Origin of the sequence: Streptococcus sp. SC1 (assembly GCF_030272855.1) — a bacterium.
In the GTDB taxonomy this organism is placed as follows: Bacteria; Bacillota; Bacilli; order Lactobacillales; family Streptococcaceae; genus Streptococcus.
The window spans coordinates 230686-280715 of the sequence record NZ_JAQCMU010000003.1 but is presented as its reverse complement, the minus strand read 5'-3'; the positions used below and the strand labels follow the sequence as shown (position 1 = coordinate 280715).

The following is a 50030-nucleotide window of genomic DNA, read 5'->3' as shown; positions in this document are numbered from 1 at the left end:
TGTTGTTGTCTACTACCTTAGCTAGTGGAGATTTACCATCCTTACCATCTTTAACGATAGTAGATGAGGTTACTTCATCTGGATCCAACTGACCGTTGCCATTCTTATCAAGACCAACTTTAACAGTATGAGTACCGTCGTTGTTGTCTACGACTTGAGCCAATGATGGCTTACCATCTTCACCTTTTGCTCCTGTAGCTCCAGTTTCACCTTTATCGCCTTTAGCTCCGGTCGCACCTGTAGCACCAGTGGCACCGGTTGCGCCAGCTTTTCCATCCTTACCATCTTTGATGATTGTAGATGATGTTACTTCGTCTGGATCAAGCTCACCATTACCGTTCTTATCAAGTCCGACTTGAACTGTGTGCGTGCCATTGTTGTTATCAACAACTTTAGCCAATGGAGACTTGCCATCCTTACCGTCTTTAACGATGGTAGATGAGGTTACTTCGTCTGGATCGAGCTGGCCATTACCGTTCTTATCAAGACCAACTTTAACAGTATGAGTACCGTTATTGTTGTCTACGACTTGAGCCAATGATGGCTTACCATCTTCTCCTTTAGCACCAGTTGCGCCTGTTGCTCCAGTTTCACCTTTATCGCCTTTGGCTCCGGTCGCGCCTGTAGCACCAGTTTCACCTTTATCGCCTTTTGGTCCTGCTGCACCGGTTGCTCCTGTTGCGCCCTTATCGCCTTTAGCTCCAGTTGCTCCTGTAGCACCGGTTGCACCAGCTTTTCCATCTTTAATGACTGTAGAAGATGTCACTTCATCTGGATCAAGCTGGCCGTTGCCGTTCTTATCAAGACCAACTTTAACAGTGTGTGTACCGTTATTGTTATCGACTACTTTAGCTAGTGGAGATTTACCATCCTTACCGTCTTTAACGATGGTAGATGAGGTTACTTCGTCTGGATCGAGCTGGCCGTTATTGTTCTTATCAAGACCAACTTTAACAGTGTGAGTGCCGTTATTATTATCCACGACTTGGGCTAATGATGGCTTGCCATCTTCACCTTTGGCACCAGTTGCGCCTGTTGCTCCAGTTTCACCTTTATCGCCTTTGGCTCCGGTCGCGCCTGTAGCACCGGTTGCCCCAGCTTTTCCATCCTTACCATCTTTGATGATTGTAGATGATGTCACTTCATCTGGATCCAACTGGCCGTTATTGTTCTTATCGAGTCCGACTTGAACAGTATGGGTGCCGTTGTTGTTATCAACAACCTTAGCTAGTGGAGATTTACCATCCTTACCGTCTTTAACGATGGTAGATGAGGTTACTTCGTCTGGATCGAGCTGGCCATTACCGTTCTTATCAAGACCAACTTTAACAGTATGAGTACCGTTATTGTTGTCTACGACTTGAGCCAATGATGGCTTACCATCTTCTCCTTTAGCACCAGTTGCGCCTGTTGCGCCCTTATCGCCTTTAGCTCCAGTTGCTCCTGTAGCACCGGTTGCACCAGCTTTTCCATCTTTAATGACTGTAGAAGATGTCACTTCATCTGGATCCAACTGGCCGTTATTGTTCTTATCGAGTCCGACTTGAACAGTATGGGTGCCGTTGTTGTTATCAACAACCTTAGCTAGTGGAGATTTACCATCCTTACCGTCTTTAACGATGGTAGATGAGGTTACTTCGTCTGGATCGAGCTGGCCGTTATTGTTCTTATCAAGACCAACTTTAACAGTGTGAGTGCCGTTATTATTATCCACGACTTGGGCTAATGATGGCTTACCATCTTCTCCTTTAGCACCAGTTGCGCCTGTTGCTCCAGTTTCACCTTTATCGCCTTTAGCTCCAGTGGCGCCAGTAGCGCCCTTATCACCTTTTGGTCCTGCTGCACCGGTTGCTCCGGTTGCGCCAGTAGCGCCCTTATCACCTTTTGGTCCTGCTGCACCGGTTGCTCCGGTTGCGCCTGTAGCACCCTTATCACCTTTTGGTCCTGCTGCACCGGTTGCTCCGGTTGCGCCTGTAGCGCCCTTATCACCTTTTGGTCCTGCTGCACCTGTGGCTCCGGTTGCGCCTGTAGCGCCCTTATCACCTTTTGGTCCTGCTGCACCGGTTGCTCCGGTTGCTCCGGTTGCGCCAGTAGCGCCCTTATCACCTTTTGGTCCAGTTGGTCCCGCATTACGTTTGACAACCATGATGGTATCTACAGGATCAACGTAATTATGTCCCTTAAATCCTCTTACAGTTCCACCATTTTTAAGTGTCTCAAGTTCTTGAGCTGTAAACTTAGGATTCGGTACGTCATTTAGGTTTTCTGGTTTTGGTCCTACAACAATAACCTGTCCGTCTTTACCTTGTTGGTAAACAATCTGAGAACCAGTTTGATTGTCGAAGGCGCGTTTTTGATCTGGAGTGGCATTCTCATAATCTACGACTCTGACATTATGTGGAATGTCCATAACAAATCTGTCATAAGATTTTTCTGGTTCTGGTGCTGGAACTTCATTGACATAAGCTGCTGGAGTATAAGTCAAAGTAGGGTTAGTTACGACGTTATTCGCTTTTACGTTGGTATTGAATGAGAACCATTGGCGAACTGGACGTGGCCAGAATCGACCAGGGTTAGTGGTGGCAATATCAAAGCTCAATGATGTACCACTTGTAACTTTTGCAGCACCCGCTCCCCAGAATTCATTTGGATTACCTTGTTGGTCCCATTGATATTCAGTTTGGCCTTTATAAGAGTTATTCTTACCATTTGCATAGTACCAACCATTTGCCTGTGGAACGATAGAAGAACCTACAATTTGTACATTCTGCATATTTGAGCTCAAATTACCATAAATTTCAGCGTAAATATCGTCCCCGTGGTGGTTACGTGAAGCGAAAGAAACAACACCAGGTGTTCTGCCAAAGTCTACCTTAGTGCCATCCGCATAATAGAATTCCCATTCCATATGCAACTGGTTTCCAGTTCCTTTACGATCATAGCTAGAGCCATTCCAAACTGTCATAGTTGGGTCTTTATGGATAGCCATTACCATACTATCATCATAAGCCGAACTCTTCTTAGGCGTATATCTAGCAACAGCTTTCGTAATAGGTCGACCACCAGCAAATGAGTTGTTCAAGGTGTACTCCACTGTTGTGGTTCTACCAACTTGCGTATGAACCATGTAGTAGCCATCTGTGGCATCTTTGATGATTCGCTCTGCTGGCGGTTGACTTGTGTCAGCTCTGGTTATAACCGCATTCGGTTGAGTTCTTGTCCCATCACTCCACTCGTTATAGCTTCGACTATCCAAGGCTTCACGAACATATTGATTGCGGGCTAAGAGTGTACTGTCTTTGACGAACCAGTCTCCTTGTGCCAGGCTAATCTTAGCCGTTGCGTTTGGCTCATCAGAGAACACGAGGTTTTGTGGAGCAATTTGTTGCAAACTTCCTTCTTGACCAGTTAGTTGTTGAGCTCTTCTTTTATCTGCCAAGTATTTATTGATCTTTTCGCTCATGGTTCGAGCTTCAGCATTTTGAAGGTCAGCTGCTTGACGTTCTAACTTGCGTCTTTCTTCATCAGTTGTTGCAGTACCAAAATTTCGAAGTGGATTCGGTGTAACCGGCAAATTCTCTGATGCCGCGGAGTCCAACTGAGTTTTCAAGGCATTCGCTTGAACTGTAGCTAGATTACCATCTTGAGTAACAGTATAGTCAGATCCTTGGCGAGCAGCACCAGTATTTCTGAATCCTGATGTGCCACTAACACTTCTGAATCCTGATGTGCCTGAACGCTTAGGTTGTGCGGCTGCACTAGTTTCAGAACTTGTTGTTTTTGCCTCTGATTTTTCTTCTTTTGGCTCAGTCTTTTCTTCTGCTTTAGCTTCTTTCGGAGCGCTTGTTTCTTCTGACTTTTCGTCTTTTGAAACAGCAGCTTCTTCTGCTTTAGCTACTTCTTCAGTGCTAGGCGCAGCTTGTTCTTTAGCTTCAGTTGCTTGAACATCTGCACTTACTGACGCAGTATTCTTTTCAGGTTCAGCTTGTGCTTCAGTTACCGGTTTATCAGACTCTTTTTCATCTGAAACTCTAGCAGCTTCTGCTACTTGAGCTGCTTGGTCTTGTGCAGAAGGACTAACTTCTTGTGCACTTGCAACTCCCCCTCCTAGAAAGAAAATACTTGATCCTAGAAAAACTGAACATGCGCCCCATGCTCTCGTCTTACGAATTGTAAAACGTTGCCTTTCTATTTTCTTCCAGTCTTGTCCCATGTATCGGAACCCTCCTTATTATTTAAAATTGTCACTCCCTACAGTGTAACATATAAGTGGGATTTAAGCAATGATAATCCCCTGTTTCCACTCCATCATTTTTTTACCAGAATGTTTAAATTTGGAGTGCTTTTATTTCAGATATATATCATATTATATAAGTGTTTTCTATGTCTTTTGGGACAAAATTTTTGTCCATTTTTAACTTCAAGATTTAATTAATTATTCCAGTCATATAAAAGATCCTGAAAATAAATTTCAGGACTCTGATATGTTCAATATGATCAAAGAAAAACTTTTTTAGGTTTATAACATTCTTCCCTTTTTTCTAAGATGGCGATAAGCTTACCTTTATGAAAACCAGCCAAGATTGTTGCCGCATTTTCAATGAAAATAAAGCGACCAAAGCGGACTTCCTCTAGCTGTTCAGCCGTCAGTTCAATCTTGGGTAGATCACCTGTCCCCAACTCCAAAGGCTGAAGAAATGTAAAATCCTCCACTGCTACTCGCTCCGCTATTTCCTCCAAGGTCAAGGCATCTTCTAAGCTCATACCTGCTGAAGAAGTCCTTGTCAGCTGGGACATGTGACTGGCAAAGCCCAACTTGGCTCCCAAATCAACAGACAGGGTTCGAACATATGTTCCCTTGCTGCACTTGACCCGAAAGCGAAAACGAGCTTGCTCATCTTCATAGGAAATCGGACTGGTGCGTTCAAAGCTATAGATGGTCACTTGCCGCTCGGGACGCTCCACTTCTTGACCTGCACGCGCATACTCATAAAGCTTGCGACCATTGACCTTGACTGCAGAGTACATAGGCGGAATCTGGCGAATCTCACCAGTCATGGACTCCATCGCTTCATCGATGAGAGCTTCTTCTAAAAGTTCCGTCACTGGCGTCCGCTCAAGAATGTCTCCGCTGGCGTCCTCTGTCGTCGTTGAGCAGCCCAGAGTAATCTCCCCCTCGTAGATCTTTCCTTCCTCCTGCATAAACTCGACCAAGCGTGTCGCCTTGCCCACAGCAATCGGAAGTACCCCGACTACATCTGGATCCAAGGTGCCCCCGTGACCAATTTTCTTCGTTCCTAAAATTTTGCGCAGCTTAAAGACAGCGTCATGCGAAGTCATTCCCGCTTCTTTTCTTAAGTTGATAATTCCGTTCATTGTCTTTTTTTCTTACTTCTCCTTTAAAGCTTCAAACTTAGCTTTCATGGTAGGATTTTTGCGAGTCAGTTTTTTGACAGAGACATCGTCCAGTTTGTTGTTTGCTAAGCGCAGCTGGTTTTCAGAGGTCGTCAGGAATTTCTTGATTTCTTCCATCCGACGGATAGCCTTGTCAATCTCTTCGATGGCCTTGCCAAAGTTGGTCGAAGCAGACTGATAGTTCTTGGCGAAAGCTACTTTAAAGGCATCCAAATCTTCCTCAAAATGCGTAATATCAATATTCTGCTCCCGCACCAAGGCCAGCTCCTGCTTGTATTGGAGCGAGTTGAGCGCAGCATTACGCAAAAGGGTAATCATGGGCAGGAAGAACTGTGGTCGGATAACATACATCTTCTCATAGGCATAGGACACATCGACAATACCTGAATTGTAGAGCTCGCTGTCAGTCTCAAGAAGTGTCACCAAAATGGCATACTCACAGCCTTTCTCCCGCCGGTCCTTATCCAGCTCTTTGAAGAAATGCTCGTTTTTCTTCTTGGTCGCTGTCTCATCGCCTTCATTTTTCATCTCAAACATGATGGAGAGGATTTCTACACCATTTTCATCCACCTCACGGTAAATGTAGTCACCCTTGCTGCCTGTTCTGGCATCATTGTCCTTGCCAAACTCCGCTCGCGGAAACATGGCCATACGATTCTTGTTAAACTCGTACTCACAGTGCTGTTCCAAACTCTCGCCTATCATTTTAGTAGACTGCTTGGCTTTGAAATCCTTATAGAACTCTATGGTCTCATCTTTCTGCCGCAGCTCTACCTCATAGCGCTCTTTAAGCGAGGTCTGAGCCAGCGCTGCTTCCTTTTCTTGCAAAACTAGCTGATTCTTAACCTCGTCGCGCTCTTTTTCCAGCGCAGACAAGGTCTTTTGCAATTGATTTTCATGCTCCAAGCGCAGAGTTGTCAGCTGACTTTCCAATTGCTGGACTTCCTTATCCTTCTCCTGCAATTGAAGACTAGCTGCCTGCTCAGCCTCTTTCTTTGCCAATTCCTGCTGGGTCTCAAACTGAGCAATTTGACTTTGAAGATTGCTAATTTCCTGCTCTTTCTGCGATAGCAGGGCTTGTTGAGCATTCTGGGATTTTTGCTCTGCTAAAGCCAGTTCCTGCTCAATCCGAGCATGAATTTCCTTGTCAAACTCTGCAGTCCGAACCTGCGACAAAAGCTCACTGTACTGGCTCTCATTGACAGTAAAAACCTCCCCACAGTTGGGGCATTTGATTTCGTTCATGGCTACCTCATTCAAGATTTTTCTCTACTTCATTATATCATTCTTCCCTTTAAATGAAAAACAGCAAGCCGTTAGCCTGCTGTTTCAGGTTATCACTCCTCCATCTCAATCCGCCAGCTGGCGGCTGTTTTTCTTTCTTGGATAAATTTGCTGTAGATACCTTGTTTGGCCAGTAAGTCTTGGTGTTTGCCTTGCTCGACAATGCGGCCTTGATCCAGCACCAAAATCTGGTCTGCATGCTCAACTGTCTTGAGTCGGTGGGCAATCATGATAATGGTCTTATCGCGAGTCAGAGCCTGAATAGCCTGCATGAGGGCTTCTTCGTTTTCTGGATCAACATTGGCTGTTGCTTCATCCAGAATGATAATAGGCGCATCCTTGATAATAGCTCGCGCAATGGAAATGCGCTGACGCTCACCTCCAGAAAGACTGGCACCTCCTTCACCAATCTTGGTATTATAGCCATCAGGCAGTGAGAGGATAAAGTCATGACAGGCGGCTTTCTTGGCAGCCTCTATTACTTCTTCCTGACTGGCCTCCGGCTTGCCAAAACGGATGTTATTAGCAATAGTATCCTCAAAGAGATAGACGCTTTGGAAGACAAAGCTGAAATTGCGAATCAGGCTGTCATAGCTGTAATCCCTAACATCATGTCCGTCCAGACTGATACTTCCTTGATCCACATCCCAGAAGCGGGCGATGAGGTTGCAGAGCGTTGTTTTGCCCGATCCAGATGGTCCGACCAAGGCAGTTGTCGTTTTTTCTGGAATGGTGAGGGAAACTCGGTCAATGATTTTCTTATTTCCATAAGAGAAGCTAACGTCTCTCAGCTCAATCCGGCTGCTCTCAGGCTCAATATCCTGACCGCTGATGTCCATCGGCTGGATAGCTAAGACTTGATTGACCATATCAACCGACAGATCAACAATGCGTAGGAGAGAAGAGAAAGAGCCAACGCCGTCTAGATTTTCATAAATCATAAAGCCACTGACAATCATCATAATGGTTACCAGCAGCTCCATACTGCCATTGAGATAAAAATAGATAGAGAAAAGACCCATAAAGAGACCGGTCAGCTTGGTCACCATGCCCTGGAGGGCAATGTAAGGTGAGGTCACGAGTGTCATTTTAGTATCTAGCTGACTCTTTCCTTCAATAGCCTTGGACAGCTTCTTGACAGAACGGTTGACCAGATTGTAGTTCTTAACTTCAGCAATTCCTTGGCTGTACTCCAAAACAACGGCTACCAGGTCCATATCCGCCTGATACTTGTCATCAGAAACCTTGCCAACTTGCCAACGCATGAGGGTATTGGGCAGGAGAAAGAGGACGAGACCCGCCAAGAGAACCAGTCCAACCCGCCAGTCATAGAGAAAGACCAAAATAGTGATGAGGCCAGTCGTCAGAAATCCCTGCACAGTTATCATAACCACTCGCGTAGCTACATCAGACAACCCTTCCAGCGTATTAGTCGTAACACTGGTAATCTTGCCCAAGCTATTTTGATTAAAGTAACCCATGGGCAGATAGCGCATGTGCTCGGCAATTTCAATCCGCTTCTGAGCACAGGTATGATAGCCCGCTTCCGTCTGAAGCATGGTGATTTTTAGAGTAATCCAGACGTTTAGTACAGTGGATACCAGCATGATAGCCAGAGCCAGCCAGAAGGTCTGCATAGAGAGATTCTTCTCAATCAGTCCCATAACGACTAGACCGATTGCTGGGATACGCAGAGCGATGATAAAGGACTTGATGACGCCCAGATAAATGGATTGATAAAATTTCTTACGGTCCTCTGCCGTACAGAAATCAAAGAATTTCTTCAGTATATTAAGCATGGGTCAGCCCTCCTTCCATCTCATCACTATCCCTAGTAGCTATATGGGCCTGCCACATGGAAGCATAAAGTGGACTGGCTGCCAGCAATTCTTCATGCCGGCCTCTAGCTTCAATCCGACCATCATTGACCAGGACTATCTGATCTGCACTCATAATCGTAGACAGCCTATGAGCAATGACAATCAAGGTCCGTCCCTCAATCAGACGAGCTAGACTGGACTGAATCCGTGCTTCATTTTCCGGATCTGTATAAGCAGTCGCTTCATCCAAGATAAGAATCGGCGCATCCTTGAGCATGGCACGGGCGATGGCAATCCGCTGACGCTCCCCACCAGATAGATGACTGCCACCAGAGCCTACCTGAGTTTCAAAGCCATCTTCCAAGTTCATGATAAAGTCATAACAGCCACAGCGACGGGCAATTTCGATAACCTCTTCATCAGAAGCTGCTGGATTTCCCATCCGGATATTTTCCATAATAGTCTCATCAAACAGATAGTTATCCTGGGTCACGTAAGCAATCTGCCGACTGTAATAGTCTAGCGGAAGCTGACGAATATCCAAGCCACCATAGGTAATCTGACCAGAACTGACATCCCAGAAAGAAGCCAGGAGCTTGGCAATTGTAGACTTACCTGAGCCTGATGGCCCAACTAAAGCATTGATGCTGCCAGCCTTAATATTTAGCGAAATACCATGCAGTACTTCCTCTTCATCTTTATAGCCAAAGCTGACATCCGTCATGACCAGATCCCTTCCTTTTGGAAGTTCTCTCAGCTCCTGAGGCCTTTTCAAATCAGGCTTTTCCAAAATATCAATGACTTGGCCAAAAATAGTCCCGATTTTCCGTAAATCATCCATGTAACTAGCCACTAAAATCAGAGGAGTCAGAAGACTAAGCGACAGAATAATCATCAGAATGAAATTGCTAGCAGTCAAGCTGCCTTGCAGATAGAAATAACAGCCAGCCGGCAGCAGAAAGAGTAGGCCTGATGGCAAAAATGCAGTCACAATGCCCATCTCTAGATTAAACTTGCGCATCCATTCAATAAAGCAGTCTGCTCCTTCTCTAGCAGCCGTCACAAACTTATCGTATGAAAACTTTTCTTTGCCAAAGACCTTGATGACCTCAATCCCATTGATGTATTCCACCGCTGTATCATTGAGTTTTTTGGTCTTGACCAGAGTATTTTGATAGTCCGCTTCGCTATTGACAGCCATTCGCATATAGGCCAGCGCCACGATGGGAATAGTCAGGAGAGACAGCAAGGTCAGCCGCCAATCAATAACCAGCATGACAATGAGAACAATAATCGGACCAAAAATCCCAGCGGTAAACTCTGGAATCAGGTGAGCCAAGGTCGTTTCGGTCGCATCCACCCGCTCAACGATAATGTTTTTATAACTGCCTGATGACTGACTAAGCACTGTACCTAGAGGCAGCCTAGCCAGCTTGTTTGTCAGGCGGTGCCGCATTTCCGCTAAAATCTTAAAAGTAGCCATATGTGACAGCATGGTGGAAATACCGTGGAATCCCCAGTAGCCAATCCAGGCCAGACCTGCCCACGCTGACTGCTGCAGGTAGAAATCCCAGTTTTTATTGCCAGCCAAGAGCTGATTAATCATTCCGCCAATAAAGAAATAAGGCAGAAATCCTGAAAGCACAGAGGCAAAGGCAAAGATCAGACTGAGCACAAAATATATCTTATGAAGGGAAACAAAGTCCCAGATCCAAGCAAGAACAGATTTTTTCTTCATAGAATTTCCTTCTTTCTATCAAAAACCTAGCAAACCTCCCCAGTCAAACAAGTCCATGATGGAATGGCAAAATTCCAGCGCCTGCTCTTGGGGCCAGTCTTGAGCCAAGGGCTCAAATACAGCTGTGTAATAAGCTGTCATGCACGATCGCAGAAACTCGTGTTTGACCAAATGATTGATCTTCCCCTCTTTGTAAGCCAGCTCCAAATAGCGATAAGTCTCGTCTGCAGCCACATGAGGCAGACGCATCCTGAAGCCCGCTTGCGAAGACCCCTGAGATTTAAAGAGCAAAAGCTGCACAATATCCTTATGCTCATAGAGAATCCGCATCAGGGACTGGAGATCCTCCAAGCGATGGGCCCACATATCAGACAGATGTCCCTCTTCTAGGAAAGCATAGTCACGTCGCTTCTGCTCTTCCCCATACTGGTCTAAGGCTGTCAGAGTAGGCTCAACCAGGGCAACAAAGAGACTGTCCTTACCCTCATAGCGCTTATAAAGAGCCCCAGTCGTCAAGCCAGCCGCGCTACAAATTCTCCGCAGTGAAGCATCCTGATAGCCATAAGCTAAGAACTCACTCCTCGCGCTTTCCAAGATTTTTTCGTTTAACTCATCTGTTTCTTTTTTCATGCTTTCGATTTGATAACACTGTTATCACCTTTCTCCTTTTATTATAAATTCTGACAATTTAACTGTCAAGGAAAAACAAAAGAAATATGGGCTGAGCTGTTGATTTTTTAATCTACTTCTTCTTAGAGCAAAGTCTCCATCTATGTCATCCACAGGTTTACTTTCACTTGACTTAGTAAGGATAAGTTTTTTGAAAAATAAAAAGACACTCGTACTGGCTTTAAACAAGCCATCTACGAGTGTCTCTCTGCACTACTTATATGATGATATATCATATCTCTTTACGATTCTATTTTTTCTTCAAAAGAAGCAAAATGTCAATTCCTCTACTTACCAAGTTCTTGTGTCCTTTGATAGGCAGCTTGAACGGCTGCCATGACCGTTCCTCGAAAAGCATTTTCTTCCAGACTAGCTACCCCGGCGATGGTCGAACCAGCCGGACTGCAGACTTGGTCTTTGAGTTGAGCCGGATGTTGCCCACTGACCTGACTAAGCTTAGCAGCGCCTAAAAGGGTCTGATTGGCCAGTTGAAGGGCTATGTCGCGACTAAGTCCTGCTCGGACACCAGCGTCCGCTAAGGCCTCAATAAAGAGATAGACGAAGGCTGGTCCACAGCCAGCAAGAGCTGTCGCCGCATCCAACTGTTTTTCCTCTAATTTGACCAAAAGGCCAGCAAAAGAAAGAAGTTCACGCAACATGTCTTCATCCGCTTGCTTCGCCTGCTGGGATAAGGCATAGCTAATAACGCCCTCACCTACGGCTACTGGTGTATTAGGCATGATCCGAAGCCAACGATGGTGGCTAGGTGTCAATTTTTCTAACGTTCCCAAAGGCAGACCAGCAGCCATCGAAACCAGCAGAAGAGAATCCCGTTTGTCTAGAATTTCTTGATACTCAGCCAGCAAGTCAGCAAATTGAGCAGGTTTGATGCCCAGAAAAATCACCTCTGCCTGAGCAAAAACTTCTGCATTACTGACCGGCTGCCCACCAACTTCCGCAGCAATCTTTTCAGCTTTGTCTCGACTGCGGTTGGCTAGAAGTAATTTGCTTCTATATCTTTCATCTTGGGCAACTAGGCGAGCAAGACTGCCGCCCATATTTCCCAGACCGATAAATCCAATTTTCATCATTATTTCCTCACTTGACCAGTTCCTTGGATGACGTATTTATAGCTGGTCAACTCTTTCAGCCCCATAGGACCTCTAGCATGCAGTTTTTGAGTAGAAATCCCCATTTCGCAGCCAAGGCCAAATTGACCGCCGTCTGTAAAGCGGGTTGAAGCATTGACATAAACTGCTGCGCTATCCACCTGCTCTGTGAAGTAAGACGCCGCTGCATGGTTCTCTGTCACAATGGCATCCGAGTGATGGGTGCTGTGAGCTTCAATATGTTCCACCGCTTCTTCCAGCGAGGAAACCAGCTTGACCGCTAAGATATAGTCCAAAAATTCGGTATCAAAATCTTCCGATTTAGCTTGTGTTCCTGAGATATACTGAGCTGCTTTCTTATCCAAACGTAGTTCAACAGGGTTTTCTTGCGCAGCATCTCGATCTGTTACCAAGGTCTTCTGCAAACGTGGTAAAAAGTCAGCTGCAATCTCTTCATGAACCAATAGTACCTCCATAGCATTGCAGACTGAGGGGCGACTGGTCTTAGCATTCTCAATAATCGCCAAAGCCTTGTCTTGATCAGCATTCTTATCTACATAGATATGGACAATTCCAGTACCTGTCTCGATAACTGGCACGGTAGCATTTTCCACGACCGCCTGAATCAATCCGGCACCTCCACGAGGGATGAGCAAATCCAGATAGCCCTTGGCCTTCATCATAGCCTGGGCGGAAGCACGGCTAGTATCAGAAACCAACTGGATACAATCCGGCGAAATCTTCGTCTGAGCCAAACCTTCTTTCAGAGCTGTGACAATAGCTAGCGCTGTCTGATAGGCATCCTTGCCGCTTCTGAGAACGACTGCACTACCACTTTTTAGGGCAAGAGCCGCAGCGTCAGAGGTGACGTTAGGCCGGCTTTCGTAGATAATGCCAATCACGCCCATAGCCACTCGCTTTTTACTGATGACGAGGCCGTTCTCAAGCTCGGTCCTTTCCAAGACTTGGCCGACATGATCCTCCAAGGCAATCAGCTGGCGAATGCCCTCTGCCATGGCGGCAATCCGCTCCTCATCTAGATAGAGGCGGTCCAGCATGACATCTGAAATTTTACCTTTAGCCGCTGCCATATCCAGTTCATTGGCTGCTAAAATATCAGCACGAGAAAGCCAGAGCTGCTTTGCCATTTCTTCCAAAGCATGGTTTTTCTCAGCAGTTGTAGCCGTGTTGATTGATTTTTTTGACTTTTTTACAATTTCAAATAATTCTTGTGTCGAGGTCATAGCGCCTCCTTTCGTAAGATACAATAATTTCTTTTTACAATTGATAAAGATCTCGGAGAGTTCGGGAAAAGGAAATAACTAAACTCCTATTTCCTCTTAAAATTCAGAAAAGAGCAATTGAAGCTCTGGAGTAATAGAAATCCAATCGTCACGATGAATCACGACTCCTTTTGGCTTGCTAGATCGAAGCATGTCCTTGAGGGCAGATTTACCAAAGCGCACGCGCCCCTTTCCTAAAATCGCACCAGTCTCTTCCTCGTACACTGTCACCGTATCTTGATAGGAAAAATGCCCCTCTAACCTGACAATTCCTGATGCCAGAAGGCTTTTACCATCGTAGCGGAGTGCCTGTGCCGCTCCCTGGTCTACATAGATGGCGCCTTGGCTCTTAGCATAAAAGGCCAGCCACTGCTTTTGCGTCTTCAATCCCTTATCCTGTGCCGAGAAAAAGCTTCCATCTCGAGTCTGGCTCGCTGCCTCCAATAAAGCATTGCTTTTAAGTGATGAGCAGATATAGACTGGTACACCAGACATGGTTGCCAAAGTCGCTGCTTTGATCTTGGTCAACATGCCACCAGTCCCATTGCTGGAGCCCGCCCCGCCTGCCATGTCAATCAAATCGCTAGAGATCGCCTCAATTCTTTCAAGACGTTGGGCAGTTGGATCTGAAGCTGGGTTGGCCGTGTAAAGCCCATCAACATCTGTCAAAAGTACCAAAAGATCCGCCTGAACCATGGCTGCCACCTGAGCACTAAGCGTGTCATTATCACCCACTTTTAGCTCCTCGATAGAAACTGTGTCATTTTCATTGATAATGGGAATGGCACCCCGATTAAGGAGGACTGACAAAGCTTGGTGGGCATTTTTGTAACGCCGTTTATCCGCAAAATCATCCTGCGTCAGCAAGATCTGGGCAGATACAATCTTCTTCAAGAGCAGATTAGTGGTGTACTCCTCTAGGAGAAGCCCCTGACCAACAGCGGCCGAAGCCTGTTTGTCGGCTACTTTGGTTGGACGTTTTTTAAAGCCCAGAGAAGAAAAACCAGCCGCAATGGCTCCAGACGATACCAAAATCAACTCATGTCCGGCTTCATGCAAGACCGATAATTGGTGGGTAATTTCCCGCACCTTCGCCCGCGACAGACTGCCGTCAGGATTTGTCAATGAGCTCGTTCCAACTTTAAATACGATACGCTTTGCTTTCATAGATTCTCTTTTCCTTACTAGATTTTCTTATTATACCACAAGGAGAGGAAAAATTAAAAAACAACCTTTTCCCATTTCTGCTCTCCTAGCGATAGAAAATATGCTATAATATTCACAAATACTATTGGAGAAAAACTATGATTAAACTAATTGCCCTTGATATGGACGGAACCTTGCTAACTGAGGAAAAAAAGATTCCTCAAGCTCATATTGATGCCATTCACCAAGCTATCCAAGCTGGAGTCCAGCTTGTCCTCTGTACAGGCAGACCGCTCGTGGGTGTCAAGCCTTACTTTCGGGAGCTGAGCTTGGAGAATGAAAATGAATATGTCATCGTAGACAATGGCTGCGCTATCCATCAGACTAGCGATTGGCAGGTTGTTGATTGGCAAGAATTAAAGCCCGATGATATTCGCTACCTCTACAGTTTGGCCGAACAGAGCCAAGTACAGTTGACCTTGTTTGATGAAGAGCATTACTTCGTCGTAGGAGAGAAAGCCAGCAAAATTGTGACAGATGATGCGGCCCTCGTCTTTACGACTCCTACTGAAATCAGCCTTGAAGAAGCTTGCAGCGGCCAGCATCGAATGTTTCAAGCTATGTTCCTAGGAAATCCTGAGCAGGTCGATGATTTTGAGAACAAGTTCGCTCAAGAACTCTGCCAGCGATTCAGTGGCGTCCGTTCCCAGCCTGTCATCTACGAGGCGATGCCAAAAGGTGTTACCAAAGCCTTTGCCCTAGAGCGTCTAGCGCAACGCTTAGAGATCAATCCTGAGGAAATCATGGCACTGGGCAATGCTAATAACGATATTGAAATGCTTCAATTTGCTGGCTTGGGCGTTGCCATGGGAAATTCTAGCCAACATGTCAAAGACTTGGCCGACTATGTAACAGATGGCAATGAAGAAAATGGCGTTGCTACAGCTATTGCTAAGTTTATCCTAGGACACTAATCCTGTACTCCACATATTTCCATAAATTAAAAAGACAGTTGTAGGAGAGAGAGCAACTGTCTTTTTTTGATATAAATCAACTAAGTTTAGAGAGTGAACTGTTTTCCTTTGGCTTAAAACAATTCTTTGTATAAAGCAATGGTTTCTTCCAAAGTCGGCATGAAAGGATTACCCGGTGCGCAAGCATCAATCAAAGCATTCTTAGAAAGGTATTCAAAGTCAAAGTCCTTTTCTTCAATACCAAGCTCCGTCAATTTCTTAGGAATACCGACCGTTTCGGACAAGGTTTCGATTTCTGAAATGGCATATGCTGCACATTCTTCATCAGTCTTGCCTTCTGTATGCAAGCCTAAAGCTTTAGCTACATTTCTAAAGGCTGCTGGTACACGTTTGGCATTTTCACGCTCGACTACTGGCAGGAGCATAGCACAGCAAACGCCATGAGGCAAATGATAGACCGCACCAAGCTGGTGAGCCATCGAATGTACGTAGCCCAGACCTGCATTGTTAAAGGACATTCCGCCAAGGAAAATAGCATTGACCATAGCTTCACGCGCTTCTATATCATGGCCATTAGCGACTGCTCGCGGCAAATATTCCTTAATCAACTCAATAGCACCGATAGACAGTTTCTTGGTCACGCCATAAGCGCCAGGAGTTACCAAGGCCTCAACAGCATGAGTCAAAGCATCCATCCCAGTCGCTGCCGTTAAATTAGCTGGTTTGGAAACCATGAGCTCTGGGTCATTGACAGAGATGAGAGCTAGGCTATTTTTATCAACCATCACCATCTTAACCTTACGCTCTTCGTCCGTGATAACATAGTTGATAGTGATTTCAGCAGAAGTCCCTGCCGTGGTGTTGATGGCTACAACTGGCAGACCCTTTTCTTTAGACTTATGGAGCCCTTCATAATCCTGTGGCTTGCCCCCATTTGTCGCCATGATGGAAATACAGCTAGCAGCATCTTGAGGTGAGCCACCGCCGACACTGATTATAAAATCACAGTCATTTCCTTGAAGAGTAGCTAAGCCATCGTAGACATTCTTACAGGAAGGATTTGGGTCTACACCTTCAAAAACCACATATTCAATGCCTTCTGCTTCTAGCGGCCTGATGACTTTTTGTAAAATGTCACTGGATGCAATGTAGTGGTCTGTTACGATTAGAGCTTTCCTGAAGCCCAACTCTTTGACATGACCACCAAATTCATTGATGACACCCTTACCAATCAAATTAACTGATGGAACGTAGAAAACTGACATAATGATTTCCTCCTTAATTGAGTATAAAACCCTATTGCATATGTTAATATAATTTTACTACTTTCTCCTCTGCTTTTCAAATAATTATACAAGTTAAAATATAAAAAAGAGAGTGGGACAGAAATCAGTAATTCGTTAGAATTCGATTTCGTCGTCCCACCTCCGCACAGTTGAGTAGGGCTGTAAACGCTGATGAAATCAGCGTAGTAGAGCCCACTCAACCCCTGCGCCTTGCTTGATAATCCAAAGACAATTGAGAGGCTAGGACTTTTGTCCCAGCCTCTTCTTTGGCTACTTGCGATACATTTTGACTTGAAGATAGAGGTCATTGTATGTTCCGAGCCATTTTGGTCCTAATTGCTGATAGACTTCCAGATGCTTCATAGTTTCTTCGGTTGGATAGAAAGCCTCGTCTTCCTGTACTTCTTCTGGCAGCAGGGCCTTGGCAGGAAGGTTTGGCGTTGAATAGCCAACATAAAGGGCATTTTTATAAGCATTTTCTGGTCTCAGCATGAAATTGATAAACTGGTAGGCAGCTTTTTTATTTTTGACCGTCTTTGGAATAACGATATTGTCAAACCAAAGATTGCTAGCTTCTGTCGGAACGACATAGCGCAAGTCTTCATTGGCCTCCAGCATTTGACGAGCCTCACCAGAGAAAGTCACGCCGATAGCCGCGTTATTCTGAATCATATACCCCTTCATCTCATCAGCGACGATGGCCTTGATATTTGGCGTCAGAGTGTAAAGCTTATCGACAGCCTCCTGCAGCTGGTCTGCATCTTTAGAGTTAAGACTACGACCATTGGAATTCAGACCAATCCCCATGACTTCACGGGCTCCGTCAATCATCATGATGGAGTTTCTGTATTCTGGCTTCCATAGATCGTTCCAGTGTTCAGGCGCATGCTCGACCATTTTAGTATTGTAAACAATGCCCAGCGTTCCCCAGAAATAAGGAATGGAATACTGATTCCCTGGATCAAATGGCTGATCCAAAAAGTCTGAGCCAATATTTTCCAAGCCCTTGATCTGGCTATGGTCCAATTTCTCAACCAAGTTTTCCTTCATCATCTTGGCAATCATGTACTCACTTGGGATTGCGATATCGTAGGTCGTTCCACCTTGTTTGATTTTCGTGTACATGGCTTCGTTAGAGTCGAAGGTTTCGTACTGAACCTGCACGCCTGTTTCCTTGGTAAACTCAGTCAGCAATTCCGGATCAATGTAATCTCCCCAGTTATAGACAACCAATTTATCACTGCCCTTGCTGTTGGCTTTACTCTCAATCCGATAGCTAATTCCCCACAAAATCAGGATAATCGTAAGAATCCCTGCTAAAAACGAATAGAGTTTTTTCATGCTGCTTCCTCCTTCTCACGCGTGATAAAGTAATAGCCAATGACTAAAACGATACTAAAGAGAAAGACCAGAGCAGACAGGGCATTGATTTCCAAGGAAATTCCTTGCCGTGCACGGGAATAAATCTCTACGGAAAGAGTTGAGAAGCCATTTCCTGTTACAAAGAAGGTCACAGCAAAGTCATCGAGTGAGTAGGTGAAAGCCATAAAATAACCGGCAATGATCGCTGGTGTCAGATAAGGCAGCATGATTTCCTTGAGCATCTGGACTTGACTGGCTCCCAAATCATAAGCAGCCTTAATCATGTCGTCATTCATTTCTTTCAGCCTTGGCAAAATCATCAGCACAACAATAGGAATTGAAAAAGCGACGTGGCTGGCCAAAACGGACACAAAGCCAAGCTGGAATTTAGCCGTGGTAAAGAGAATCAGGAAGCTAGCCCCAATCATAACATCAGGCGCCACCATCAAAATATTATTGATGGATAAGAAAGCATCCTGATACTTCTTGCGGGCTTGGTAAATATAAATAGCACCGAAAGTTCCGATAATCGTAGCGATGAGGGAAGAAAGAAAGGCTAAGAAGAACGTCTGCGCCAAAATCAAAATCAAGCGTGAATCTTCGAATAACTTTTGAAAATGAACCAGATCAAAGCCCGTAAATTTGTTCATATCATCGCCAGCATTGAAAGCATAGGCAATCAAATAAAAGATCGGAAGATAAAGGATTAGAAACACAATCGCTAAATAGAGATTAGCAAATTTTTTCATCGTTCTCTCCTTTCCTTGGTTGCCCACATGGTGAAGAGCATGGCAATAATCAGAACCACTCCGATTGTTGAGCCCATTCCCCAGTTCTGCGTTGTCAAGAAATGCTGTTCAATAGCAGTTCCCAGCGTGATGACACGATTTCCACCGATCAAACGCGTCAGCATGAAGAGGCTGAGACTGGGAATGAAAACGGACTGCACGCCACTTCTTACACCATTCATTGAAAGCGGAAAGACAACATTGCGGAAAGTCTGCCAACGATTGGCACCCAAGTCATAGCTGGCATTGATGAGGTTGGGATCCAAATCATCCAAGACATTGAAAATGGGCAGAATCATAAAGGGCAGCTCAATGTAGCTGGCAACAAAGATAAAAGAAAAGTCAGTGAAAAGAATCTGCTTGGGACCGATACCGATAAAGGTCAGAAATTCATTCACCGAGCCATTTTGTCCAAAAATGCCGATAAAGGCGTAAGCTTTGAGCAAAAGATTGATCCAAGTCGGCAGGACAATCAGCATGAGCCAGAGCTGGCGATGCTTGAGCTGGGTCAAAAAATAAGCAGTCGGATAAGAAATGAGCAAGGTCACCAAGGTGATGATCCCTGCGTAAAATACCGAGTTAAAGCTCATTTTCAGATAGGTCAAATTCTGCGAAGTGAAATAAATCCGATAGTTTTCCAGCGTGAACTGACCTTCGATATTAAAGAATGATTTCCAGACAATCATCATCACTGGAGCTAGAACAAAGAGTAGAATCCAAAGAAAATATGGAACCAGAAAAAGGTTAGAGGTTGTTTTCTTCATCTCTTTCCTCCTCAATGGCATTGATCAGCCCTGCTTCTTGCTCTTCGATTTCTACGTATTCTTCAATCCGAGCATCGAATTCTTCTTCGGTTTCATTGAGGCGCATGATATGGATATCCTCTGGCTCAAAGTCCAGACCGATTTCTTCTCCGACGATGGCCTTGCGGGTCGAGTGGATCATCCACTCATTGCCAAGCTCATCGTAGGCGATAATTTCATAATGAACCCCGCGGAAAAGCTGGGTATCCACTTTAACCTGCAGTTTTCCTTCTTCAGGCAAGGTAATGCGCAAATCTTCTGGACGAATCACTACTTCAACGGATTCGTTTGGTCGCATTCCTCCGTCAACTGCTTCAAAACGCTTACCATTGAACTCGACCAAGTAGTCTTCGATCATCTTACCTGGCAAGATATTCGATTCTCCGATAAAGGTCGCAACAAAGTGGTTAATCGGCTCATCATAGATGTCCACTGGCGTTCCTGACTGGACAATTTCCCCTTCATTCATGACAAAAATCCAGTCACTCATAGCTAGGGCTTCTTCCTGGTCGTGGGTGACAAAGACAAAAGTGATCCCGAGGCGCTGTTGGAGTTCACGGAGCTCATATTGCATATCCGTCCGCAGCTTCAAATCCAGCGCAGAAAGTGGCTCATCTAGTAGGACAACACGTGGCCGATTGATGATGGCACGAGCAATGGCTACCCGCTGACGTTGACCACCTGAGAGTCTCCGAATTGAACGACGCTCATATCCTTCCAGCTGAACCATTTTCAGAACTTCAGTAACCCGTTCTTCGATTTCTTTTTTGTCCACCTTCCGCAACCGCAACGGAAAGGCTACATTCTCAAAGACATTCATATGCGGGAAAAGAGCGTAGGACTGAAATACGGTGTGAACATCCCGCTTATTGGTAGGAATGTCATTGATGCGGACACCATCCAAAAAGATGTCTCCCGTAGTCGCATCCAAAAGTCCTGCAATAATATTAAGGATGGTTGACTTCCCAGAGCCAGAAGCCCCTAGAAGCGTATAAAATTTTCCTTCTTCTAATTCAAAGTTAATATCTTTGAGAACGACGGTGTTACTGTCTTCAAAAACCTTCGAAACGTTTTTGAACTCAATAATTGGTTTTTTCAATTGGCATAAATTCCTTCTTTTCCATGTATTAACAGATTTTTGGCTCTGTCAGACCAAAAAAACCTCTCGAGGGCTACTATGGCCCTGCATACTTGCGATATCGATAGGCTTTCACCCCCTTTACTAAAGACACATGGATATTGGCTATCCCAAAGACTTGGACAATTGCATATCGGACTCTTATGCTTCCCCAATAATTCGAACTTCTCTTTCCAGAGTGACACCTGAATGCTCTTTGACTGTTTTAATGACATGAGCAATCAACTTTTCATAATCGCTAGCTGTACCATGATCGACGTTAATCATGAAACCAGCATGCTTTTCTGAAACCTCTACACCACCGATTCGGTAGCCTTTTAGACCAGCCTCACTGATGAGCTGGCCAGCAAAATGTCCCAGAGGACGCTTAAAGACAGACCCACATGATGGGTATTCCAAAGGCTGCTTGAGTTCACGCAGATAGGTCAGACGTTCCATTTCCTGATGAATGTTTTGGTGGACACCTGGTGCCAGACCAAACTTAGCTGAAATAACAATGTCACCTGTTTCTTGAATAAGTGAATGACGATAGCCAAAGCGCATATCACGCGCATCCAAGTTCTTAATTTCGCCTTCAGGTGTCAAGACCTTGCAAGAAACAAGCACATGGCCGATTTCACCGCCATAAGCGCCAGCATTCATAAAGACAGCACCGCCGACACTACCTGGGATGCCACAGGCAAATTCAAAGCCAGTCAAACTATGATGCAGGGCAATACGAGTGGTCTGAGTTAGATTTGCACCAGCTTCTGCCTCAATCGTATAGCCATCTACTGTTACATTATTTAGCTTGTCAAACATGATGACAAAGCCTCGAATACCGCCATCTCGAACAATAATGTTACTTGAATTCCCAAGCACCAACCAAGGAATATTTTCACGATTGGCCAGCTTGACAATCCGAGCCAATTCATAACGGTTGCGTGGAAAAACTAAGAAATCGGCAGCTCCGCCTACCTTCGTATAAGTGTATTGACTCAAAGGTTCATTGAAACGGATGTCGATTCCTTCTAATTCCGCAGAAAATTTTTCTAGGTTTTGCATGACTTACTCTCTTCTTTACAAATTACACTCTATTATATCAAAATTAAATGATATTTACGATAGACTGAGGGAAATAAAGATTCTTTTTCAAAGCAAAAAGAAAGAGGAGAACGAAGATTGTAGACCAACACTGCGTCCACAAGTTCGTCATCCTCAAATTCTCTTCTATTTTTCTACACGTACACCCTGAGTATCGACTTGCAACTGGAAGACTTCCCCATCAAAGCCTTCTTCCTTGATTTGCTGATAAATCTGCTCAGCCTTGTCTTTCGGAGATAAAACCATAACAGTCGGACCAGCTCCAGAGATATAAGTCGCAAAAGCGCCCTGTTTTCTGGCTAAGAATTTAATATCAGAAAATTCTTTGATAAGCGGTTGGCGATATCTCTCATGGAAACGATCAGATTCGATGGCACGACCAGCTGTTTTCATATCGCCCTTTAAGAGCGCTGCAACAGCGACATTGGCTACAGAGCTTGCCGCAACAGCTTCCTTATAAGAAAGGCGATTAGGCAAGACACGGCGGCTTTCAACTGTTCTCAACTCATAATCGGGAATAAAAGCGATAAAGCTGACCTCTGGGAAATCTGACACGACAGCCGAAACTTGATTTTGGAAGGAGCTTGCAATCACTAGATTTCCATAAATTGCTGGGGCCACGTTGTCAGGATGGCCTTCGATTTTTGTCGCAATTTTCAACTTTTCATGATCCGATAAGTTCAGATTTGCCAACTGATTAGCCAGTTCAATCCCAGCAACAATAACGGAGCTAGAAGAGCCAAGACCGCGAGCCAAAGGAACATCGCTAGTCATTTTTAAGCGATGAGGCTGAAGGTCTGGGGCCAATTGCATGGCAATTTTGATTAGTAAATTACGTTTATCAGTTGGAATTCGAGGATTGAGATCATGCTCAATGACCCACTCCTGACTTTCTTCCAAGACTTCGATTTCTAAATATTTGGAGACTGCGACACCAACTGAGTCAAAACCAGGTCCGATATTGGCACTGGTTGCTGGTACAATAATTTTCATCTTATTCTCCTAATACTTTAAAGGTATTGAGCAATTCAAACTCTGGTACCTCACGGAGCTTGGCCACGACATTTTCTAGCTGAGTCTTGCTGACAGCATGTGTGATGATGACTACACGAGCTGTTTCACCATCCGTACCTTCTTGCAGAATTTGCTTGAAGGAAACTTCTTCAGCATTGAAGATTTCAGCCAAATGCAATACTTGACCCTTGGCATCTGGAGCCAAGATAGAGAAATAATAGTTGCTCTTAACATCCTCAGGTTTAGCCAAGACAAGCTCGCGACTAAATTCATTGAAGGCTTTGCCAATCGTGCCTTCATTTAGGCGACGGACGATACGGACGATATCTGCAACGACACTGGTCGCAGTTGGTTTTTGGCCTGCACCTGGACCATAGTACATGGATTCTCCAATACCAATTGACTCAACAAAGACCGCATTCATTACGCCGTTTACGCTAGCTAGCGGATGCGCTTTTGGCAAGAAAGTCGGTGTTACTTCCGCAGCGATTCCTGATGGTGTTTCCTCAATTGAGCCAACTAATTTCACCACATAGCCCAAATCTTGAGCAACTGCGACGTCTTCTGGAGTGATATTGCGAATGCCTTGGTGATCAACATCTTCAAACTTGATGTTCATACCGAAAGCAAATTGGCTGAGAATGACCATTTTATAGGCTGCGTCAATTCCATCAACGTCGTTAGTCGGATCGCTTTCAGCAAATCCTAAACGTTGCGCTTCCGCAAGAGCATCCTCGTAAGACCAACCTTCTTCTACCATCTTGGTCATCATGAAGTTAGATGTTCCATTGACCACACCCAAAACGCGGGTAATCTTGTCAGATGCCAATGAATTAACCAAGGTGCGCAAAATTGGGATACCGCCGGCAACAGCAGCTTCATAATAAAGGGCAACGCCATTTTTCTGAGCAATGTCTAACAATTCAGAACCATGAACTGCCAGCAAATCTTTGTTAGCAGTTACCACATGCTTACCTGCTTCAAGTGCTCGTGTGATAAAGGTTTTAGCTGGTTCAATCCGTCCCATCAGCTCCACTACGATCGCAATTTCGCTGTCATTTAAGATTTCATCCACATTGGTTACAAAGTTATAATCATTTCCAGCTGCCAATAGACGTTCTTTTTCAGCATCATCCTTGACCAAAACTTTAGCAACTTCAATCTCAGAATGAGCAGCCTGAACGATCTTTTCTCCATTTTCTTTCAACAAGAAAGGAACACCACTAGCAACTGTTCCAAAACCAAGTAAAGCAATTTTAATAGACATGAGGAACTCCTTGAATATTTCTTATATAAAAAACATTATAACAAAAATATATAGAAATGCCTACAAATCTATTTGTATATTTGTTATAATGTAAGTAAAAATTTTAAACTCATGAGATTAGAAGGAGATACCATGACAGATAAACACATTGGAAGACGCATGCAAAGACATAAAGCTAAGAAAAAGGCATTCCTTTTTTCTATTATCAATCTTTTCTTGCTCCTTGCCCTAATCGTAGGCGGAATTTATCTTTGGAAGACTCAGTTCTCTCCTAGCAAACAATCTTCTGCAGGCAACCAAACTGTGCAATCCACCTCGAAGCCAGACTCTACCTCAACAAATGAAGAAGCTTCAAAAATCAAGTGGGTAAAACAAGACGAGCCTGTTAAGATTCCAATTTTGATGTACCATGCGATCCATGTAATGGATCCCTCTGAGGCAGCCAATGCTGGTTTGATTGTAGATCCAACTACTTTTGAAAGTCATTTGCAGGCTCTGAAAGAGGCTGGTTATTATACTTTAACCCCAGATGAAGCTTACAAAGCTTTGACAGAGAATGTCCTGCCTGAAAATAAAAAGGTAGTCTGGCTGACCTTTGACGATAGTTTGAAAGACTTTTATACCAATGCCTTTCCACTACTTCAAAAATACCAGATGAAGGCAACCAACAATGTCATTACTGGCTTTGTCCAAGCTGGCCGTGAAGATATGCTGACGCTAGATGAGATCAAAGAAATGAAGGAAAAGGGAATGTCCTTTGAAGACCATACCGTCAACCACCCTGATCTATCAACTGCCACTACTGATCAACAAACCCTTGAACTACGTGATTCTAAAGCCTTTTTAGATGACAATCTTTCGCAGAAAACTACGACTGTTGCATATCCATCTGGCCGCTATAGTGATGCGACCTTGCAGATTGCTGAAAGTCTAGGCTATAAGATGGGATTGACGACCAATAACGGCCTGGCTTCCCTGTCTAATGGGCTGCTCTCACTCAATCGTGTTCGAGTGAACCCAACTACTACTGCAGAAGATTTATTAAACGAAATCGCTACAAATTAATCTTAGAAAGCTTGCTTCAGACGAAGCAGGCTTTTTCTATTTCCGATAGCAGCTTTTTCCAATCACAAAAAACACCAGTTCCAAAGAACTGGTGTAAAAGGTTATTTAGACTTGATATAGTTGATACCGTCTGCTTTCGGAGCAACAGCTTTACCAAAGAAGGCTGCAAGAACCACAATCGTCAAGACGTATGGCGCAATCTGTAGATAAACCGTTGGCACTTTTGAAAGAAGAGGCAACTGGTTTCCGATAACGGCCAAACTTTGAGAAGCTCCAAAGAAGAGACTTGCCAACATAGCACCGATAGGGCTCCATTTACCAAAGATCATAGCTGCCAAGGCGATAAATCCTGGACCTATGATAGTAGTGACAGCAAAGTTAACAGAGATTGACTGAGCATAAATAGCCCCACCAATACCACCAAGCAAACCAGAAATCATAACGCCGTAGTAGCGCATGAGGTAAACATTGATTCCTAGTGTATCTGCTGCCTGCGGATGTTCTCCAACTGAGCGAAGACGCAATCCAAATTTTGTCTTAAACATGATAAACCAAGCAAGGAAAGAGAAGGCGATGGCCAAATATCCCATCAGACTTGTATGTTTGAAGAATATATCGCCTATGACCGGAATATCAGACAAAATAGGAAAATTAAATTTGCCAAATGAACGCTGAATGTTGTCTGTTTGCCCCTTGTTGTAGATAGCTTTAACAAGGAAGACTGCCAATGCTGGTGCTAATAAGTTTAGAACCGTACCACTAACGACGTGGTCTGCACGGAAGTTAATAGTTGCTACAGCATGGATAAGTGAGAAGAGCACTCCGACTAAACCAGCAGCAATCAAGGAGAGCCACGGAGTCAAGCTGCCAAAACTACTTTCGAAAGTCAGGTTAAAGAGAACGCCTGTAAATGCCCCCATTACCATGATCCCTTCCAAACCGACATTGACGACTCCAGCATGCTCCGAATAAGCTCCACCGATACTTGTGAAAATCAAGGGAGCCGCATAAATCAGCATAGATGATACTAATAAACCTAATATCGTTACAATATTCATCCTAGTTTCCCCCTTTCACTTTACCAGCTTCTTGCTTACGGTTTTTAAATAATTCAAACACTGTCTTACCAGTCAGACGCTCAATCAAGTAATGGGCGCTAACAAAGAAGATAATCGAAGCTGTCACAATATTGACCAATTCTGTCGGAATCTGAGCCACATTCATACCTGGCGCACCGACACTTAAAACTGCAAAGAGGAAAGCCGCAAAAAGGATACCAACTGGAGAATTGGCTGCTAAAAGGCTAACCGCCATACCATTGAAACCAACGCTCAATGAACTTCCTTGCACAAAGACATTCTGATAAGTACCTAGTCCTTCTACTACTCCTCCAAGTCCTGCAAGGGCTCCAGAAATAATCATGGACAAGATAATAGTCCGTTTAGAGGACATCCCTGCGTATTCAGCTGCATTTGGGTTAAGACCAACAGCACGGATCTCAAAGCCAAGCGTTGTTTTCTTCAGCATATACCAGATCAGCACAACTGCAATCAAAGCAAAGAAAATACCAATATTCATCCGAGAGTTAGCTGTCAAACTTCTCAGCCATTCTGTTTGATAAATGGCATTGGCACCAACACGCTTACTAGAGTCAACACTCTGCATCACAGATTTTGGAAAGCTGCGGATAAAGGCATTTCCAACGAAGAGGACGATATAGTTCATCATAATCGTAACGATGACTTCACTCGTTCCTAAATAGGCACGCAGAACTCCTGGAATAGCACCAATAATCCCACCAGCAACTGCAGCAATGACTACGGTTGCTAACAACATCAGAGGGCGAGGTAGGTCAGGGAAGGAAAGGGCAAACCAACCAGCCAGAATCCAACCAGCCAAGGCCTGACCTGGAAGTCCGACATTGAAAAATCCAGCCCGACTAGCAACGGCAAAACCCAGACCAATGAGAACTAGAGGTCCCATCGCCCGAGAAATTTCACCCAAACTTCTCAAAGAACCAAATGCTGTTTTAAAGAGGGATTCATATCCCCAGATGGCATCATAGCCAAAGATAGCCATGACAATTGCTCCCAATAAAATCCCCAAAAGAACTGAGATTAAGGGAACTGCAATCTGCTGTGTTTTCTTAGACATTTGAATCTCCCTTCTAAATCTTACCACCAGCCATGAGAATACCAAGTTCTTGCTTATTGGTTTTCTCTGGAGTCACGATTCCTTGAATCTTGCCATCATGGATAACGGCGATTCTGTCAGAAAGATTGAGTATTTCATCTAGCTCAAAGCTGACAACAAGTACTGCCTTACCTTGAGTACGCTCCTCAATCAAGCGTTTATGGATATATTCAATCGCTCCAACATCAAGACCGCGGGTTGGCTGACTGACAATCAACAAATCTGGATCACGATCCACTTCCCGAGCAATGATAGCCTTCTGCTGATTTCCTCCTGAGAGGGCTGAAGCAGGTACATACTCGCTAGCTGCCCGCACGTCAAACTCTTTCATCAGGTTGCACGCGTAAGAGTAAATATTATTGTAATTCAAGATGCCGTTTTTGCTAAGTGGTTCCTTGTAGTAAGTCTGCAAAGCAATATTTTCAGAAATGGACATCTGCAGCACCAAACCATCGCGATGGCGGTCTTCAGGGACGTGGCTGACCTTCATCTCTGTAATCTGACGTGGTTTCTTACCAATCACGGACTGGTTCTTGATCAAAATTTCACCCGAACTTACTTTTCTAAGTCCTGTGATAGCTTGAATCAACTCAGTCTGACCATTTCCATCAATTCCTGCAATCCCAACGATTTCACCAGCACGAACATCCAGTGAAAGTCCTTTAACAGCTGGAACGCCGCGATTCTCTTCAACGACAAGATTCTTGATGGAAAGAACCGTCTCTTGCGGATTAGAAGGTTTCTTCTCAGTCTTGAAGGAAACGGCGCGTCCTACCATCATTTCTGCCAAGTCTTGGTTGGTTGCACCAGCAATTTCAACGGTTTCGATCGATTTTCCTCGACGAATAACGGTCACTCGGTCAGAAACTGCACGAATTTCATCCAACTTATGAGTAATAAGGATGATAGACTTACCTTCCTTGACCAAGTTTTTCATGATTTTCATCAATTCATCAATCTCAGATGGTGTCAAAACAGCTGTTGGTTCGTCAAAGATTAGGATATCTGCACCACGGTAAAGGGTCTTCAAAATTTCAACACGTTGTTGGGCTCCAACAGAAATATCCTCAATCTTGGCAGATGGATCGACCGACAAACCATATTTCTTAGACAAACGCTTAATTTCTTGCGTAGCGCGTTTCAAGTCTAAGATACCATTTTTTGTAATCTCACTTCCAAGAATAATATTTTCAGCAACAGTGAAGGCTTCCACAAGCATAAAGTGCTGATGCACCATCCCGATACCAAGTGAGGCCGCCTTTGATGGAGAGTCCAGCTTAACTGGCTTTCCGTTTACTACAATCTCACCACTAGTCGGCTCAAGTAGGCCGGCCAACATATTCATCAAGGTTGACTTCCCGGCACCATTTTCTCCTAAAAGAGCGTGAATTTCACCTTTTCGGAGTTCCAAATTGATTTTATCATTGGCTACAAATTCACCAAAAACCTTGGTAATTTCTCGCATTTCAATGACATTTTCATGTGTCATGGCTCTTTCCTTTCCAGAATTTCATTTTATGTCGATATAACCTCCTCGGACTCCTATCCTAGTAGGCTTAATCGATGCAAAGGCATCAGAATTTAAAAATGAGCGACCCTAGTAGGTCGGATCGCTCAGCATTCAATTATTTATCAGGAACTGTGAGGCTGCCGTCAAGGATTTTTGCTTTCGCTTCTTCAACAGCTTTTTTAGCATCTTCAGAAAGGTTGGTTGTTGTCAAATCAACACCACCGTCTTTCAAACCAAAGGTTGTAGTTTTACCACCTGGGAATTTACCTTTAGCAGTTTGGTTAGCGATGTCTTGGACAGTCTTACCAACTTGTTTCAAGCTTGATGCCAAAACAAAGTTAGACTCTTTACCATCTTTAGATTTGTATTTACCTTCTTCAGTTTGGTCACGGTCAACACCAAGTACCCAAACTTTTTCATTTTCATTTCTTGTTTCGTTGATTGACTTAGCTTCGTTAAATACTCCAGCACCAGTACCACCAGCTACTTGGTAAACAACATCCGCACCACCAGCATAGTGAGCAGCAGCAATTGTTTTACCTTTAGCTGCATCGCCGAATGAACCAGCATAGTCCACTTTAATCTTGATAGATGGATCAACTGATTTCACACCAGCCTCGAAACCTTTTTCAAAACGTGTGATAACTGCGCCTTCTATACCACCTATGAAACCAACTTGTTTTGTCTTAGTCGTTTTTGCAGCTGCAACACCAGCAAGGTAAGCTGCTTCATTATCTGCAAAGACTGCTGAAGCAACATTCTTTTGACCTTCAATCACATCGTCAATAATAACGTAGTTAATACTTGAATTATCTTTAGCAGCAGATTCAACGGCATCACGAAGGGCAAAACCGATACCAAATACTAAGTTGTAACCATCCGTAGCAGCTTGGTTTAGGTTGTTCGCGTATTGTGACTCGTCTGTTGATTGGAAGTAAGTATAGCCGTTATCTTTTGAAAGGCCATTTTCTTTCCCCCAAGCTTGCAAACCTTCCCATGCAGATTGGTTAAATGATTTATCATCAACACCACCTGTATCGGTTACGATAGCAGCTTTTAAATCAGTTTTAGCGTTAGAGCTATCTGATTTAGACGCACGATTCCCACATGCAGCAAGTCCGATTGCTGCGACAGACACTAGACCAAGACCTAGCCATTGTTTCTTGTTCATTTCTGAACCTCCTATATAAGATGTGCAACTTAGTTGCAAGTTTAATTTTGGTCAGTTGACCAGCAACAGACTCAAGTTAAGTCTGTAAAAGAGTATGGAAGTAACTCCTTGACCGTCATCACGACCGTCGATTTATCTTTAGCGACCAAGGTCACTGGTAAATCCTGATTAAAAAACTCTGCCATTACTTGGCGGCAGGCACCACACGGAGAGATCGGTTTTTCCGTTTCTCCGTAAACAATTAATTCCTCAAAGTCTAAAAAGCCTTCAGAAACAGCTTTAAAAATGGCTGTTCGCTCTGCACAATTGGTCAAGCCGAAACTAGCATTTTCGACATTGACACCTGTGAAAACTTGTCCATTTTTAGCTACTAAAACAGCTCCGACAGGGAAATGAGAGTATGGAACATAGGCATTCTTCGTGGTTTCTACAACTAAATCAATCAAATTAGTAGTCGCCATTAGCCACGTCTCCCTCCATAATCGCTACACCAGAGGATGCTCCAATGCGAGTCGCACCAGCTTTGATAAAGGCAAGTGCATCTTCGTAAGAACGGGCACCGCCAGAAGCCTTGACTCCCATATCTGGCCCAATTGTCTTACGCATCAAAGCTACATCCGCAACGGTTGCACCACCAGTTGAGAAACCGGTAGATGTCTTGACAAAATCCGCCCCAGCTTTCTGAGCAATTTGACAAGCTTTTACTTTCTCATCATCTGTCAAGAGGCAGGTCTCAATAATGACCTTGACCAAGGTTCCTTTGGCAGCTTCCACAACAGCTCGAATGTCTCTTTCAACTAAGTCAAAGTTTCGAGACTTTAAAGCACCGATATTGATGACCATATCGATTTCATTCGCTCCGTTTTGGATTGCATCACTCGTTTCAAAAGCCTTGAGCTCCGGAGTATTTGCTCCCAGAGGAAAACCAATGACCGTACAGACTTTAACATCCGTAGCTTTTAGTGCTTGCGCAGCAAAATTCACCCAAGTCGGATTGACACAGACGCTCGCAAAGTCGTATTTCTTCGCTTCCTCAATTAAGGTTTCAATCTGCTCCTGACTTGCATCAGGTTTCAAAAGCGTATGGTCAATGTATTTGTTTAATTTCATGTTGGATTCTCCTAGAATTAAGCGATCACTTCGATAATCTCGCTTACTGCAACGCTTTCACTACCTATTCTAACATTTTTTTGGAATTCTGTAACTAGTTCTTGAGAAATTTTTTCATTTGCGTATATTTTTGCAACAATTTCCCCAATTTCGACTGTTTCGCCAATCTTCTTTTCGAACACAATTCCAGTTTCATAATCTAGTTTATCAGATTTGACGGCTCGACCTGCTCCTAATCTCATCGCAAACAAGCCAAATTCCATAGCTGGAAGCTCTGTGATATAACCAGATCGCTCTGCTTTCACTTCAGCCACATAAGCCGCCTGGGATGGTCGATACAAGTCCTCTAGATCACCACCTTGAGCCGCAATCATCTCTTCAAATTTTTTCAAAGCTGCTCCATTTGTCAAATGTTCTCTAATTTCAGAAACTGATTTCTCAACATTAGCTAAACCAAGCATAATCCGAGCGAGCTCACAGATAAACTCCGTAATATCTTCGCGTCCTTGTCCTTGAAGGATTTCCAGTGCTTCCAAGATTTCCAAACGATTGCCAATGCTGGTGCCCAAAGGCTGACTCATGTCCGTAATAACTGCAACCGTCCTGCGTCCGACTGCCTTGCCCAAGTCTACCATGGTACGGGCTAGGACACGGGCATCCTCTAGATTTTTCATAAAGGCACCTTCACCGACGGTTACATCCAGCAAAATGCTGTCAGCACCAGCGGCGATTTTCTTGCTCATAACTGAACTGGAAATCAAAGGAATCGTATCAACTGTAGCAGTCACATCACGCAGGGCATAGAGAAGCTTGTCTGCCTTGACCAGCTGGTCTGACTGACCGATGACGGATACACCAATATCCTGAACCTGCTTGATGAAATCTTCCTGACTGCGCTCTACTTGGTAGCCCTTGACAGACTCGAGCTTGTCTATGGTACCACCCGTATGCCCCAAGCCTCGACCGCTCATCTTAGCAACGGGTACTCCAAAGCTAGCTACGAGAGGAGCCAAGATTAAGGTAACCTTATCTCCCACTCCACCAGTCGAATGCTTGTCGACCTTAATCCCTGAGATAGCTGATAGATCAAACTGCTGGCCCGTCCCCACCATAGCCATAGTCAAATCAGAAATTTCCCGAGTAGTCATCCCTTTAAAGTAAACAGCCATAGCAAAGGCTGACATCTGGTAGTCTGGTACTGTTCCAGCTACATAGCCCTCAATCAGCCATTCGATCTCTTGATTGGACAATTCTAATCCATCTCGTTTCTTTTGAATAATATCAACTGCCCGCATCTTTATTTCACACTCCTTAGGATATAATAACCTTTGTCCTTCTTGAGAGTCTCGCAGTTGCCAAACACTTCTTCCATCTTGGTTTTAGCGCTGGGAGCTCCTTGTTTCTTTTGGATAACAATCGTCAAATCCCCATCCGCTAGCAAGTGAGCATAGCTACCTGAAATAACCTCGTGCACCACCTGCTTACCGGCGCGAATCGGTGGATTGCTGATAATATGATGAAATTGTCCGGTCACATTTTCGTAAACATTGGACTGAAAAATATCTGCAGATACTTGGTTCGCATCCGCATTTTTTCTAGCCAAGTCTAGCGCTCGCTGATTGATATCCACGAGAGTGACTTCCAGCTCTTGCGCTTTAGCCAGAGTCAAGCCCAGCGTTCCATAACCGCAGCCAACATCCAGCAGCGTTTCTTTTTTGTTAAATTGCAAGGCAGACAACAAAACTCGACTGCCATAGTCGATCATTTTTTTACTAAAGACGCCAGCATCCGTTAAAAAGGTCATCTGTTGTCCTAATAGTTCCACTTTTAATTCATGAATGTCATGTTTGGCATCCGGATTTTCTGCAAAATACATTTTAGTCATAAAACCATTTTATCATAAATTTTCTAGATTTGTAAATCGTTTTCATTTCTCCAAAAGTATGTTATACTAAAATCCATCATATAGGAGTAACTTATGACTAACGAATTTCTTCATTTTGAAAAAATTAGCCGCCAAACTTGGCAGAATCTGCATCGAAAGAAAAATCCACCGCTCACTGAGTCCGAACTCAATTCTATCAAGAGTTTCAATGACAAAATCAGTCTACAGGATGTAACAGATGTTTATCTACCTCTGACAAATCTCATTCAAATTTATAAACGTTCTAAAGAGGATCTCGCCTTTTCAAAAGGTATTTTTCTACAAAAGGAGAGTAAAAGACAGCCCTTTATTATCGGAGTATCTGGCAGTGTTGCCGTTGGAAAATCAACGATTAGCCGCCTATTGCAAATCCTCCTATCGCGGACTTTTACAAATGCCACCGTTGAATTGGTGACGACCGATGGTTTCCTCTATCCCAATCAAACTTTGATTGAAACGGGGATTTTAAATCGCAAGGGCTTCCCCGAAAGCTATAATATGGAACTCTTGCTAGACTTTTTAGACCGCATTAAAAATGGTCAAAACTATGAAATTCCCGTCTACTCGCACGAAATTTATGATATTGTCCCAAATGAAAAGCAGGAAATTAAGGCAGCTGACTTTGTCATCGTAGAAGGCATCAACGTCTTCCAAAATCCGCAAAATGAACGCCTTTATATGACTGACTTCTTCGACTTCTCTATCTACGTAGATGCCGAAGTCGAAAATATCGAGTCTTGGTATCTAGATCGTTTTAAAAAATTATTGGCACTAGCCAAGCATGACACGGACAACTACTACCATCGCTTTACAACCCAGCCTGAAGAAGAAGTCATGGCACTTGCCCATAATATCTGGGAAACAATCAATCTGGTAAATCTGATAGACTATATCGAGCCAACACGTAACAGGGCTGAAGTGATTTTGCATAAGGCTAAAAATCATGAAATTGATGAAATCTATCTAAAAAAATAATTTAGACTTGTCAAATCACAACTTTTCATATATAATTAGATAGTTAGTATTTTCAATGGAGGTGAATAACTTGGCAAACATTAAGTCAGCTATCAAACGCGCTGAATTGAACGTTAAACACAACGAAAAAAACTCAGCTCAAAAATCAGCTATGCGTACTGCAATCAAAGCATTTGAAGCAAACCCGTCTGAAGAACTTTTCCGTGCTGCTAGCTCAGCTATCGATAAAGCAGAAACTAAAGGTTTGATCCACAAAAACAAAGCAAGCCGCGATAAAGCACGTCTTTCAGCTAAACTTGCTAAATAATGCATCGCGCATACAAAGGAGCTCCACGGAGCTTTTTTTGTTGCTCACTGTAATTAGGAGAATGTATATGAAGATTGCTATCATCGGCTACTCCGGCTCTGGCAAGTCAACCTTAGCCCAGCAGTTAGGCCACTTCCACCATATTCCCGTGCTTCATCTGGACACGATTCAGTTTGAAGAAAACTGGCAGACTCGTAGTCAAGACCAAGTCAAGGCTGATTTAGCGAATTTCCTCAAGCGAGAACAATCTTGGGTCATCGATGGTAACTACTCCTTTGCCTACTTTGAGGAGCGTATGGCGCAGGCTGATCAGATTATCTTTATGAACTTTTCTCGCTGGAACTGCCTCTATCGCGCCTTTAAACGCTATCTAAAATATCGCAATCAAGTACGAGAGAGTATGGCATCTGGCTGTACCGAAAGACTGGATTGGGAATTTATCCGCTGGATCCTTTGGGATGGTCGGACAAGAGAGACTAAGAGTCGCTATGAAAAAGTTCGCCAAACCTATCCTGAGAAATTCATCGAATTGCAGAATCAAAAGCAATTATCAGACTATGTAAAAGAATCTGGGACAAAAGTCTAACCATAAATATAAAAAGCGAACAAAACGGAGTTATCTGACACTCAGAATTCTGTCTTGTTCACTTTTTTGTTTAATCTATCAATTTTAAAAATTTATAATAAAGAATTCCTAAAACCAAAATCTTTTTGTCCCAGCCTTTTCAGTCTTATTTGTCAAGAAAAAATTAGAAGTATTCATCGAAGAGGTAAAAAGTCGAAATTCCAACTTACAAAATTGTAAGAAAAATGAGAGAAATGTAAGCTAAAGAAATAGAAAGAAGAACCTCTTTCTTGTATCATAGGAAAGGAAAAAGGAGGATCCTATGAAAAAAATAATTGACAATAGCAGTTTGAAACTGCTTGCTATGCTTGCAATGCTGATTGACCATATCGCCTGGGTATCTTTTCCACTGGCTACCAATATGAATATTCTCTCTCCTAACTGGCTGGCCAATAGTATGCACATAATAGGCCGCCTGGCTTTTCCAGTCTTTGCCTTTTGTATTGCGGAAGGCTATCGGCACAGTCATGATGTGAGCAAGTATATGAGACGATTGGGGCTGCTGGCTCTTATCAGTATCATCCCTTTCTCTCTGATGGGCTGGGTTACTGGTCTTGGCTTTATCATGCAAAATACGGTTGTTACTCTCTTTTTGGGGCTCTGTGCTCTTTATTACAGTGATCAGCAAACAGCAACCTGGAGAAAAGTTCTAATTATTCTACTCTGTTTTACTCTGTCCATTATCGCTGACGGCGGACTGACGGGAGGAGTTTTTGGTATCTATTCCTTTGCAAAGATTAAAGACCCAATCTTCCGAAAAATTGACGGTGTCTTGGCACTAAACAGTGTGCAAATCCTAATTTTGGCCTTCAATTTCTCCTATGATGGTCTGGCTGATCTGGCTGCCACCTGTCTTCTGTTTCTCCTCGTGACCTCTTTCTACAACGGTCAAAAAGGGGCCAATATTGGAAAAGTATTTTACTGGTTTTATCCCCTTCATTTGCTCGCCCTGTCTCTGTTTCGAATTGCCTTTCTCTTATTTCTAATGTAGTTAATGAATGTATTAAAAGTTGCAGTAGAATACCTGTTAAGTTAATTTTTCTTTTGGTAAGTCTAAATAATAGAGTAAAAGAGTCTGGGACGATAGTCTCTTTGCTACAAAAAAGAGTTTGGGACAAAAATATTTCAATTTTTAAAAATCATAATTATTAAGCCCTTCAAATCTATAATTAAATGCGAAAAGCGAACAAAGCAGAATTCTGATTACCAGAAAACTAGTTTTGTTCGCTTTCTATATTTGAGGTCGGACTTTTGTCCCAGCCTCCTTTTCTTATTCTTCTTTTACAAAAACTAATTCTTTAGCATCTGAAAGATCTGCTCGATAAGCAAAACCAGCAAAAGAGAGCTGTTTGATGTGCTCAAGAGTATCTACCTGCGCTTCCATCAAAGCAGTCAAAAACTGCCCACGCGCTTTTTTAGAAATAGTAGAATGACTTTTGAATTTGCCAGCCTTTTCTTCTAAAAATTTGAAGCGAAGCATCTTCTCTCTGACTGATTTTTCAAAAACTTCCTCAAATTCACTAGACAAGAGCGAAAGTAGTATATCCTCATCCGCTACTGCTTTTGTATAATCGTCCCGCCAAAATTTTTTCAGCGTTTGACCATTTGGCTTCAGCCCCACCAAAAAGTCCAGCCGATGAGGAGCAATCGGACTAAGGGCAGGAATGACCCCATATAGACTAGACGTTAACAGCAAATGCTCTTGAATGTAGGATTTCTCCTCTTGTGTCCAATCTTTTCGCTTGATATTACGATACATGAGCCCGTCAAATAAGTGCAAGGCTGGATAAGTCTCCGCTTCATTCTTGCTTAGATTTTGAATCCGCTGGTATTCTATTTCAGCCATTTGCGGACTGATTTTGTATAATTTTTCCAGCTCTTTGGCTGAGAATTGCAACAACTCTTCTATGATGATTTTGTTTTTAGACGTCAACTGGGAGCGACCCAGCGAGCTCTGCTCTTCATTCATTTCTTTGGCAGTCGGAATTAAAATTTTCATATGTTTCCTTTCTTATCTTGGATTTCGAGTCCATTTTCCTGTTTTCCTTACTCATGATTATATCAGATTTTGGACTAATTGGATTTCTTCTTGACTTTAATTTTCAAAAATGATAATATCTAGTTATAAAAACTAGATATTAGAAAGTTTAAAACTTGGAAACAAAAAATCTGTTCCCTAGATGGGATGAATTACCTGTTCTTGACCTGTATCTGGACCAAGTCCTGCTATACGTCAACAAGGTCTGTAAGCCAGCTTTTACCGCATCTGACAAAGGCTTGACCGCATCCATGATCAATAATTATGTCAAGCATGGCTACCTTGAAAAACCTCTAAAGAAAAAATACAATCGCCAGCAAGTTGCCCGTTTGATTGCCATTACAAGCTTGAAAACTGTTTTTTCTATTCAAGATATTGCTGCGACTTTGGATATGCTCAACGCCCAGACCCAGTCTGAAAAGCTCTACAATGACTTTGTGGATTATATGAACGGACGGAAACTTGAAGTGACTCCCATTATTGCCAGTGCCTGTCAGACCTTAAAACTCTACCAGCAAACCCTTGCTTTTATCCAAGTACCCGAAAAGGAGGCCGATAACGATGAACTACGCGCTTAAACTCAGTAAACAACTCTCTTTTGGAGAGGAAATTGCCAATGCTGTCACTCATGCCGTCGGAGCTGTTTTGATGCTGATTCTTCTCCCCATCTCTGCTATTTACAGTTATGAAGAGCATGGTCTCGTTTCTGCTGTTGGCACTTCTATCTTTGTCATAAGCCTTTTTCTCATGTTTCTTTCTTCTACCATCTACCACTCCATGTCCTATGGCTCTACCCACAAATATATCCTGCGGATTATTGACCACTCCATGATCTACATCGCTATCGCAGGCAGTTATACACCTGTCGTCCTTTCACTCATGAATGACTGGCGGGGCTATCTGATTATCGCGATTCAGTGGGGAACGACCATCTTTGGTATTCTCTACAAAATCTTTGCCAAGAAGGTTAATGAGAAATTCAGTCTGGCTCTCTATCTAATTATGGGCTGGCTGGTGATCTTTATCATCCCGCAAATTATCGGACAAACTGGGCCAGTGTTTTGGGGACTCATGCTAGCAGGCGGGCTTTGTTACACAGTCGGCGCTGGTTTTTATGCCAAAAAGAAGCCCTATTTCCACATGATTTGGCACCTCTTCATCCTTGCTGCTTCTGCCCTCCAGTACCTAGCGATTGTTTATTTCATGTGAGAGTGGGACAGAAATCGGTAATTCATTAGAATTCGATTTCGTCGTCCCACCTCCGCACAGTTGAGTAGGGCTGTAAAAGCTGATGAAATCAGCCTAGTAGAGCCCACTCAACCACTGCGTCTTGCTCGACAATCCAAAAACAATTGAGAGGCTAGGACTTTTGTCCCAGCCTCTTCTCTATGATATAATGCAGCTCTTCAACTAAGCCTACTACTGATCTGCAAAATCTCCTCTCAAAAGCAGCAACTTTGAAAATAATAAAAATTTAAGCTTTTTCTGCTAAGATAAAGATAGAAAAGATGATCTCTGGAAAATGAAACTGCTAGTTATGGAAGGAAAACGAATGACTATTTTATCAAAAATCCGCCCATCACAGCCTCTGAAAGAACTGAAATGGTTCGATATTCTTGTGATTACTCTGCTCATGTTTGGTCAGTTCATCTACACATCAACCGAGCTTTACCTAGCTAACTTTGCACCAGCTTCTAGCGCAGGAGCGACCGAAACGGTCAGCAATACAGCTAGCGAAGGCGCAGCATTCTCAAGCAATTTCAATCTTCAGCTCCTGATGCTGGTCTTGACCATTCTTTACCTATTGCTTCGACGCTTTGACTTTAAGCAGCTTCCCATCCGCCTGACTTGGTCGGTTCTGCTTTGGACACCTCTTATTTTTGTCGCAGTGGGGTTCTTTGGTGACATTGTTACGACGCTGAGCGGCGAGTATAATTACTTTGATCCAACTCTCTGGTCTTATGTAGATGTGCTAGAAATCTTCCGGAAATTTGCTGATCTGACACCAATGGCCATCCTCTACGGACTGCTCAATGGCTTCTATGAAGAATTCTTCTTTCTGGGCCTTATGACCTCAGTCAAGGATAAGTATAAGTGGTGGGCACTGGCCTATTCTACTATCATTCGGATTTCTTTCCATACTTATCAAGGAATGCTCTGGGCCTTGGTTATCGGAGTGGTCTACGGACTCTTTTACTATTTCCTTTACAAGTACAAGGTCAAGAACCTCCTGCCATTCTTCCTCATGCACGCCTTGGCGGATATGTTTGGCTCCAGCTTGATGTATGTACTGATTAATTGGCGTTCCTAAAAGGATAAATATCAGCTAACAAAAAACTGTAGAATAAATCGCAACTAAAAAGCTTAGAAACAAGGTATCAAGTAACCTCGCTGCTAAGCTTTTTATTATGGTCAATTAGCAATTAAAACTAGCAATTTCGCTATCAAGTTTTTTCATATAGTAGCGATAGATCAGATAAGAGACAAGTCCAGAAATCAAAATCAGCAGAAGTGAAAGGAGATAGAGAACTGCGAGAGGCAGGAAGTATGAAATCGCATAGAGAACGCCAATCACGATCATCACTCCAATAGTAAAGGCTAGTGCCAATAGGGTCTTACCCATACTGTTATCTCGAGTCATCAGCTCGTTGACATTGGACCAGTTGGTCACCAGATGCTTATAATCACGATGATAGCCCCAAGCGCTCCAAGCTAGACTGGCCATAAACCAAACCAGCAGCATAACGAGAAACGTCACCAAATGAACATGAAAGATAAGACTAGTCACCAAAAGAAGAAGCACTGGTAGAATGGACTGAATAGCAAAGAGATACCAAAATTTGAGACGAACGTATTTTCGTAGCTCAAAAGGTAAGACCTTCAGATAATCAAAATTTTCCCGCTCCAAGGATAAACCTATAGAGGTCAGATTATTCCCACCCGAATTGAGGGTGGCGATAAACATAGATAGGAAGCTAAGCGGAAGTAAAAATCGTGGAATCAAGAACGGGCTAACATCCAGACCTGCATTGATTGCCCCCATGACCATACTAAAAATGATGATGTAAGGTATCAGTGCCGACATAAAGAGAGCCTGCAAGATGACCGAACCTTCACTCAGCAGCCGAATGTGGTAGCGCCAGACGAACTTCTTAAAATTCTTGGCCTCGTCCATATTGATATCGTGCACACGCTCACGTTTGCCACTTGATGCTCCTGTCATCAAGGCTGCCTCATAAAATTCTGGTATGACCTTGAACTTAACCACCAGGAAGAGCAGAACCGCCACGGCAAGCCAAGCTAGAATTCCTAAAATTGCTGACAAGCTAAAAGGATTGATGATAAAGTCGTAAAAGGCTACAACTGGCGGGAAATAAGGTGTGGATACAGTATTGCTGGCGATGCTACGGCTGTTCATTTGATTGATAAAGATATAGAGTCCTACCGAACCAAGGGAAACCAGCCCTAGAATCACATTGGATAGAATAGTCTTATACTTTCTAAAGAAAGCTGTCTTGGTGATAAAATGCACCAAAATCAAAATGACAAAGGTTATAACCGAGCTTAAAATGACAATCGAAATCAAGGCCATAGGCAGGCCGACTAAGGGATTTCCACCTTGAAGAGCTAGCACGATGAAATAGCTATACATGGGCAGAATCGCAATCAAGAGAGTCAGGACAACAGAGATGCTCTTGCCAACAATGATTTCTGACTCACTAAAGGCATAGGGCCGATAGGACTGCAAGTCCTTGCTTTCATAGAAGACATTATAGAAAACGAGGAAGCCCTGCGACATGGAGAATACAGCAAATATGGAGACCATATTGGCAAAATGTCCCGGATTGCCCACCATGTGATTGAAAGCACTCATGATACCAAAGAAGAACAGGTAGACCAACCCCAAAATCAAATACATTCGAATAGCCTGCAGGGAGACATTGACTTTTACCTCTGGATTTTTTTCTTGCTTCTTGCGGTATTGTTGCAACTGCGATGCTTGAATCGCATAAAGAATATTGATATCAACTAATTTTTTAATCGCTTTAAGGCGCATCTGGACTCACCTCTTCTCTGCGACCAGCCAGACCTAGATAGATGGTTTCGAGGGATTGGTCTGGATGCTGGGCTTTCAAGTCTTCAACCGTTCCGTAGAATATCAGCTCTCCTTTTTTGAGAATAGCAATCTTATCACATAGCTGTTCAGCCACTTCTAATACATGAGTTGAAAACAGAACTGTATTTCCCTTGTCAGCATGCTCACGCATCATCTGCTTAAGATCAAAAGCTGCTTGAGGATCCAAGCCCGTCAAAGGCTCATCCAAAACCCAGATATCTGGATCGGACAAAAGGGCACCAATGACAAAGACCTTCTGCCTCATACCATGTGAAAACGACTCAATCACTTCATAGCGATGGCTGGCAAAGTCAAAAATAGCCAGCAGTTCACCCAAACGAGCCTCTACTTCTGCCGTGGTCATATCGTAGGAAGTCGCCACTAGCTCCCAGAATTCATTGGCTGTCAGGCGCAAGAAAAGGTCAGGAGAATCAGCTACATAGCCAATTTTTTTCTTGATTTCTAGGCGATTACTGGATAGCTCTTTGCCGTCCACAAAAATTTGCCCCTGCGTCGGATTGATGACGCTGACCAAGGATTTAATGGTCGTTGACTTACCCGCTCCATTGTGACCAATCAGACCGACAATCTCACCGCTTTCCAAGGTCAGATTCAAATGGTTAAGCGCCAGCTTGCCATCATAGTCTTTTGTAACATCTCTAAATTCAATCATGAGAATCTCCTTTGCTATGTTTTGAGGTTATTATACTATCCTAAAAGTCATTTGTCTAGAAACTAGCGAAAAAGTTCGGATTTTACTTTAAAACAAGGAAGAACCATCCTTTAAACCTTGAAAGATTGAGCATTTTCCAGCAGATAGAGCAAGAAATTGGGAATGGTTTCCAGCATATCCTGCTCATAAACGCGCTCGGTCAGCTGATGCAAATCCTTGCCCCATGGACCGAGATTGATACCGGGGATATGATTGGCCGCAATTTCTGGGAAATCCAGATGATAGAGATTCCCAGGCACAGGCATACTGGCAATCAGGTCTTGGTATTCATCAGCAGGCTTCTCCAAAGCACAGTAACTAAGGTCACAGATTCCCATGAAGAATTTGTCCACTTGGAGCTGACAGCCAGCTTCCTTGTCCAGATAATCCCGATAGAGTTGAATGACCTTATCAATCCTAATCGGACTATCTGACAGACGGCGACAATTCATGGATGGATAGTAAGGCGGTGCGATTGCTAAGACAACCAAAGCTTCCTTACGGTCATAAAAATCTAAAACTTTCTGGATATTTTGAATGCTGATTTCTTGATAGGAGGCACCCTCTTGCAAGGCTTGCTGGGCTTCTTCATAAATTTTCTCCAAAGCGCCTTCAAAACCGATTTTTTCTTGGCATTCTTGCAGTAATTCCTGATAGGTCAGCACGCGCGGTTTCGGTACAAGCTTGCTTTCTTCATAAACCTTCTGCAACTGACAGTAGTTTTGATAAAAGCCATCCACTGCTTCCTGACTGAGATTCTTTATGGTCGCCAGCAGCTCACTTGGACTCTTTTCTAAATAAAGGACGCTGAAATAACCTGCAGCACGCAGCACAGTTGACACATCATAATTTTCCTTCAAATCACGTAGATAAGACCAAGATGGCAGGGGCGAGCGTTCGCCATAGGCCATGTCGGATAGAGCCGGATTGAGGTCAATTTTTTCAGCAACCTTGGCTAGCAAGGACAGGGCATTGATCCCCTTGAGCGGCTCTTTCATATGCGATAGGATGCCCTGAGTCACGACAACTGGCATCAACTTGCCGACTGTTCCTATATGAAGTACCTTTTCCTCCGCTGACTGGCTCTCAAAAGGCTCAGAATCCACGGCCAGAAGGTAATGAAGCTGGAAACGCTCCTTCAATTCAGCAAGCAAGGCTGTTGCTGCCCGCATGCCTTGGGAATAGGACTCCTCATCTCCGACCGACAAATAGAGCAAATTGACCTGACCAGACTGTATCTGACTGTATCTTTCCACCACTCCAAGCTGCAAGGCCAGAGCCGCCTTCATGTCGCAAGAGCCCCGACCGAACTGCCATTTGTCCGAGGCAATATCCGCTAAAAGATCTGAATCTGAAGAAATGGAGGGTAATTTTTCTTTAAGGGACTGATTATCAAAAGCCCAGTCTTTGAGACTGCCAAAGTCCTCAATATCTACTGTATCATGATGATGAAAAAGAATTACGGTGTCAGCCGTATCTCGCTTGACCAGAGCCCAGTTGACACTGCGGTTATAAAAATCATTCGGAATCTGATAGCAGCCAAACTGTTCTGGATGCTCCTGAAAATAAGGAATCTCCCCTATCCGCTCCTGAAGAAAGGCTTCAATCTTCCGCTCAGAACTAGTATGGGTAAAACTTTCAATCGCCATACTTTGGTCAAAAATATCTTGAATATACTGTTTCATTCTTTCTACCTCTATATTGCTGGCACTTCTGACTTGCAAGCCAAGGCCAGCTGAAAGACGATAAGGCAAAAGCAGCCAATCTTTACCTAGTCAGGAATGCTTGGCTGCTTTTTTCTTGTAATGACTAACGATGAGAATATTTCTTAACGAGGCCAGACATGCCGAATGTGCTGACAAGAAGCACCAAGCCTAGATAGAACATTCCTTTTTCTGAATGGCTACCAGTTTTTGGCAAGGAAGCTGGAGCTTGTTGAACAGCTGTCTGCTCCACTTGAGACGCTTCTGGTTGACTAGCTAATTGCTGCACCTGAGGCACCACTTTCTGACTACCCAATTGCTGCACATGGTCAGTCGTTTCTTGCTGCTCTTCTTTACGTCCAACCCTCGAATCAACTGACGGAGCTCCTTGTTGTGGCTCCTGTCTATCAAAGATATATTCTGGAACTTCTCTGATTTCTGGTGCAACTAGCTTTTCACCAAGAATTTCAGGTAAGTTGGCATATCCCGTATCAAGGGCACTTGCTACATAATCAGCTTTTTGAGAACGACTCGCTTCTACAGTCGGTACTAGCGCACTAATAGAATCCGTCTTGAAAGTCACCTCATACTGACGCTTAATCGTCAGGTCGCTAGGGTCATAAGTATTGAAGACCAGAGCCAGCTTGTGGCCTTTTTTCACCGTGTAAAGATTCGGCTGCAAATACATGGTATAATCATGGAATTGGCCGACTTTGGGCTTAATGCTCTTTTCTGAACTAGACGGTGTATAGCCTGATTCTGGATTGGCTAAGTTTAGCCAGCCCTTAGCAATTACCTTGTATTTAGTTTTAGTTGTTGCAAAGTTTTTAACATCCAGATTGCTGAGATTGCTACCCATCCAGAAATCACCAGCCTTGCTGTCATCACTAGCAGCACCATTTCCAACAACATCAAACTCTTGGTCCGATACATCTACCAAGAGCGCATTGACCTGCAAGTTTTTGCCACTGCCCTTGGCCAAGGCTGCCTTGAAGTGGACTGGAATATGGCCCTTGATAGTCGTGTCTTCTTTGACTTCTGTCATAAAGGTCATGTTGGCCTTAGAAGAAGCTTGACTGACTGCCTCATCTCGCTTACTAGTGTCAATCCCAGCAGCCGCATAGTCACTGGAGATGGTCTCTTCTAGACGTTTGGACTTAGCTGTCAAAATCAAACGATTATTACTTTTCCAGTTATCATAGCTCGTCCATTTATTTGGATCGTAGTTATTTTGTGCCAAGACAGCAGGAAGCTTGCTAACATCGTTCTTGACATCGTAAAGATAATGAGAGAACCAAATGTTAAGTAAGTCATAAAAATCCTGATTGTTGGCCTTGATACCATAACCTCGAGAGATAGCTGCTGGATGGACATGGTCTCCTTGGTGGAGATAGAGTTTTACATTTTGTCCCGCTTTTTTCAAGACATCATACATGAGCTCGAACTGTTTGGTTTTGACGTTGTCATCATTTAAGCCATGTACCAGCAGGGCGCTAGTCTTTATCTTTCCTGAATTTAGGGTATAATCGCGTTCCCGCCAAATTTGGCTATAATTGCGACCGTTAGCTTTTTGGTCCTTGTTTAGCTGATTGATGTAGTCAGCATACTTGTTCCAGATTGAAGCCCAATCGTCTTGGTCGAGCATCCGAGTAGAAACATAGAGTGACAGCCAAGACAGATCACTGTATGGCGGATTGCTGTAAGCTGTTCCTTGACTATTGAAATAATCATACCAGCTAGCAATTCCTGCGGCTGGAACGATGGTTCTCAGGCCTTCTACACCCGTTGTTGCCACACCGAAAGTTGTCGTACCAGCCCAAGATAGGCCAGTCATGCCGACTTTGCCATTGGCCCAGTCAGCCTTGATTTCAATATTGCTAGTTTTGTCCGTGTAGGCTGTCCGTTTACCGTTGACCCATTCGACAATATTTTTAAAGGCTTCTACTTCCAAATCAGATCCAGTCGTATTGAAGCCTTCTGAACCCTTAGTACCCAGACCAGCACTGGAAACAAAGGCATAGCCGCGCACTAGGAAGTAATCATACCAGTTCAAATTCTCGTAATCATAAATCCCTTCATAAGGGCTATAATAGTACCAATCTGACGCTTTGGCCTTCTTCGCCGCATCAATACTGCTCATGCTAGAAACCGGTTGGCGCTTAGCAGGCTTATTGTGCAAACTCTTCATGTCATAAGAACCGTTTGTCGGCAAATTGAGACTTTCTAATGTCACATAGTTTTCATCCAAAGTCCCCGCGACGTAAGGACGGGCTTCTAAAATCGTCGAAGCCTTAAAATCACCTTGAGCTACTGCTTTCGGAAGTTGTACGATAGCCTTGACGAGGTCACGCTTTCCGTCTCCATCCGTATCATGATCCGTCTCAACATAAACAGGAAAACGGACGATATCGCTTTTCTCATACGAATAGTCTTTATCTTCCTTAGCTCCACTGCTGTATGGGAAAATTGGCTGCGCCCGACCATTCAAAAAGAGCGGTGCTTTCTTTTCAGCACGATAGGCATCATGCAGGCGCTTGGCAACTGCATACATAGTCTGCAGCTTGCTTCCCTGTACACTGGCTGTCAAATCGGCCTCTTTGTCAATCATTCCCATGCTCTTGGCTAGATTCACTCTATCTTGAGCACTGGTACCTAGCTGAGATTCATTGACAGCTGCCCATTTCAGTAGTTCATCGACTGCTTCTTGTAGGGTCAATTCCTTATCAGCCAAGGCTGGATTTGAAAGACTTCCCGTATAAGCAGACAGGTCTTGGCCTTTGGCAGTAGCAGGCATAACAGAAGGCACTAAGCTAGCATCTTGAGCCAAAGCTAAAGGTGGCGACTCCAATGATGAAGCAGACTTTTCAGAGTCCACAACTGGTTTTTCAGCAGTGACCGATTCCTCTTCTTGCTTTTCTGGTCTTGCAGTAGCCGACGATTCCTTACTTTCAACCTCTAAAACCGCTGGTTGCTGGACTGAAGATACCAGTTCAGAGGGCTTTGTAATAGCTTCTGTTTGAAGAATTTCCTTGCTTTCGACATTCGCCTGACTCGCCTCATCGGCTTGAACAACCCGGCCTAGGGCCAAGGGTGCAAATAGCGAGACTGATAAGAGTAACCTCACTAGTCCTCTCTTTTTCATAAAGAACCCCTTTCTTTTTATAAATTTTATTACTTGTCCATTATACTATGTAAGCGTTTCAATTTCAATGCTAGTTTTGGCTTATCATCAAAAAATATAAAATTAACTTGTATAAACGTTTGTATCATCATTCTTCTTTTGGTAAAATAGACCCATCCCAAGAATGTGAGGTATCTCGTATGGAAAATCAAACATTAATGCAGTATTTTGAATGGTACTTACCAAATGATGGTCAACATTGGAATCGCTTGGCGGAGGATGCCCCACATCTAGCATCAAAAGGTATCCGCAAGATTTGGATGCCGCCAGCTTTCAAAGCAACAGGCTCAAATGATGTCGGCTATGGAGTTTATGATCTCTTCGACCTAGGTGAGTTTGACCAAAAAGGAACCGTCCGCACCAAATATGGTTTTAAGGAAGACTACCTAAAAGCTATCCAAACTCTCAAAGCCAACGGCATTGAGCCCATGGCTGATGTAGTCCTCAATCACAAGGCAGCTGCAGACTACAAAGAACGTTTTACTGTCGTTGAAGTGGATCCCAACGACCGAACCAAGGTCTTGTCAGAACCTTTCGAAATCAAAGGCTGGACTAAGTTTGTCTTCCCAGGTCGCAATAAAACCTACAATGACTTTGAATGGCATTGGTACCATTTTACTGGTACGGACTATGATGCCAAAAACAACAAGTCCGGTATTTATCTCATCCAAGGAGACAATAAAGGCTGGGCAGACGATGAGCTGGTGGACAATGAGAACGGCAACTATGACTATCTCATGTATGCCGATATTGACTTCAAGCATCCAGAGGTTATTCAAAACCTCTACGACTGGGTTTACTGGTTTATCGAAACAACGGGCGTTCAAGGATTTCGTTTAGATGCTGTCAAGCATATTGACTCCTTCTTTATGAGAAATTTTATCCGCGATATAACTGCAAAATACGGTGAGGATTTCTATGTTTTTGGGGAATTTTGGAATAGCGATGAGACAGCTAATAACGACTATCTAAAAAATATCGAATACCGCTTTGATCTGGTTGACGTCAAGCTCCACCATAATTTCTTTGACGCTAGCATAGCTGGGGCAGACTTTGATCTACGGACGATTTTTGATCAGACGCTTGCCAAGAATCATCCTGAATCAGCCGTGACCTTCGTGGACAATCACGACACCCAGCGAGGACAAGCTCTGGAGTCCACTATCGAAGAATGGTTCAAGCCAGCAGCCTATGCTCTCATCCTGCTACGAGATGAAGGACTGCCTTGCGTCTTTTATGGTGACTACTATGGTATTAGTGGGGAATTTGCCCAAGAGAGCTTCCAAGACGTACTGGATAAACTGTTGGATATCCGCCTCAATCTCGCTTACGGCGAGCAGACTGACTATTTTGACAATGCCAACTGTATCGGCTGGACTCGCCAAGGCAAGGACGGAGGTCAGCCAATCGCTGTTGTTATCAGCAATGACCAAGCCAGCAGCAAACGTATGCTGGTCGGCCCAGAATGGGCTGGTAGAGAATTCAGCGATTATCTGGGCAAGAACTCTCAAATCGTGACCATTGACGAAGAAGGCTGGGGAGAATTTCCAGTTGAGGAAAAGTCAGTCAGTGTCTGGTCTATCAAATAATCTGTATATTCAAAAAGGAGAGGGAAAAATTTCCCTCTCCTTTTTTAGTATTTCAAGCTTATATAAAACCTACTATTTTAAAAAATGCTTTATTTTTTCTGCCAACTCATCACTGGCGTAATCATGCACATAGTGAGGGTAGTCTAGTAGAATTAACTCTGTCTGTGAATGCGCTGCTGCAAAATCCTTCTGGAAGCTCTGCCATTCTCCCTGACTATAGCCAGTCCCTTGGCCATTTGAAGAAAAGAGCAAGATCGGTCGTTCAGGACGCTTTTCCTTCGAAACTAGCTCAGCATTTTGCTTGACCTGGGTGACCTCTTCATAAACAGCATTTGCCAATGGACGACGATAGAAAAGAGCCTTGTATACCTGCTTTTCTTCTGCTGTCAAAGCACCCGCCGTAAGAGCGGGAACTTGCCTATCAGCATCATAAAATACCCGACTTAAGCCTAAATTAGCAGCCATTTGTAAGCCTTTATAAGCCAAAGTATAGAGCTTCAAATCAGTGTAAGAACTCGGTAAAGCCATATCCAGTCCGATAATGCCTTGGACTTCTTCTGGATATTTTGCAACCCAATGAAGCGCTTCTAGCCCAGCCATAGAGTGTGCTACCAAAGTATATGGGCCAGTGATTTCAGCCTTTTTTAAGGCCTGCCTCGTCTGGACAAGTACCGTGTCAATGTCTCTACTATCTCCTTGGCTGTCATCGCTGAAGCCGTAACCTAAGCGCTCCACCACAACTATGCGATAATCTTTTTCCAATCTTGAATAGAGGGTCTTAAAGTCAAGAATAGGGGAAGTGGTGCCACCACCCGCCAAAAAGACCAGCGTCTTATCTCCTTGACCAGTTACATAGACATTCATTTTCTTGCCATCTACTTGAACCAGATGACCTGAGGGATTATCAAGCAATTTTTGCTCTTTAGTCAGGCAGATTTGATGATAAGTAAAGATTAAGACCAGAGCACTGATGATTGTAAAAAGCAAACACAGAAAGAATTTCTTCAAATACCTGAACATCATAACTTTCCAAATATCTTTAAGCATCTACGAAGACTTAACCGATTAAACAATAACAGCTATTCTGCTTCCCACAGGATACTCATATTTCTGCCTCTTATTCAAGGCTAGATGCCCTACTTTTACTCCACCAAGCCACTTCTCAGATAAGCATCCACCATGCGCTCTGTCGCAACAACTGAATCAATATGCGTACGCTCATAAGAGTGGCTGGATTCGATGCCAGCGCCTAGCAGAGCATGCTTGACTTCTGCTCCTGCGCTCATGGCTGCAGAGGCATCCGATCCATAGAATGGATAGATGTCCAGTTTGTAAGGAATGTCCTGCTCCTTGGCCAAATTAACCAAATGCTGGCGAAAGCCGTAGTGATAAGGCCCCGAAGCATCCTTAACACAAATGGAAACCGTATACTCATCTGTCTGCTGATCGTCACCCATAGCCCCCATATCAACCGCCAAATACTCTACCGCTTGCTCCGGCAGGCTGGAATTAGCTCCGTGGCCGACTTCTTCAAAAACACTGAAGGCAAAATGAGTCGTCACCGGAAGCTGAATATTTTCCTCTTTATAAACGCGCAAGAGATTGAGTAAGATAGCTGCGCTGACCTTGTC

42 protein-coding genes (1 of these 42 running past the window's edge) are annotated in these 50030 nt (G+C 43.7%); 10 read left to right on the top strand and 32 right to left on the bottom strand.

All coding sequences use genetic code 11. The features are described from left to right. The 9 genes from PAN94_RS06590 to proB all read right to left on the bottom strand — a co-directional run. The coding region (locus PAN94_RS06590) for a GbpC/Spa domain-containing protein (protein ID WP_502963013.1) at nucleotides 1-4213 on the bottom strand (4213 nt) is incomplete at its 3' end. Between the two features lie 284 nt (nucleotides 4214-4497). Next, complete coding sequence (gene truB / locus PAN94_RS06585; protein WP_285875205.1) at nucleotides 4498-5376, bottom strand: tRNA pseudouridine(55) synthase TruB; 879 nt, start codon at nucleotides 5374-5376, stop codon at nucleotides 4498-4500. A gap of 12 nt (nucleotides 5377-5388) precedes the next feature. Then, on the bottom strand, nucleotides 5389-6660 hold the full coding sequence (locus PAN94_RS06580; protein WP_285875204.1) for a DUF2130 domain-containing protein: 1272 nt from the start codon (nucleotides 6658-6660) through the stop codon (nucleotides 5389-5391). 92 nt (nucleotides 6661-6752) lie between these two features. Continuing rightward, the gene (locus tag PAN94_RS06575; RefSeq protein ID WP_048791822.1) at nucleotides 6753-8498 is read right to left on the bottom strand and encodes an ABC transporter ATP-binding protein; all 1746 of its coding nucleotides are present in this window, start codon (nucleotides 8496-8498) and stop codon (nucleotides 6753-6755) included. Beyond that, complete coding sequence (locus PAN94_RS06570) at nucleotides 8491-10257, bottom strand: ABC transporter ATP-binding protein (RefSeq protein WP_285875202.1); 1767 nt, start codon at nucleotides 10255-10257, stop codon at nucleotides 8491-8493. Before PAN94_RS06570 ends, PAN94_RS06575 begins: the two co-directional genes overlap by 8 nt. An 18-nt stretch (nucleotides 10258-10275) precedes the next feature. After that, a complete protein-coding gene (locus PAN94_RS06565) occupies nucleotides 10276-10887 on the bottom strand; it encodes a TetR/AcrR family transcriptional regulator (RefSeq protein WP_285875201.1) in 612 nt (203 codons plus the stop codon). Between the two features lie 326 nt (nucleotides 10888-11213). After that, on the bottom strand, nucleotides 11214-12014 hold the full coding sequence (gene proC, locus PAN94_RS06560; RefSeq protein WP_285875209.1) for a pyrroline-5-carboxylate reductase: 801 nt from the start codon (nucleotides 12012-12014) through the stop codon (nucleotides 11214-11216). A 2-nt stretch (nucleotides 12015-12016) separates the two neighbouring features. Continuing rightward, on the bottom strand, nucleotides 12017-13279 hold the full coding sequence (locus PAN94_RS06555; protein WP_285875200.1) for a glutamate-5-semialdehyde dehydrogenase: 1263 nt from the start codon (nucleotides 13277-13279) through the stop codon (nucleotides 12017-12019). Nucleotides 13280-13375: 96 nt separating this feature from the next. Then, the gene (gene proB, locus PAN94_RS06550; protein WP_285875199.1) at nucleotides 13376-14485 is read right to left on the bottom strand and encodes a glutamate 5-kinase; all 1110 of its coding nucleotides are present in this window, start codon (nucleotides 14483-14485) and stop codon (nucleotides 13376-13378) included. Between the two features lie 137 nt (nucleotides 14486-14622). Here proB and PAN94_RS06545 point away from each other — a divergent pair, with 137 nt between their 5' ends. Beyond that, entirely contained in the window at nucleotides 14623-15438 is an 816-nt protein-coding gene (locus PAN94_RS06545; RefSeq protein ID WP_285875198.1) for a Cof-type HAD-IIB family hydrolase, read from the top strand. A 113-nt stretch (nucleotides 15439-15551) separates the two neighbouring features. Here PAN94_RS06545 and PAN94_RS06540 read toward each other — a convergent pair whose 3' ends face one another. The 8 genes from PAN94_RS06540 to PAN94_RS06505 all read right to left on the bottom strand — a co-directional run bounded on the left by PAN94_RS06540 (nucleotide 15552) and on the right by PAN94_RS06505 (nucleotide 24179). Then, nucleotides 15552-16703 (bottom strand): iron-containing alcohol dehydrogenase, encoded by a 1152-nt coding sequence (locus tag PAN94_RS06540; protein WP_285875197.1) that lies wholly within the window; start codon nucleotides 16701-16703, stop codon nucleotides 15552-15554. 291 nt (nucleotides 16704-16994) lie between these two features. Next, nucleotides 16995-18065, bottom strand: a complete 1071-nt coding sequence (locus PAN94_RS06535) for an ABC transporter substrate-binding protein (RefSeq protein WP_285875196.1) — start codon at nucleotides 18063-18065, stop codon at nucleotides 16995-16997. After that, nucleotides 18062-18835, bottom strand: a complete 774-nt coding sequence (locus PAN94_RS06530) for an ABC transporter permease (RefSeq protein WP_005590157.1) — start codon at nucleotides 18833-18835, stop codon at nucleotides 18062-18064. Before PAN94_RS06530 ends, PAN94_RS06535 begins: the two co-directional genes overlap by 4 nt. After that, complete coding sequence (locus PAN94_RS06525; protein WP_125373028.1) at nucleotides 18832-19638, bottom strand: ABC transporter permease; 807 nt, start codon at nucleotides 19636-19638, stop codon at nucleotides 18832-18834. The genes PAN94_RS06530 and PAN94_RS06525 overlap by 4 nt, the downstream gene beginning before the upstream one ends. Beyond that, nucleotides 19619-20776 (bottom strand): ABC transporter ATP-binding protein, encoded by a 1158-nt coding sequence (locus tag PAN94_RS06520; RefSeq protein ID WP_048763121.1) that lies wholly within the window; start codon nucleotides 20774-20776, stop codon nucleotides 19619-19621. The genes PAN94_RS06525 and PAN94_RS06520 overlap by 20 nt, the downstream gene beginning before the upstream one ends. 180 nt (nucleotides 20777-20956) lie before the next feature. Then, the gene (gene murB, locus PAN94_RS06515) at nucleotides 20957-21859 is read right to left on the bottom strand and encodes a UDP-N-acetylmuramate dehydrogenase (RefSeq protein ID WP_285875194.1); all 903 of its coding nucleotides are present in this window, start codon (nucleotides 21857-21859) and stop codon (nucleotides 20957-20959) included. A 165-nt stretch (nucleotides 21860-22024) separates the two neighbouring features. Next, nucleotides 22025-22891 carry a homoserine kinase gene (gene thrB / locus PAN94_RS06510; protein WP_285875192.1) on the bottom strand — a complete coding sequence of 289 codons (867 nt, stop codon included), beginning with the start codon at nucleotides 22889-22891 and terminating at the stop codon, nucleotides 22025-22027. Nucleotide 22892: 1 nt separating this feature from the next. Beyond that, nucleotides 22893-24179, bottom strand: coding sequence for a homoserine dehydrogenase (locus PAN94_RS06505; protein WP_285875191.1), 1287 nt, complete (start codon nucleotides 24177-24179; stop codon nucleotides 22893-22895). A 132-nt stretch (nucleotides 24180-24311) separates the two neighbouring features. On the opposite strand from PAN94_RS06505, the gene PAN94_RS06500 reads away from it, so the two are divergent. Beyond that, entirely contained in the window at nucleotides 24312-25244 is a 933-nt protein-coding gene (locus PAN94_RS06500; protein ID WP_285875189.1) for a polysaccharide deacetylase family protein, read from the top strand. Nucleotides 25245-25345: 101 nt separating this feature from the next. On the opposite strand, the gene PAN94_RS06495 is transcribed toward PAN94_RS06500, so the two are convergent. The 8 genes from PAN94_RS06495 to PAN94_RS06460 all read right to left on the bottom strand — a co-directional run bounded on the left by PAN94_RS06495 (nucleotide 25346) and on the right by PAN94_RS06460 (nucleotide 33113). Then, nucleotides 25346-26302 (bottom strand): ABC transporter permease, encoded by a 957-nt coding sequence (locus tag PAN94_RS06495; RefSeq protein WP_285875187.1) that lies wholly within the window; start codon nucleotides 26300-26302, stop codon nucleotides 25346-25348. A gap of 1 nt (nucleotide 26303) precedes the next feature. Further along, nucleotides 26304-27398 (bottom strand): ABC transporter permease, encoded by a 1095-nt coding sequence (locus PAN94_RS06490; RefSeq protein ID WP_048791819.1) that lies wholly within the window; start codon nucleotides 27396-27398, stop codon nucleotides 26304-26306. Between the two features lie 13 nt (nucleotides 27399-27411). Continuing rightward, complete coding sequence (locus PAN94_RS06485; RefSeq protein ID WP_048791818.1) at nucleotides 27412-28926, bottom strand: ABC transporter ATP-binding protein; 1515 nt, start codon at nucleotides 28924-28926, stop codon at nucleotides 27412-27414. A gap of 136 nt (nucleotides 28927-29062) precedes the next feature. After that, nucleotides 29063-30118, bottom strand: a complete 1056-nt coding sequence (locus tag PAN94_RS06480) for a BMP family lipoprotein (protein WP_048791817.1) — start codon at nucleotides 30116-30118, stop codon at nucleotides 29063-29065. 71 nt (nucleotides 30119-30189) lie between these two features. Next, complete coding sequence (locus tag PAN94_RS06475) at nucleotides 30190-30579, bottom strand: cytidine deaminase (protein WP_125390586.1); 390 nt, start codon at nucleotides 30577-30579, stop codon at nucleotides 30190-30192. Then, a complete protein-coding gene (deoC, locus tag PAN94_RS06470; RefSeq protein ID WP_285875186.1) occupies nucleotides 30566-31228 on the bottom strand; it encodes a deoxyribose-phosphate aldolase in 663 nt (220 codons plus the stop codon). Before deoC ends, PAN94_RS06475 begins: the two co-directional genes overlap by 14 nt. Nucleotides 31229-31245: 17 nt before the next feature. Then, nucleotides 31246-32523 (bottom strand): pyrimidine-nucleoside phosphorylase, encoded by a 1278-nt coding sequence (locus PAN94_RS06465; protein WP_285875185.1) that lies wholly within the window; start codon nucleotides 32521-32523, stop codon nucleotides 31246-31248. Nucleotides 32524-32525: 2 nt separating this feature from the next. Continuing rightward, a complete protein-coding gene (locus tag PAN94_RS06460; RefSeq protein ID WP_285875184.1) occupies nucleotides 32526-33113 on the bottom strand; it encodes a class I SAM-dependent methyltransferase in 588 nt (195 codons plus the stop codon). A gap of 93 nt (nucleotides 33114-33206) precedes the next feature. On the opposite strand from PAN94_RS06460, the gene coaA reads away from it, so the two are divergent. From coaA to PAN94_RS06440, 4 genes are all read left to right on the top strand, one after another. Then, the gene (gene coaA / locus PAN94_RS06455; protein WP_285875183.1) at nucleotides 33207-34127 is read left to right on the top strand and encodes a type I pantothenate kinase; all 921 of its coding nucleotides are present in this window, start codon (nucleotides 33207-33209) and stop codon (nucleotides 34125-34127) included. 70 nt (nucleotides 34128-34197) lie between these two features. Further along, nucleotides 34198-34434, top strand: coding sequence for a 30S ribosomal protein S20 (rpsT, locus tag PAN94_RS06450; protein ID WP_002895661.1), 237 nt, complete (start codon nucleotides 34198-34200; stop codon nucleotides 34432-34434). Nucleotides 34435-34501: 67 nt separating this feature from the next. Then, the gene (locus tag PAN94_RS06445) at nucleotides 34502-35020 is read left to right on the top strand and encodes a DNA topology modulation protein (protein WP_285875182.1); all 519 of its coding nucleotides are present in this window, start codon (nucleotides 34502-34504) and stop codon (nucleotides 35018-35020) included. A gap of 301 nt (nucleotides 35021-35321) precedes the next feature. Then, complete coding sequence (locus PAN94_RS06440) at nucleotides 35322-36050, top strand: TraX family protein (protein ID WP_285875181.1); 729 nt, start codon at nucleotides 35322-35324, stop codon at nucleotides 36048-36050. A 279-nt stretch (nucleotides 36051-36329) separates the two neighbouring features. Here PAN94_RS06440 and yaaA read toward each other — a convergent pair whose 3' ends face one another. Beyond that, nucleotides 36330-37058, bottom strand: coding sequence for a peroxide stress protein YaaA (gene yaaA, locus PAN94_RS06435; RefSeq protein ID WP_285875180.1), 729 nt, complete (start codon nucleotides 37056-37058; stop codon nucleotides 36330-36332). A gap of 155 nt (nucleotides 37059-37213) precedes the next feature. Here yaaA and PAN94_RS06430 point away from each other — a divergent pair, with 155 nt between their 5' ends. The 3 genes from PAN94_RS06430 (at nucleotide 37214) to PAN94_RS06420 (ending at nucleotide 39408) form a co-directional block, all read left to right on the top strand. After that, nucleotides 37214-37675, top strand: coding sequence for a DUF1836 domain-containing protein (locus PAN94_RS06430; RefSeq protein ID WP_285875179.1), 462 nt, complete (start codon nucleotides 37214-37216; stop codon nucleotides 37673-37675). Then, on the top strand, nucleotides 37659-38306 hold the full coding sequence (gene trhA, locus PAN94_RS06425; protein ID WP_187421939.1) for a PAQR family membrane homeostasis protein TrhA: 648 nt from the start codon (nucleotides 37659-37661) through the stop codon (nucleotides 38304-38306). Before PAN94_RS06430 ends, trhA begins: the two co-directional genes overlap by 17 nt. Before the next feature lie 343 nt (nucleotides 38307-38649). Continuing rightward, nucleotides 38650-39408 (top strand): CPBP family intramembrane glutamic endopeptidase, encoded by a 759-nt coding sequence (locus tag PAN94_RS06420; RefSeq protein WP_285875178.1) that lies wholly within the window; start codon nucleotides 38650-38652, stop codon nucleotides 39406-39408. 105 nt (nucleotides 39409-39513) lie between these two features. On the opposite strand, the gene PAN94_RS06415 is transcribed toward PAN94_RS06420, so the two are convergent. The 4 genes from PAN94_RS06415 to PAN94_RS06400 form a co-directional block, all read right to left on the bottom strand. Beyond that, a complete protein-coding gene (locus PAN94_RS06415; RefSeq protein WP_285875177.1) occupies nucleotides 39514-41154 on the bottom strand; it encodes a hypothetical protein in 1641 nt (546 codons plus the stop codon). Next, on the bottom strand, nucleotides 41144-41887 hold the full coding sequence (locus PAN94_RS06410; protein ID WP_148876715.1) for an ABC transporter ATP-binding protein: 744 nt from the start codon (nucleotides 41885-41887) through the stop codon (nucleotides 41144-41146). The genes PAN94_RS06415 and PAN94_RS06410 overlap by 11 nt, the downstream gene beginning before the upstream one ends. A 110-nt stretch (nucleotides 41888-41997) precedes the next feature. Further along, nucleotides 41998-43611 carry a M20/M25/M40 family metallo-hydrolase gene (locus tag PAN94_RS06405; RefSeq protein WP_285875176.1) on the bottom strand — a complete coding sequence of 538 codons (1614 nt, stop codon included), beginning with the start codon at nucleotides 43609-43611 and terminating at the stop codon, nucleotides 41998-42000. Nucleotides 43612-43735: 124 nt separating this feature from the next. Beyond that, nucleotides 43736-46771 carry a CocE/NonD family hydrolase gene (locus PAN94_RS06400; RefSeq protein ID WP_285875175.1) on the bottom strand — a complete coding sequence of 1012 codons (3036 nt, stop codon included), beginning with the start codon at nucleotides 46769-46771 and terminating at the stop codon, nucleotides 43736-43738. Nucleotides 46772-46950: 179 nt separating this feature from the next. Between PAN94_RS06400 and PAN94_RS06395 the strand changes: the two genes are divergently transcribed. Beyond that, the gene (locus PAN94_RS06395; protein WP_285875174.1) at nucleotides 46951-48399 is read left to right on the top strand and encodes an alpha-amylase; all 1449 of its coding nucleotides are present in this window, start codon (nucleotides 46951-46953) and stop codon (nucleotides 48397-48399) included. 72 nt (nucleotides 48400-48471) lie between these two features. Here PAN94_RS06395 and PAN94_RS06390 read toward each other — a convergent pair whose 3' ends face one another. Next, entirely contained in the window at nucleotides 48472-49419 is a 948-nt protein-coding gene (locus PAN94_RS06390) for an alpha/beta hydrolase (protein ID WP_414290320.1), read from the bottom strand. A 122-nt stretch (nucleotides 49420-49541) separates the two neighbouring features. Next, on the bottom strand, nucleotides 49542-50030 hold the 3' end of the coding sequence (locus tag PAN94_RS06385) for a M42 family metallopeptidase (protein WP_239192519.1). The gene runs 549 nt beyond the window's last position; 489 of the gene's 1038 nt are visible here — the last part of the coding sequence; its start codon lies beyond the right edge, outside the window — the gene reads right to left on this strand; it ends in the stop codon at nucleotides 49542-49544.

What these genes read in the sequence shown, in the direction of transcription:
- PAN94_RS06575 (WP_048791822.1), bottom strand. Translation starts at nt 8,498, where the DNA reads ATGCTTAATATACTGAAGAAATTCTTTGATTTCTGTACGGCAGAGGAC.
- PAN94_RS06570 (WP_285875202.1), bottom strand. Translation starts at nt 10,257, where the DNA reads ATGAAGAAAAAATCTGTTCTTGCTTGGATCTGGGACTTTGTTTCCCTT.
- PAN94_RS06395 (WP_285875174.1), top strand. Translation starts at nt 46,951, where the DNA reads ATGGAAAATCAAACATTAATGCAGTATTTTGAATGGTACTTACCAAAT.
- PAN94_RS06535 (WP_285875196.1), bottom strand. Translation starts at nt 18,065, where the DNA reads ATGAAAAAACTCTATTCGTTTTTAGCAGGGATTCTTACGATTATCCTG.
- PAN94_RS06545 (WP_285875198.1), top strand. Translation starts at nt 14,623, where the DNA reads ATGATTAAACTAATTGCCCTTGATATGGACGGAACCTTGCTAACTGAG.
- PAN94_RS06530 (WP_005590157.1), bottom strand. Translation starts at nt 18,835, where the DNA reads ATGAAAAAATTTGCTAATCTCTATTTAGCGATTGTGTTTCTAATCCTT.
- PAN94_RS06460 (WP_285875184.1), bottom strand. Translation starts at nt 33,113, where the DNA reads ATGACTAAAATGTATTTTGCAGAAAATCCGGATGCCAAACATGACATT.
- PAN94_RS06475 (WP_125390586.1), bottom strand. Translation starts at nt 30,579, where the DNA reads ATGGCGACTACTAATTTGATTGATTTAGTTGTAGAAACCACGAAGAAT.
- proB (WP_285875199.1), bottom strand. Translation starts at nt 14,485, where the DNA reads ATGAAAGCAAAGCGTATCGTATTTAAAGTTGGAACGAGCTCATTGACA.
- proC (WP_285875209.1), bottom strand. Translation starts at nt 12,014, where the DNA reads ATGAAAATTGGATTTATCGGTCTGGGAAATATGGGCGGCAGTCTTGCT.
- PAN94_RS06580 (WP_285875204.1), bottom strand. Translation starts at nt 6,660, where the DNA reads ATGAACGAAATCAAATGCCCCAACTGTGGGGAGGTTTTTACTGTCAAT.
- PAN94_RS06420 (WP_285875178.1), top strand. Translation starts at nt 38,650, where the DNA reads ATGACTATTTTATCAAAAATCCGCCCATCACAGCCTCTGAAAGAACTG.
- deoC (WP_285875186.1), bottom strand. Translation starts at nt 31,228, where the DNA reads ATGAAATTAAACAAATACATTGACCATACGCTTTTGAAACCTGATGCA.
- truB (WP_285875205.1), bottom strand. Translation starts at nt 5,376, where the DNA reads ATGAACGGAATTATCAACTTAAGAAAAGAAGCGGGAATGACTTCGCAT.
- PAN94_RS06505 (WP_285875191.1), bottom strand. Translation starts at nt 24,179, where the DNA reads ATGTCTATTAAAATTGCTTTACTTGGTTTTGGAACAGTTGCTAGTGGT.
- PAN94_RS06415 (WP_285875177.1), bottom strand. Translation starts at nt 41,154, where the DNA reads ATGCGCCTTAAAGCGATTAAAAAATTAGTTGATATCAATATTCTTTAT.
- PAN94_RS06490 (WP_048791819.1), bottom strand. Translation starts at nt 27,398, where the DNA reads ATGTCTAAGAAAACACAGCAGATTGCAGTTCCCTTAATCTCAGTTCTT.
- PAN94_RS06525 (WP_125373028.1), bottom strand. Translation starts at nt 19,638, where the DNA reads ATGAAGAAAACAACCTCTAACCTTTTTCTGGTTCCATATTTTCTTTGG.
- PAN94_RS06500 (WP_285875189.1), top strand. Translation starts at nt 24,312, where the DNA reads ATGACAGATAAACACATTGGAAGACGCATGCAAAGACATAAAGCTAAG.
- PAN94_RS06465 (WP_285875185.1), bottom strand. Translation starts at nt 32,523, where the DNA reads ATGCGGGCAGTTGATATTATTCAAAAGAAACGAGATGGATTAGAATTG.
- PAN94_RS06495 (WP_285875187.1), bottom strand. Translation starts at nt 26,302, where the DNA reads ATGAATATTGTAACGATATTAGGTTTATTAGTATCATCTATGCTGATT.
- PAN94_RS06480 (WP_048791817.1), bottom strand. Translation starts at nt 30,118, where the DNA reads ATGAACAAGAAACAATGGCTAGGTCTTGGTCTAGTGTCTGTCGCAGCA.
- PAN94_RS06410 (WP_148876715.1), bottom strand. Translation starts at nt 41,887, where the DNA reads ATGATTGAATTTAGAGATGTTACAAAAGACTATGATGGCAAGCTGGCG.
- PAN94_RS06400 (WP_285875175.1), bottom strand. Translation starts at nt 46,771, where the DNA reads ATGAAAAAGAGAGGACTAGTGAGGTTACTCTTATCAGTCTCGCTATTT.
- PAN94_RS06405 (WP_285875176.1), bottom strand. Translation starts at nt 43,611, where the DNA reads ATGAAACAGTATATTCAAGATATTTTTGACCAAAGTATGGCGATTGAA.
- trhA (WP_187421939.1), top strand. Translation starts at nt 37,659, where the DNA reads ATGAACTACGCGCTTAAACTCAGTAAACAACTCTCTTTTGGAGAGGAA.
- PAN94_RS06445 (WP_285875182.1), top strand. Translation starts at nt 34,502, where the DNA reads ATGAAGATTGCTATCATCGGCTACTCCGGCTCTGGCAAGTCAACCTTA.
- PAN94_RS06540 (WP_285875197.1), bottom strand. Translation starts at nt 16,703, where the DNA reads ATGTCAGTTTTCTACGTTCCATCAGTTAATTTGATTGGTAAGGGTGTC.
- PAN94_RS06390 (WP_414290320.1), bottom strand. Translation starts at nt 49,419, where the DNA reads ATGTTCAGGTATTTGAAGAAATTCTTTCTGTGTTTGCTTTTTACAATC.
- PAN94_RS06440 (WP_285875181.1), top strand. Translation starts at nt 35,322, where the DNA reads ATGAAAAAAATAATTGACAATAGCAGTTTGAAACTGCTTGCTATGCTT.
- PAN94_RS06555 (WP_285875200.1), bottom strand. Translation starts at nt 13,279, where the DNA reads ATGACCTCGACACAAGAATTATTTGAAATTGTAAAAAAGTCAAAAAAA.
- murB (WP_285875194.1), bottom strand. Translation starts at nt 21,859, where the DNA reads ATGCAAAACCTAGAAAAATTTTCTGCGGAATTAGAAGGAATCGACATC.
- PAN94_RS06485 (WP_048791818.1), bottom strand. Translation starts at nt 28,926, where the DNA reads ATGACACATGAAAATGTCATTGAAATGCGAGAAATTACCAAGGTTTTT.
- coaA (WP_285875183.1), top strand. Translation starts at nt 33,207, where the DNA reads ATGACTAACGAATTTCTTCATTTTGAAAAAATTAGCCGCCAAACTTGG.
- yaaA (WP_285875180.1), bottom strand. Translation starts at nt 37,058, where the DNA reads ATGAAAATTTTAATTCCGACTGCCAAAGAAATGAATGAAGAGCAGAGC.
- thrB (WP_285875192.1), bottom strand. Translation starts at nt 22,891, where the DNA reads ATGAAAATTATTGTACCAGCAACCAGTGCCAATATCGGACCTGGTTTT.
- PAN94_RS06565 (WP_285875201.1), bottom strand. Translation starts at nt 10,887, where the DNA reads ATGAAAAAAGAAACAGATGAGTTAAACGAAAAAATCTTGGAAAGCGCG.